The sequence below is a fragment of the Spirillospora sp. NPDC127506 genome, assembly GCF_040302145.1.
Lineage (GTDB): Bacteria > Actinomycetota > Actinomycetes > Streptosporangiales > Streptosporangiaceae > Spirillospora.
In genome coordinates this window covers 111,643-166,496 of record NZ_JBEORG010000005.1, presented here as the reverse complement: position 1 = coordinate 166,496, position 54,854 = coordinate 111,643, and the positions used below count along the sequence as shown (strand labels likewise).

Here is a 54,854-nt window from a genome sequence, read left to right as displayed (position 1 = left end):
ACGTCCGGCCGCTGCTGATGAGGGGCACGCCGCCCGGGGCGCTGCTGGACGCCTCGGCGGACGCGGCGCTGATCGTGATCGGCGCCCGCGGCGCAGGCGGCTTCGACAAGCTGCCGATCGGCTCCACCGCCGTGCACGTTCCCGCGCACGCCGATCGCCCGGTGGTCGTGGTGCCCGCCCGCGAACCGCGGCGGACCGCGAAGCGGATCGTGGTGGGCGTCGACGGTTCGCCGGCGAGCGAGGCCGCGCTGCGTTTCGCCCTGCGGGAGGCCCGGAGCCGGGACGCCGCGGTGACGCTCGTGTGCGCGTGGTGGGACCCCGCCGCGCTGCCCGGCCCCGACCGGCTGCCCTTCACCGACCCCGGCGCCGTCCGGAAGCAGGCCGAGGCGTGGTTCGCCGCCGCGGTGGAGCCGTGCCTCGCCGCCCATCCCGGTGTCGCCGCGGAGCGCAGGTTCGTCGTCGAACGCGCCCACCGCGTCCTGGCCGCCGAGGCCGAGGAGGCGATGCTGCTCGTGGTCGGCGACCGCGGCATCGGATCGTCCCCCAGAACCCTGCTCGGCGCGGTCACCCGTGCCGTCCTGCACGAGGCGCCGTGTCCGGTCGCGGTCGTCCACGAGCGCGACCCCAAGATCGAGGAGCCGTCATGATCCGAGTACTGGTGGCGTACGCCTCCGAACGCGGGGGGACCGCCGAGATCGCCGACTGGGTCGGCGCCGCGCTGCGCCGCGAGGGCGTGGAGGCCGAGGTGCGTCCGGCCGGGGACGTCCCCGGGCTGGACGGGTACGACGCCGTCGTCGTCGGCGGCGCCCTGTACGGGGGGCGCTGGCACCGGGAGGCGCGCCGCTTCGTCCGGCGCCACGCCGCCGGGCTGGCGCACCGGCCGGTATGGCTGTTCAGCAGCGGCCCGCTGGACGACACCGCCCGCGAACGCGCCATCGAACCCGTCCCGGGCGTCGCCAAGGCCGCCGCGCGGCTGCACGCCCGCGGACACGCCACCTTCGGCGGGCGCCTCGCCCCGGACGCCGGGGGCTTCCTGGCGTCCAGGATCGCCAAGCGGATGAGCGGCGACCACCGCGACCGCGGGCAGGTGGCGGAGTGGGCCGCCGGCATCGCCCGGGAGCTGCGGAGGGTGCCGGTGTGAACAGGAGCGCCGTGAACAGGATCGTCGTCGGGGCGGACGGGTCGGAGCCGAGCCTGCTCGCGATCGGCTGGGCCGCCGACGAGGCCGCCCGGAGAGGGGCGTCGCTGCACGTCGTGTACGCCGTGGCGCCGTGGCTGTTCGACGCCCCGGACGACCCGGGCGCCGCGCAGGTCAGGGAGCGGATGCTGCGCGACGGCCAGGGCATCGTCGACGCCGCCGTGGCGCGCGCCCGCGAACGGGCGCCCGGCCTGGAGGTCACGGGGGAGCAGACCGGCGGGCAGGCCGCCGAGGTGCTCGTCGAGCGGGCCCGGGACGCGCTCATGCTGGTGGCCGGCTCGCGCGGCGCGGGGGGCCTCGCCGGGCTCGTCCTGGGGTCGGTGGCGATGCAGGTCGCCACGTACGCGCCGTGCCCCGTGGTCGTCGTCCGCGCCGCCGAGCCGTCCGGGCACGGCGAGGTCGTGGTCGGCGTCGACGGGTCGCCGGCCGGAGCCGGCGCCGTCGGGTTCGCCTTCGAGGAGGCGTCCGTGCGCGGGGTCCGGCTGCGCGCCCTGCTGGCCTGGCTGCACCCCGTCTCGGCCGGGCCCGGCGACATGGTCCCGCTGGTCTACGACCGCGAGATCCTCGCCGCCGGCGAGCGGCGCCTGCTCGCCGAGTCGCTCGCCGGATGGCGGGCGAAGTACCCCGACGTCGAGGTCGTGGCCGAGGCCGTCCGCGGCAGGGCCGCCCGCGTCCTGGCCGAGGCGTCCGTGCATGCCGGCCTGCTGGTCGTGGGCTCGCGCGGGCGCGGCGGGTTCGCCGGGCTGCTGCTGGGGTCGGTCGGCCACGCGATGCTGCTGCGCGCGCACTGCCCGGTGGCCATCGTCCCCGGACGCCCCTGAGCGCCCTGCCCGCGAGCGGGTCCGGAGCGGGCGGCACGGAGGTCCCGGCCGCCGCAGACCTTCGCCCCTGCAGGTCGTCCGGTTTTCGGGGGATGACTGGTGACAGGAGACCCGGGAGGGAGCGACCATGCGACACGACAATGCGGCGGGTCCGTCCGAACAGGTGGCGGCCGACGCCCGCGGGGCCGTCGAGGACGCGCTGTGGGCCCCCTCGGTGCACAACACCCAGCCGTGGCGGTTCGTCCTGCACGGGACCCGGATCAGCCTGAGCGCCGACATCGACCGCCGCCTGGACGTGGCGGATCCGGACGGCCGCGAGATGCTGATCAGCTGCGGCGCCGCGCTCTACAACCTGCGCTGCTCGCTGCGCGCGGCGGGATACGCGCCGCGGGTGCGCCTGCTGCCCGACCCCGATCGCCCGTACCTGCTGGCCGACATCGACCTGGAGCCGGGGGAGGACCCCGACCAGCGGACGCTGCGGGAGCACGCGCAGATCCGGCGCCGCCGCACCCACCGGGGCGGCTTCCGCCCGGACCCGGTGCCCGCCGGGGTCCTGTCGGCCATGCGGCACGACGCCGAGCGCGAGGGGGCCCGGCTGGTCGAGGCCGTGGACGCCCACGTCAAGGGGGCGCTGGCGGCCCTGACCGAGGCGGCCGAGCACCTCCAGCAGCGCACGCCCGCGCACAGGGCGGAGATCGCCCGCTGGGCGCCGTCGCCCCGCACATCCCGGGCGGACGGGGTCCAGGAGAGCGCCTACCCGCGGCAGGTCCCGCAGACCACGCCGCACTTCCCGGCCCGCGACTTCGCACGCGGCCACGGATGGGGCGCGCCCCCCGCGCACGGCGCGCCGGACGGCGGGACGGCGCTGGCCGGGTTGACGCTGCTGCTGGTCTCCGGCGGCGACGAGCCCGCCGACTGGCTGCGGGCGGGGCAGGCGATGCAGCGCGTCCTGCTGCTGGCCGCGGAACGCGACCTTGCCGCGGCCTTCCACACCCAGGCCCTTGAGGTCCCCGAGCTGCGCGCCTTCATCAAGGCCCGCTTCTGCAACGGCGCCTACCCGCAGATGCTCCTGCGCCTGGGCGTCCCCGAGGGGGAGGAACTGGAAACGGTCCGCCGCCCCGTCGAAGAGGTGTTCGAGGAGATGTGACCGGCTGGTCGCGCGCGGTGCTACCCGAGCTCGGGGCCGTGCGGCCGGACGACGCCGAGCGCCTGCTCGACGGCGTCGTCCAGCTCCCCGCTCGTGTCGATCGGATGCGACTCGGGCCACGGCGCCGCGTGCGCGCGCATCGCGGCGGCGACGGCGGCGTCCGCGTCGGAGGCGCCCGGCGCGCGGTCGCGGATCCGCTCCGCGGCGAGGGCCTGCGGGGCCTCGCAGCGCAGGGACGTCAGCGGCGCGTGCTCGTGCTCGGCCACCAGGGCGGCGAGGTCCCGCTGCTCCTTCGACGTCCAGGACGCGTCCAGGACGACCGTCTCGCCGAGCCGGAGCAGCCTCGCGGCGCGGTCGGCGAGCTCCCGGTAGGTGCGGCGGCTCCATTCCTCGGTGTAGAGGCCGGTGCCGTAGGGTGCGGCGGCGGAGTCGAGGGGAGCGAGCCCGGCGAGCTCCTTGCGGACGCGGTCGCTGCTGAGGACCGCGCAGCCGAGCCGGTCGGCCAGGGCGCCGGCCAGCGTGGACTTGCCGGTGCCGGGCAGGCCGCCCACCAGGATCAGCCCGACCCGTCCGGCGCGCAGGTGGCGCAGGGCGACGCCGGCGTAGGCGCGGGCCTCGGCGGCGGCGTCGGGGCCGTCCTGGGCGTGGCGCAGGCAGGCGACCTTGGCGCGCACGAAGGCCCGGTAGGCGATGTAGTGGTGGCGCAGCGAGGACGGCGCGGGGTCCGCGGCGAAGTCGGTGTAGGTGCGGAGGAAGTAGTCGGCCAGCTCGGGTGCGCCGAGGCGTTCCAGGTCCATGGCCAGGAACGAGGCGTCGTCGAGCCCGTCCAGGCTGCGCAGCGCCCGGTCGAACTCCAGGCAGTCCAGGATGCGGGGGCCGTCGTCCAGGCAGAAGATGTCGCCGGCCAGCAGGTCGCCGTGACCGTCGAGGACGCGTCCGTCGGCGATGCGCGCGTCGAACAGGGCCTCGCGGCCGTCGAGGAACTCGTCGGTGAGCTCCTCGGTCTCGGCCGCCGCCGCGGCGTCGATCACCTCGCCGTGGAACGGGCGCACCTGGTCGAAGCTGTCGTGCCAGCGGGCCTGGACGGCGTCCCGGGTGCCGTGGGCGCTGATCTCCGGGCCGCGCGGGGCCTGGGCGTGCCAGGCCGCCAGGATGCGCGCGGTGTCGCGCAGCGCGTCCCGGACGGGGGCGCCGGCCCCGACCAGGGCGGCCAGGCGGCGGTCGGCGGGCATCCGGCGCATGACGACCAGGTGGTCGCAGACGCCGCCGCCGGGACCGTGCACATCGGCGACCCCGAGGTAGACGTCGGGGGCGAACCGCCGGTTGAGCCGGACCTCCTCGTGGCAGGCGCGCTCGCGCAGCTCCCGGGTGCTGAAGTCGAGGAAGCCCAGGCTCACCGGCTTCTTGATCTTGTAGGCGCGGTCTCCGGCGAAGAAGACGACACCGATGTGGGTCTCGCTGACGGCGGCGTTGTCCACGGGCCTCACGCTCTCGGATACGGGGCAGGACGTGTGTCGTCGTGGTCGTACCCGAGAGCGTGGACGACATCCACGACGCCTTCGGTGGCGGCGGTCAGCCGGACGATGATGGGGATGAGGCTCTTCTGCTCCACCCGCCCGGTGAGGTGGACGACCCCCTCCTCGACGCGGACGTCGACGTCGGCGGGGTCCTGCCAGAGCTTGGTGATCAGGACGTCGTCGATGATCTCGTCGCGGATCTCGGCGTCGGAGCGCTGGAAGACGCGCAGCAGGTCGCGCCGCGCCACGATGCCGGCGAGCCGCCCGTCGTCGTCCACGACGGGCAGGGCCTTGAACCCGTGGCCGTTCAGCAGCCGCGCGGCCTGGGCGATCGAGGTGTTCGGGGCGACGGAGACGACCGGCGCGCTCATCAGCCCGCGCGCGTCGACGGCGGCGGCCTTGGCCTCCGCTTCGCCGCGGCGCCGGATCCTGTCCAGCACCGGCCTGCGGGCGCCGCCGTCCTTGTACTCCTGCTTGCGGAGCAGGTCGGCCTCGGTGACCATGCCGGTGACGCGGCCCGCGGCGTCCAGGACGGGCACCCCGCTGATGCGGTGCTCGGCCATCGTCTCGGCGATCTCGGCGAACGGGGCGTCCTCGTTCACGGTGACGACCCGTTCGGTCATGACGTCCTGGACCGTCCGGCGTTTCATGTTCTCCTCCTGGGGCTTTCTCCCGGGGCTCACGGAGCCTCGGACGCGGTTCTGTGGTCGGCGCAGATCACGATCGGGCAGCGTGCGAGCTCGCGCACGACCGGGACCGTGTCCCCGCCGAGGGGGTTGCCGTGCTCGGAGTGCAGCCGGGCGCCGACGACCAGCAGTTCCGCGTGCTCCGCCGCCTCGGCGAGCGCCCGGCCGGGCGCGCCGCGGACGACCCGGAGCCGGGTGTTCAGGTGCTGGGCCCGCGGGACGGCGCCGGCGACCAGGCGGCGCAGCCGCAGCCACTCGCGCGCGGTGCGCAGGGGCCGGGGCGCCGCTCCGCCGTCCGCCTCGAGGACGCGGACGACGTCGAGCCGCGCGCGGCGTTCGAGCGCCTCGCGGGCGGCCCGGCGCAGCGCGGCCATGGAGTTGGGGGAACCGTCCACGCCGACGACGACTGAGCGGTGCTCGGGCATGACCCACATCGGCGACCTCCCTGAGTCACCTCCACCATCGCCCCCGGCCGGGCCGGTGATCAGAGGCGACCGTCCCCGCGGGCGCGGGACCTTCGGCCCGTCCGCGCCCGGCCCGGCGCGCCAGGCTCCGTCCGCGTCCGGCGGCGGGAGGTCCCGGGAAAGGGGGTCCTTCGGCCCTGTGCCGGGCAGGTGTCCGGAGATGGGATGGAGCCGGACGACATGAGGAGGCGTCATGAGCCATGTGATCGCGGGCTACGACGGGAGCAGCGAGAGCGAGCGGGCTCTGCGGTGGGCGGTCATGGAGGCGCGGCTGCGGCGGGTGCCGCTGACCGTGTGCCACGCATGGCGCTGGCCGTACCCCATCAGCTACATCGACCACGAGGGCGTGGCCATCGTCCGCCGGATGGGCGAGCACATCCTCGATCAGGGCGCCGCGCTGGCGCGGGATCTGGCGCCCGGCCTGACGGTGCGCAAGCGGCTGAAGGACGGCAGCGCGGCCCCGGCGCTGCTGAGCGAGGCCGTGGACGCCGAGGTGATCGTGGTCGGCTCGCACGCGCCGGAGGAGCTGCCCGCCGGGTCGACGGCGCTGCGGGTGCCGGCCCATGCCGACCGTCCCGTGGTGGTCGTCCGGTCGCCCGCCCCGCGCGACGGCCTGGTCGTCGTCGGCGTGGACGGCTCCGCCGGCGCGGACGCGGCGCTGTCGTTCGGGTTCGAGGAGGCGGCGCTGCGCGGCTGGCGGCTGCGCGCGGTGTACGGCTGCTGGGAGCCGGGCGCGGCCCCCGGCGGGGACCTGTCGCTGTTCGGCGACGAGGACGAGCTGCGCCGCGTGTGCGGCGCCGTGCTGGAGCGCGCCGTGGCGCCCTGGCGGGTGAAGTACCCGCAGGTGCAGGCCACGACCTCGCTGGTGCTCAAGTCGCCGCGCGAGGCGCTGTTCGAGGCGGCCGAGGAGGCGACGCTGGCGGTGGTGGGCGCGCGCGGCACGGGGGTCGTGGAGTCGCTGACCCTCGGGGCGACGAGCGACGCGCTGCTCAAGCACGCTCCGTGCACGGTGGCCGTCGTCCCGGACCGGACCCGGTGAACGCGATCCGGCGGCCCGTGACGACCTCCGGGCGGACGCGGATGTAGGTGTCCCGCTCCACCGGCGCCCATGTGCGCAGCGGCAGGGCGTCCAGCACGGTGATCTCGCGCGGGTCGGTGACGCGCCTGGCGCGGCCGACGGCGACCACGGACCAGCCGGTCCCGGCCCCGGCGTCGTAGTCGTCGATCTCGAACGCCACGACGGTGCCCGCGGCGGCCGTCGCCAGCCGGGACGCCCGCGACACCTTGATCACGATGTCGCCGCCGCTGAGGACGAAGTTGACCGGCTGCACCGCCGGGAGCGCCCGGTGGGTGAAGACGATCCGCCCGACCGCCGCGCCCGCGAGGAGGGCGCGGCACTCGTCCTCGTCCAGGACCTGCGGGCGGCTCTGCTCGGGTTCCATGGCTACGGGTCCGTCCGCGGGTTCGCGGCGATCTTCATCGGTGCCCCTTCAGACGGCCGGTGAGCAGCGCGTACAGGACGGCCTGGACGGCCGGCAGCCGGTTGGCGGCCTGCCGGAAGGCCAGGGAGCGGCCGCCGTCGATGACGCCCGGCGCGACCTCTTCGCCGCGGCGGGCGGGCAGGCAGTGCATGAAGACGGCGTCGCCGCCGGCGAGCGCCATGAGGTGCTCGTCGACCCGGTAGGGGATGAGCGCCTTCCGCCGCCGGGCCCGGTCGTCCTTCGGGCCGCCCGCCGGCGGCCGGCCGCCGGTGTAGACGACGTCGGCGCCCCTGACCGCCTCGACGGGGTCGGTGGTGAGGACGAAGCAGCCGCCGTTCCGGTCGGCCTCGGTGGCGGCGAAGGCGATGGCCTCGTCCGGGGGCTCGTAGCCGAGCGGGGTCGCGGCGGCGATGTGCATGCCGGTGAGCGCCGCCGCCTCCATCAGGCTGCGCGCGACGCTGCCGCCGCCGCCCACGTAGGCGACGCGGCGCCCGCGCAGGTCCCCGAAGTGCTCCTGGACGGTGAGCAGGTCGGCGACGGCCTGCAGCGGATGGTGCCCGTCGGTCAGCGCGTTCACGACCGGGACCGGCGCCGCCGACGCCGCCTCCCGGACGTCGGCGTCGGCGGGCGTGCGGATCACGATCGCGGCGGAGTAGGAGCCCATCACCCGCGCGGTGTCGGCGATCGGCTCGCCGTGCCGCACGTGCAGCTCGTCCGGCCCGACGGTGACGGGGGTCCCGCCGAGCCTGGTCACCGCCGCCGCGGTCGACAGCCGGGTCCGGGTGGAGGGCGTGGCGAAGTACATCGGCACCATGCGGTGGGCGAGCAGGTGGCCCGCCGATCCGGGGTCGTCCTGGAAGCCGGTGGCCAGCTCCAGCAGCAGGGCCAGGTCGTCCGAGGTCAGGTCGGTGATCTGCAGGAGGTCTTTCACAGGGGCACCCGCGGTCACTCGTAGGGGCGGACGACCGCGACGGGGCAGCGGGCGTGGTGGACCGCGCCGTGGCTCACCGAGCCGAGCGGGAACGACCGCCCCCGGGAGCCGACGACGACCAGGCCCGCGCCGGCCGAAGCCCGGCCGAGCGCCTCGACCGGGTGGCCGATGACGACGTCCTCGGCGACCTCGACGCCCGGGTGCCGGCCGCGCCAGGGCGCCAGCGCGGCGGCCAGCCGCTCGCGCAGGGCGTCGGCGGCGATCCGCAGGTCCGCGCCCGATTCGAGGGCGAGCGGTGCGGGACGCCAGGCGTGCAGCGCCCGCAGGCGCGTGCCGCGCGCGGCCGCCGCGGCGAACGCGTAGCCGAGGGCGGCGCCGGGCTCCTCGTCGAGGTCCAGCCCGACCACGACCTCGCCGGCCCCGTCCTCCGCCTGATCGCGGACGACGATCACCGGGCCGGGGTAGTGCCCGGTCAGGCGCAGGGCGGTGGAGCCGAGCAGCAGCCCGGCGAAACCGCCCCGCCCGCGGTGCCCGACCACGATCTCGACGGCGTCGCCGGAGTACTGCCGGAGCCCGGCCGGCACGTTGCGGTCGTGCACGAGCATGGTCTCGACGGTGAGCTCCGGCCGCCGCCGCAGCGCGCGGTCGCGCCCCTCCCGCAGGATCCGGTCCCCCTCGCGGACGAGCTCTTCGGAGATCCCGTCGGTCGTCCGACCCGGCAGGTCCAGGGTGGCGGTCTCCACGACATGGACGAGGTTCAGGTCCTTCCCGAACCGCGCGGCCTCGTCGGCGGCCCAGGTGATGGCGTGGTCGGAAGCGGCCGAGCCGTCGATTCCGGCGAGGACCGTCGCTCGTTCGGCGGACATGTGCGTCTCCTCGGGGTGGGGACCCGTCAATGCGGGTGGTGGCCCGGCGTCAGCGGCGGCAGCAGGAGCAGCTCGTGTGCGCGCCGCGCCGCCGGCGTCCGGTCGTCGTCGGGGGAGTCGAGGGGAGTGCCCTCCAGAGCGGACGCCAGCAGGCGGGCGGCCTCCGTCAGGGCTGCGACCTGGCCTTCCAGGACCGCGACACGCTGCTCCAGCGCCGGGATGGAGGAACCGGGGCCGATCTGCCTCGCCATGGCGGAGCTCCTTCGTGTCGGCGCGCCGCCCGATGGCGGACGCGGGGTGGACGGTTGCGGCGTCAGTGCGGGGCCCGCCGCGGAGCCGGGGCGGCCGCCGCGGTGGCCCGGCGGGTCTCCCAGTACTTGGCCAGGTGCTCCGTCCGGGCGCGCAGGCGCGCGGCGGCCAGCGCGACGGCGTCGGACATCGCGGCCGCCGACGCGTACGCGCTCACCGGGATCCCGTCGAGGTCGATCCGGAGGGAGACCAGGTTCGGTCGCGGCGCGGCGGGGTCCGGCAGGACGTTCAGCGTGGCCGCGGCGTAGTGCACCGGACGCGGCGCGTGCGCCAGCACCCGGCTGACGGCTTCGCGGGCGCGCCGCACGTCGGCCTGCGGAACGTTGCGGACGGTGGTGACCTTCACATCGATCTGGTTGGCGACTGTGCCGGGCAATCTCGACCTCCTACCGCGAAAGGACCAACGCCTCCAGCGTTCTTCGCGGCGGGCGCCGGGAACAGGGACGTTGGTCATCACCGGCGCAGCCATTCGGCCCGCGTTCGCGCATGCATTCCGGCGATGCCGGGCATCCGGGATGCGGCCCTCCGCCGGGGGACGAAGGTCCCGGCCGCTCCGGACCGATGCCCCTCTCGATGGCGAGTCGCCGGAGCGAGGCTGGTGATGGACGGGCCCCAGGGGTACGCATAGGCCGGGGGGTAGACATGAGCACAGGAGCGATCACCGGCGTCGTCGCAGGCTACGACGGTTCGCAGAACGGCATGCGGGCCCTGGACTGGGCCGCCGGCGAGGCGCGGGCCCGCGGCCTGCCGCTGACCGTGATCCACGTGTGGCAGCCCTACATCGGCGGCTCGACGGCCATGCCGATGGTGGACCTGGGGTCCCTGGCGCGGCAGACCTTGGACGTCGGCGTCGAGCACGTCCGCAAGAACGCGCCCGACGTGCCGGTGCAAGGCGTCCTCGAACGAGGGCAGCCGGCCGCCAAGCTGATCGAGGCGGGGGAGAGCGCCGCCCTGATCGTGCTGGGACCGCGGGGCCTCGGCGGGTTCGCCGGCCTCGTGCTCGGATCGGTCGGCGCCCAGGTGGTCGCGCACGCCTCGTGCCCCGTGGTGATCGCCCGGGGCGACCAGGACCAGCGGCCGGGGGCGGAACCGGGACGCGTCGTGGTCGGCGTGGACGGTTCGGCGGCGTCGCGGGCCACCCTGGAGACGGCGTTCGCCGAGGCCGGGCTGCACGGCTGGTCCGTGCACGCGGTGGTGGCCTGGGAGTCGGTGCCGGAGGAGGAGCTCCCTCCGCTGGCCGATGAGGCCGGCATGCGCAAGGCGGCCCTGGCCCGGCTGGACCAGCTGATGATGCCCCTGCGGGAGCTCCACCCCGAGGTGGAGGCACGGGGCGAGATCGTGATCGGCCCGCCCCGCGAAGTCCTGCTGGACGCCGCGCGGGACGCGCGCCTGCTCGTCGTCGGCTCCCGGGGGCTGGGCGGCTTCCGCGGCCTGCTGCTCGGATCGGTCAGCCACGCCCTGGTCCAGCACGCGCCCTGCCCGGTGGCGGTCGTCCACCCGCCGCAGAAGCCCGGCGACTAGCGCGCCGCGGCATCGGCCAGACTGGGGGCGTGTCCGATGCTTGGAGGCGGTATGGGCGGTCCTCGGCGTTTGCCCCGGCGGATCTACGAGCGCGAACTGAGGCGGCTGCAGGAGCAGCTGATGGTGCTGCAGGAGTGGGTGCGCGCGGAGGGCGCGCGCGTCGCCGTGGTGTTCGAAGGGCGGGACGCCGCCGGCAAGGGCAGCACCATCAAGCGCGTCACCGAGTACCTCAACCCCCGCGTCGCGCGGATCGCGGCGCTGCCGGCGCCGAGCGACCGGGAGCGGACCCAGTGGTACTTCCAGCGGTACGTCGAGCACCTGCCCGCCGCCGGCGAGATCGTCCTGTTCGACCGGTCCTGGTACAACCGCGCGGGAGTCGAGCGGGTCATGGGGTTCTGCACGGGGCAGGAGTACCGGCGCTTCCTGCACCAGTGCCCGATCTTCGAGCGGCTGCTGGTCGAGGACGGCGTCCTGCTCCGCAAGTACTGGTTCTCCGTCAGCGACGCCGAGCAGGAGCGCCGCTTCCGCAGCCGGCTGGACGACCCGATGCGGCGGTGGAAACTGTCCGCCATGGACTTGGAGTCGATCTCCCGCTGGGAGGACTATTCGCGCGCCAAGGACGAGATGTTCGTCCACACCGACATCCCCGAGGCCCCGTGGTACGTGGTCGAAAGCGACGACAAGCGCAGTGCCCGCATCAACATGATCTCCCACCTGCTGTCGACCATCCCCTACCGCGAAGTGGAGCGCCCGCCGCTCCGGCTGCCGCAGCGCCCGCCTTCCAAGGGATACGAGCGGCCCCCGCGAGACGTGCAGAACTACGTCCCGGACCACGCGGCGACCTTGCAGAAGTGACGCCGCGGCATGAGCCCGCCGCACCCCATCGCCGCGGCGCCGTCGCCCGCGGCAAGGGACCATGGTCCCGATCGGCGGTGACCTTGGGGCGCTGATTTGCGGCCCGTCCCGTCAGACGCTTGAGCCATGACAGAGGGGCTTTCCGGCGGGCGGGCGTTCGCGCTGCTGACCGACGGCACGCAGATCGAGATCAGGCGGATCGGGCCGGCGGACCTGGACGCGGTCCGCAAGCTCCACGAGGGGCTGTGCGAGGAGAGCCTCTACCTGCGGTTCTTCGGGCTCAACCGGGCCATGGCGGGCGAGGTTGCCGCACGGGTCTGCCGGGCGGACGGCGACGACCACGCGGCGCTCGGCGCCTGGCTGCACGGCGACCTGGTCGGCGTCGCGGAGTACGAGCCGACCGGGGTGCCGGGGGAGGCCGAGATCGCGATGGCGGTCGCCGACCGGATGCACCACCGCGGCGTCGGGACCCTGCTGCTGGAGCACCTCGGGTCGCTGGCCCGCGCGAACGGGGTGGTGGCCTTCCGGGCGGACACGCTGCCGGAGAACAGCGCGATGCTGCGCGTGTTCGCCGACGCCGGGCTGCCGGCCCGGCAGCGGACCTCGCGCGGCGTGGTGGAGCTGACGATCCCGCTGGTCTGCGACGACGGGTACCTGGACGCGGTGGCGGAGCGGGAGCGGCGGGCGGACGTGGCGAGCCTGGAACCGCTGCTGCGGCCCCGGAGCGTCGTGGTCATCGGGGCGTCCCGCGAACGCGGGACGGTCGGCGCCGAACTGCTGCGCAACATCGTCGCGGGCGGCTTCAAGGGCGCCGTGTACGCGGTGAACCCGCACTGCGCGGGCGGCGACCTGCACGGCGTGCCGTGCGTGGCGACGCTCGCCGACCTGCCCGAGGCGGCCGACCTCGCGGTGGTCACCGTGCCCGCTCCGTCGGTGCCGGGCGTGGCCGCGGCGTGCGGGCGGTTCGGGATCTCCGCGCTGGTGGTGGTCAGCGCGGGGCTGTCGGCCGACCAGGGGCGCGGCCTGCTGGCCGCCTGCCGGGAGCACGGCATGCGGCTGGTCGGCCCGAACTGCCTGGGCATCGCCAACACCGGGCACCGGCTGGACGCGACGTTCGCCGCCCGCCCGCCCGCGTTCGGCGGCGCGGGCGTGGCGGTCCAGTCGGGCGGCGTCGGGATCGCCCTGATCGAGGAGCTGTCCCGGCTCGGCGTCGGCGTCTCGACGTTCGCCTCGGTCGGCGACAAGTACGACGTCAGCGTCAACGACCTGCTCATGTGGTGGGAGTCGGACGACACGACCCGGCTCGGCGTCCTGCACGTGGAGTCGTTCGGCAACCCCCGCAAGTTCGCCCGGACGGCGCGCCGGGTCGCCGCGAAGATGCCGCTGCTCACCGTCCTGGCCGGGCGGTCGGCGCCCGGCACGCGGGCGGCGGCCTCGCACACCGCCGCCGCCGCGACCCCCGAGCTGACCCGCCGGGCCCTGTTCGAGCAGGCCGGCATCGTCGCCGTCGACGACCTCGGCGAGCTGGTCGACGCCGCCGCGCTGCTCGCGACGCAGCCGCTGCCGGCCGGGCCGCGGGTGGCGGTGGTGTCCAACGCGGGCGGCGCCGGGGTGCTGGCCGCCGACGCGTGCGCCGACGCCGGGCTGGCCGTCCCCGTCCTGGACGGCGCCACCCGGCGCGTCCTCGCCCGCGTCCTGCCGTCCTGCGCGGCGGTCGGCAACCCCGTCGACACCACCGCCGCGGTCTCCGCCGGCGCGTTCCGCGAGGCCATCGAACTGGCCGCCGCGGACGGCGCGGTGGACGCCGTCCTGGCGCTGGTCGCGCCGACCGCCCTCGGCGACCTGCGCGGCGCGCTGCGCAACTGCCGCAAGCCGATGGCGGCGGTGGTGCTCGGGCAGGCCGAGACGGTCATGATCAACGATGACGCGGTCCCGTGCTACGCCTATCCGGAGAACGCGGCCCGCGCCCTCGCCCGCGCCTGGAGGTACGCGCACGGGCGGGAGGTCCCGCAGGAGCCGCCGGCGGCACTGCCCGGCCTGCTCCCGGACGACGCCGCCGCCGTCATCGGCGGTTTCCTGGCCGGCGAGCCGGACGGCGGCTGGCTGCCGCCCGCCGAGACGTACCGCCTGCTGGAGTCCTACGGGCTGCCGGTGGCCCCCTGGCGCTGGGCCCGGACCGAGGACGAGGCCGCCGCGGCGGCACGCGACCTGGGCGGGGCGGTGGCGCTGAAGGCGCACGTCCCGGCGGTCGTGCACAAGACGGCGGCGGGCGCGCTGGAACTCGGCCTGGACGGGGAGGACGCCGTCCGCGCCGCGTACCGCCGGCTGTCGGAGCGGTTCGGCGACGACATGGAGGGCATGCTCGTCCAGGCCATGGCCGACCCGGGCGTCGAAGTGCTGTGCGGCGCCGTCCAGGAGGAGGTGTTCGGGGCGGTGGTGGTCTTCGGGGCCGGGGGCGTCGACGCCGACGCGCTGGCCGACCGCGCCGCGCGGCTGGCGCCGCTCACCCCCCGCGACGCCGCCGAGCTGATCCGCGCCCCCCGGCTGTCGGCCCTGCTGCTCGGCCACTCGGCCCGCCCGGCCGGCGACACCGAGCGGCTGCGGGACGTGCTGCTGCGGTTGTCGCGGCTGGCGGCCGACCATCCGGAGATCAGCGAACTGGACCTCAACCCCACGATCGTCCGGCCGGACGGGGTCGTGGCCGTCGACGCCCGCGTCCGCCTCGTCCCCCGCCGCACGTGGGACCCCTACCTGCGGCGGCTCCGCTGAGCGCCGCGGCCGCCGCGCGACTCGCGGGCGAAGGGGTTCGCGGGCGCAGGGGTTCGCGTGCGCAGGGTCCGCCGGCCGGGGGTCAGGTAGCCGGGGTCAGGTGGCCGGGGCGGCCTGCGCCGCCTCCTTGAGCAGCTCGTCGATGCCCTCGCGGATGCCCGCGCACAGGGTCTCCAGGTCGGGCACGGCGTCGCGGTCCGCGGTGAGCCCGAACGACAGGGCGCCGTCGTAGGAGACGACGCCGACGGCGACCCGGAGGCCGGCGGCGATCGGGATGTAGGGGTCGATCTCCAGCATCCGCCGGCCCATCGCGTACAGCGGGAAGGCCGGGCCGGGGACGTTGGTGACGATCGTGTGGATCACCGGCTGGCGCAGCCGCAGCGCCGCGCGGGCGGCCGCGGCCAGCAGCGCCGGGGCGCCGCCGAAGAGCTTGACGAAGGCGTCGAGGCCGGCGGCCTGGCCGCGGCTCTTCAGCCCGTCCATCTGCTCCCTGACGAGGTGCAGGCGCCGCAGCGGGTCGGCCTCCCCGCACGGCAGGTCCACCGGCACCGCCGACACCCGGTTCGAGGGGACGCCGCGCTCGTCCGCCGACCGGACCGACACCGGCACCATCGCGCGGACGATCGACTCCTCGGCGAGCAGGCCCCGCGCCTCCAGCAGGTCGCGGAAACCGCGGGCGGCCGCCGCCAGGGCGACGTCGTTGACCGATCCGCCGAACGTGCGCCGGATCCGGTCGACCTCGTCCATCGCGGCGCAGGTCCGGGTCCAGCGGCGGCTCGGGCCGGTCGGCCCGTTGAGCGCCGGCGTTCCGGACCCCATGAGCCGCGTCGCGTAGCCGGGCACGGCGCTCGCGACGGCGAACGCGTCGCGCAGGGCGGGCAGGAACAGCCGCCCGGCCTGCTGCCTGAAGCCCGTCAACCCGGCCGCGACGCCGTCGCGCAGGACGGCCGCGGCGGACGGTTCCGGCTCGGGCGTCCACACCCGCGGCTCCGCGGGCGTCCAGTCCGGGGCGGTGTCCAGGAGCACCGCCAGCAGGTCGATGCCGGCCAGCCCGTCCACCATGCAGTGGTGCACCTTGCAGATCAGCGCCCAGCGGCCGTCCGCCAGCCCGTCGACCAGCCACACCTGCCACGGCGACCGGGTGAGGTCGAGCGGCGGGGCCAGCAGGCGGCCGGCCAGCTCGTGCAGCTCCTCCGGGCCGCCGGGCTCGGGCGCGGTGGTGCGCAGGACGTGGTCCCCGATCGAGAAGCGCTGGTCGTCCACCCACACCGGGTGGGCGAGGTTGAACGGGACGGTCCGGACGCGCTGCAGGCAGCGCGGCGCGAGGCGGAGCCGGGCGAACACGTACCGGACGAACTCCGGGTATTCGGGCGCCGGGCCGTCGAAGACGGTCACCGTTCCGATCTGCAACGGGCTCGTGCGGTTCTCGGCGAAGAACATCCCGGCGTCGAGCGCGTTCATCCGTTCCATGTGCACCGCCCTATGAGGTCTCACTCCGAGCCAACCCCGGGGCGTGGCGGCGTCCCATCCGGCATTCGTCCCCGCGCAAGGGGCCGAAGGTCCCTGCCGGAGGCGCCGGGCCGCGGCGAACACTGGGAGCGGAGCGCAACGAAGCGGAAGAGGTGGTCGCGATGCCGGGATCCTCGGTCCTGTTCGGGATGGCGATGATCGTCATCGTCGTGGCCGGTGTCGGGTTCCTGCTCGGGCTCTTCTACCTGGGCGACCGCGGCACCGGGCGCTACGACGACTCCGACGGCAGGTACCGGCGCAGGTACTGACCGCGCGGCCGGCGCGTCCGCAGAACCCGCTCACCCGACCCCGGCAAGAGATAGATCTTCACAGGGACGCGTTCAGAGGTTACGGTCCAGGGAGTTCCCACAGCCCCTGATCCTCCGCCTCTCGCTCCCGGTGGTCGCATGAAGTCGCTTGAGAACTTCCTGTCCGATGTCAGTGCCTTCGTCTGGGGACCTTGGCTGCTGATCCCGCTGCTGCTGCTGACCGGCCTGTACCTGACGATCCTGCTGCGCGGCCTGCAGTTCCGGCACTTCCGGCTGGCCTTCTGGCTGGCGTTCTTCAAACGCAAGGAAGACGACGACGTCGCCGGCGACATCGCGCACTACCAGGCGCTGACGACGGCGCTGGCCGCCACCGTGGGCGTCGGCAACATCGCGGGCGTGGCCACCGCCATCGCGCTCGGCGGTCCGGGCGCGGTGTTCTGGATGTGGTTCACCGGCCTGGTCGGGATGGCCACCAAGTACAGCGAGGCATTCCTGGGCGTGCGGTTCCGGCGCGTCGACGCCGCCGGCGAGCAGAGCGGCGGACCCATGCATTACCTCCGCCGCGGCATCGAGGGGCGCCTCGGCTGGTTCCTCGGCGGGTTCTTCGCGATCGCCGGCGGCATCGCGGCGTTCGGGATCGGGAACATGGTGCAGGCCAACACCGTCGCCGAGAACGTCGAGTCCGAGTGGGGCCTCGCGGCCTGGGCGACCGGGCTGATCGTGACCCTGCTGGCCGCCGCCGTCATCCTGGGCGGCATCAAGAGCATCGGCCGGATCACCAGCGCCTTCGTCCCGGTGATGATCGTGTTCTACATCGTGGGCGCCGCCGCCGTCCTGGCGTACCGGATCGAGGACCTGCCGGGCGCGATCGGGCTCATCTTCACCGACGCGTTCTCGGGCACGTCGGCCACCGGCGGCTTCGTCGGCGCCGGGGTCGCCGCCGCCGTCCGGTACGGCGTCGCGCGGGGCATCTTCTCCAACGAGTCCGGGCTGGGCACCGGCGGCATCGCCGCCGCCGCGGCCAAGACCACGCACCCCGTCCGGCAGGCGCTGGTGTCGATGACGCAGACCTTCATCGACACCCTGGTGGTGGTGAGCTTCACCGCGCTGACGATCGTGGTGACCGGCGTGTGGAAGACCGGCGGCAAGGAGGACGCGGCCACCTTCACCGCGCGCGCGTTCGACGACGGCCTGCCCGGCGACTGGGGCAGCGTCATCGTCACCCTCGGCGTCCTCTTCTTCGCCTTCTCCACCCTGCTCGGCTGGTCCTACTACGGCGAGCGCTGCATGGAGTACCTGTTCGGCAGGCGGGCCGTCCTGCCCTACCGGATCGTCTTCATCGTGGCGATCTACGTCGGCTCGGTCTCGACGCTCACCGCGGTGTGGACCTTCTCGGACGTGATGAACGGGCTGATGGCGCTGCCCAACCTCATCGGCCTGGTGATCCTCGGCCCGCTGGTCTGGCGGGAGACCCGCGCCTACTTCCAGGACCGCCCCAAGGAGGACGAACCCGCGACCGAGGTCAAGGCCTGACGACGGGACGGCCGGGTACGCGGCGAGGGCGCCGGCGGCCGGTCAGGCCGGGGCGGGCGCGTCATGCTGAGCGGCCACGCCGAGGTCGAGCGCCCGGTCGGCCGCCGCCTCGGTGAGTCCCGCTTCGAGCAGGAGCGCCCGGGTGTGCTGGCCGAGCGCGGGGACGTCCCCCATCCGGGCCTCGAAGTCGTCGAACGTCGCCGGGGGGAGCAGCGCGTCGACGCGTGCGAACTCCGTCCCGATGGGGCGCCAGCGCCGCCGCGCCGTGAGCTGCGGGTGCCCGACGACGTCGGCGAGCTGCTTGACCTGGGCGGCGGGGACCCCGGCGGCGGCCAGCCGCGCATCGAGCTCGGCGGTCGTCCACCGGCCGGTCCGCCGGGCGACCTCCGCGTCGCATTCGGCGCGGTGGCGCACCCGCCGGACGTTGGTGGCGAAGCGCTCGTCGTGCGCCAGCTCGGGGGCGTCGAGGACCTTGGTGACGAGGTCGCGCCAGCCGCGGTCGCTCTGCACGCCGATGAGCATCTGGCCGTCGAGCGTCGGGTACGCGTCGTACGGGGCGATGGCGGTGTGGCCGAGCCCCATGCGCGGCGGCTGCCGCCCGGTGTGGAGCTGGGTGTAGACCGCGTGCCCCATCCATTCGACGGTCGCCTCGAGCATCGAGATCTCGATGGTGGCGCCCCCGCCCGTTCTGGCGCGTCGCAGGAGGGCCGCGAGCACGGACTGGGCGGTGTACATGCCGGCGGCGATGTCGGCGGTGGGGATGCCGGTCTTGACGGGCTCGTCGGGGGTGCCGGTGATCGAGATCAGGCCGGCCTCGGCCTGGATGAGCATGTCGTACGCCTTGCGCTCGGCCATCGGGCCGCCGCTCCCGTAGCCGGACAGGTCGGCGACGACCAGGCCGGGGTTCTCCGCGCGCAGCCGGTCGGCGCCGAGACCGAGGCGCGCGGCGGCCCCCGGGGCGAGGTTCTGGACGAAGACGTCGGCCCGGCCGATGAGCCGCCGGACGACGTCGGCCCCCGCCGGGGACTTCAGGTCGACGGCCAGCGACTCCTTCCCGCGGTTGAGCCAGACGAAGTGGGCGCCCGTGCCCTCGACGGCGTTGTCGTAGCCGCGGGCGAGGTCGCCGCCGTCGACCCGTTCGACCTTGATGACCCGCGCTCCGAGGTCGGCCAGGTTCCGCGTGGCGAGCGGCGCCGCGACCGCCTGCTCCAGCGCGACCACCGTGAAGCCGTCGAGGGGCGGCGTCACCGGCCCTCCGCCCGCGCGGCCCTCACCAGCGCCCCGCCGATGATCAACCGCTGGATCTCGCTCGTCCCCTCGTACAGGCGCAGCAGGCGGACGTCGCGGTAGAGCCGCTCGACCGCGACCTCGCGCATGTAGCCCGCGCCTCCGTGCACCTGCACCGCGAGGTCGGCCGCGCGCCCGGCCATCTCGGTGCAGAAGAGCTTCGCGACGCTGGGGCCGACGCGCCGGTCGTCGCCGGTCACGTAGCGGCGTGCGGCATCGCGGACCAGCGCGCGGCCGGCGTCGAGGCCGGCCCTCTGGTCGGCCAGCATCGCCTGCACCAGCTGGAAGTCCCCGATCACCGAGTCGCCCTGCGTCGCGGTCGCGGCGTAGGCGACCGACTCGTCGAGGGCGCGCTGGGCGCAGCCGACGGCGAGCGCGGCGATGTGGACCCGGCCGCGCGCCAGCGACGTCATGGCCGCCCGGTAGCCGTCCTCGCCGTCCCCGCCGACGAGCGCCTCCGGGCCGACCCGGACGCCGCGGAAGAAGACCTCGGCGGTGCTGGACCCCTCCTGGCCCATCTTGGCGTCCTTGGCGCCGACCTCGACGCCCGGGACGCCGGCGGGGACCAGGAGCACCGCGATGCCGGAGCCCTTCTCGGGCGCGGGCCGCAGGCGCGCGAAGACCACGAAGAGGTCGGCGTCCGGGGCGTTGGTGATGAACTGCTTGGCCCCGTCGATCACCCAGCCGTCGCCGTCCGCGGCGGCCGTGGTGCGCAGCCTGGCCGGGTTCGACCCGGCGCCCGGTTCGGTCAGGGCGAAGGACGCCACGACCCTCCCGGCGGCCATGTCCGGCAGCCACCGCTCCTTCTGCTCCCGGGTGCCGAAGGCGACCAGCACCTGTCCCGCGATGCCGTTGTTGGTGCCGAACATGGAGCGCACGGCGAGCGAGGTGTACCCGAACTGCATGGCGAGCTCGACGTCCTGGACGAGGTCCAGGCCGAGCCCGCCCCACTCCTGGGGGATCGCGTAGCCGAACAGGCCCATGCCGGCGATCTGCGCCCGCAGGTCGCCGGGGATCGCGTCGGACTCCATGATCTCGCGCTCCCGGGGGACGACCCGGGTTCGCACGAACTCGGAGACCTGTTTGAGGACGTCAGCGAAGACGTCATCAGGGACGTCGGGGTTGCCGGTGTACATGGGGCCACTCTGGGCCACCAGATTTCATTCAGTCCAATACAAAGTCGATCCGTCAGTGATACTGATGCAACATATATCCTGGTCGTACGGGAGATGACATGGACATCGGACAGCTGCGGTCCTTCCTCGTCGTGGCCGAGGAACTGCACTTCGGGCGAGCGGCCGAGCGGCTGCACATCGCACAGCCGCCGTTGAGCCGGACCATCAAGCAGCTCGAGCGCGAGCTCGGCACCACGTTGTTCGACCGCAACACCCGGCGGGTGGAGCTCACGGCGAGCGGCCGGGCCCTGCTGGCGCCCGCGGCGGAGGTCCTCGACGCGACGCGGCGCGCCGAGGCCGCGGTGAGATCCGCGGCCAGGGGGGAGAGCGGAGTCGTGCGGATCGCGTTCGCCGGAGTGTCGACCCACCGCCTGGTGGCGCGCCTGGCCCGCGCCGTACGGTCGCAGCGCCCCGGGATCCGGCTGGAGCTCACCAGCCAGCAGTTCGCCCAGCCGGCGATGAAGAAGCTGCAGCAGGGCGACACCGACCTGGCGCTCGGACGCTGGGACGTCGTGCCGGCGGACGTGCAGGCCGAAGTGGTGATGAAGGACTCCCTCGTGCTCGCGCTGCCCGCCGCCCACCCCCTCGCCCGCAGGGAAACCGTGGCCGTGGCCGACCTTGCGGGGGAGCAGTTCGTCTCGCTGTCGCCGCTGGAGGGCTCGGTGCTGACGGAACGGCTCCGCCGGCTGGCCGAGGAGAGCGGGTTCTACCCCGAGATCGCGCAGATCGCGCCGGACACGCAGACGGCCCTGGCGCTGGTGAGCGCGGAAGTGGGGTGCCACCTCACCCTGGCGTCCGTGGCCGCGAACGCCGGCGATCCGCACCTGGCCTTCGTCCCGATCGCGGACGAGGCGCCGGACGTGCACCTGCGCATGGCGTGGCGGCGCAGCGAGACCGATCCCGCGCTGCACGCCGTCCGCCGCCGGCTGGCCGCGCTGGAGTGACCGGCGGCCGCCGGATCATCCCCCGCCGTGCCGGGCGGGCGGCGGCAGCAGGGCGTCCTCCTCGATGCCCAGCGCACGCAGCTTGCGGTACAGGGTGGTGCGGCCGATCCCGAGGAGGGCGGCGGTCCGGGACCGGTTGCCGCCGGTCTGGCGCAGCGCCGCGACGATCTCGGCCCGCTCGGCCGCCTCGATCCGGGTCAGGGCGCGCCGGTTCGCCGCGTCCCACATGCGCTCGGGCAGGTGGTAGGGGCTCACGGACCGGCCCGGGTGCTCCCGGGCGAGGTCCTCGATCAGGTACCTGAGTTCCGCGACGTTGCCCGGCCAGTCCCACCTCAGCAGCACCTGCATGGTGGCCGCGGACAGCACCGGGCGGCGGGCGGGCTCGATCCGCTCCAGGAGCGCCTCCACCAGCACCGGGATCTCCCGGCCCCGGCTCGCCAGCGGGGGCAGCTCGGCGCCGGTCACGACCTGCGAGAGCGCGCCCGAAGCAGCTTCGGAGCACCGCCGCGGGTCGGCGGTGATCACCAGCCGCGCCCGCGGCCCGCCGCGCGGGAGGTCCGCGCCGGCGGCGGAGGGGGCGCCGCGGGCGTCCGACACCCGCTCGCCGAGCGCCTTCACGGCGTTGACCTGGCTCACCGGGAGGTCTTCGAGGCGACGCAGGACCACCGCGCCCCCGGCGTCCAGGACGGCCCGCGCCTCCCGCCGCCACGACGGGCGATCCCCGAGGTCGCCGGCGTCCAGCACCAGCGGCTCGGGATGGCCGGCCGAGCGGAGCCACGCGAGGGCGACGTGCAGCTTGCCCGAGCCGCTCGGTCCGAGGACGGACAGCGGCGCGGTGCCCCGCCCGGCCGCGCGCTGCAGCTGGGCGACGAACGGGCCGTGGGACGGCGGGGCGGCGGCCCCGCGCCGGGCCGCGCCGGGGCGCCGCCGGTCCAGGATCTCCACGGCGAAGGCGGGCTCGCCGCCGAGGTCGTCGAGATCATCGAGCCGGTGGGCCAGGACTCGCGCCTGCAGGGCCTGGAGGTCCAGGTCCAGGACGCGCGGCCCGCGGGACCAGTCCTGGGAGAGCAGCGACTCCCACAGGTGCGCGTGGCTCTCGACGTTCAGGAACGACAGGCCGGTGACGTTGGTCATCACGGTGTCGCTGTTGAGCACGATCACCGGGCCCTTGTCCCTGTGCCGCCGGTAGCTGCGCCCGAGGGCGGCCTCGCGCCGTCCGGCGCTCGCGCTCAGGTTGTCGACGATCTGCCGGACGCCCTCGCGGGCGACCGCCAGCATCATCGTCTCCGCCGCGTCCGCCGGCGCGGCCAGGGACAGCGAGCCCACCATCCGCCCCGTGACCGGATGCCGGATGCCCGTACCCGCGCAGGCGAGGCCCTCCAGAGCCTCGTTGAAGTGCTTCGGCCCCCGCACGAAGACCGGGCCCGCCTCCTGCATGGCGGTGCCGAGCCCGTTCGTGCCGATGCTCTCCTCCGAGAAGTCGAACCCCTCGGCGGCGCAGGCGTTGTCGAACCTCGCCCGCTCGCTGCGCCCGGCCACCCGGCGGGCGACGATCTGGCCCGTGCGGTCGGCCAGGAAGATCGCGGTGTTCATGCCCTGCAGCATCGTCTCGAGCCGGTCGAGCACAGGCCGCGCGGCGCGGATCAGCCGGCTGTCGGCGTCGAACTCGTTGACGTAGTGGAAGGAGCCCGCCTTCCGGGCGGCGCCGGCGCTGATCGAGCGGCGCCAGCTCCGGTCGATCTCGCGGGGCAGCCGCGTCCGCGCCGGCCGCTCGCCGCTCCTCCTGAGCCCGAGTGAGATGAGGGTCTCCTTGGCGGAGCGGATCTCGTCCGCTCCCATGGGACCGCGGCGCGAGAGGGTCATCGCAGTCTCCCGGTGCTTCGACTGGCACTCCAGTATGTAACGAATGTCACACGACTGCGACGGTTAGGACACCCACCATTTAGACCATTCGGGCCTGGACCGATACCGCAGCGGTATCAATCGCGCGTGAGTCGCCGTGCGCCGCCGGCCTTCCTCCCGTCCGGAGGCCCGGGAGCGGCGGTGTTCCGAAACGGAACACATCGAATGCGAACCGCGAACCTAGCGTGTCGCCCATCACCCCAGCTCCGGAGGAGCGCGACCCTGCCCGCCGCCGGAGCCGCCCGACACGATCCGGGCTCGCCCAAGGAGTGCACGATGAACGTTCCGTCGCCTGCCGTCCCGCACGACCCGCTCAAGGACCTGTACACCGACTGGTCCCAGATCCTCGCCGGGACGTCCGACCTGACGATGCGGCTGTTCCGCAGCATCTTCGACGAGTGGCACCAGCCCACCAGGGAACCCGAGGACGTGACCTACGCCGAGGAGACGGTCGGCGGCGTGCCCGGCATCTGGTGCCGCCCCCTCGGCGCCGACTCCTCGAAGGTCCTCCTCTACACCCACGGCGGCGGGTTCGCCGTCGGGTCGGCCTCCAGCCACCGCAAGCTCGCGGGCCACGTGGCGAAGGCCCTGGGCGTCACCGCCTTCGTCCTGGACTACCGGCGGGCGCCCGAGCACCCGCACCCCGCCGGCCTGGAGGACGCCGTGTCGGCCTTCCTCGCCCTCACCGACAAGGGCGTCGCGCCGGCGGACATCACCACGATCGGCGACTCGGCCGGCGGCAACCTGGCCGTGGCGGCGGCCCTGGCCCTGAAGGAGCGCGGCAAGCCGCTGCCCGGCGGCGTGATCGCGTTCTCGCCGTGGCTCGACATGGAGAACGCCGGCAAGACCCTGCAGACCAACGACGCCACGGACGCGCTGATCACCGTGCCGCTGCTCGAGGGCATGATCTCCGGCGTCCTCGGCGACCGGACGAGCCCCAAGGCTCCGCTCGCCAACCCGCTCTACGCCGACTACGCGGGCTTCCCGCGCCTCTACGTGAACGCCGGCGGGGACGAGTCCCTGCCCGCTCCGGGGTCTGCCACACCGACACCCATCTCCGGGCCGGCTACTACGACCTCGGACGGCGCGGGAAGCTGCGGCTGACCGACCGGGGCATTCCCTATCCGCTCACCATGGGCCACGAGGTCGTCGGCGTCGTCGAGGCCGCAGGGCCGGACGCCGGAGGCGTGGAGACCGGCGGCACCCGGCTGGTCTATCCGTGGATCGGGTGCGGTGAGTGCGGTGCCTGCCTCGCCGGGCGCGAGAACGCGTGCCCCCGGGGGCGCAACCTCGGGGTCGCGCGGCCGGGCGGCTACGCCGACCACATCCTGGTACCGCACCCCCGGTACCTGCTCGACATCGGCGACCTCGACCCCAGCTGGGCCGCCATCATGGCGTGCTCGGGCCTCACCGCGTACGGCGCCGTCTCCAAGGTCCTGCCGCTCCCGCCCGACGCCCCCGTCGTGGTCACCGGCGCGGGAGGCGTCGGGCTGACGGCGGTCGCCACGCTCCGCGCGCTCGGCCATCGCGCGGTCTGCGCCGTGGACAGGGTGGAGGCGAACCTGGCGGTGGCCCGCGACCTGGGCGCCTCGATGACGGTGGCCGCCACGGGCGACGACCTGGCCGGTGCCGTGCTCGCCGCGACCGGAGGGCCCGTGGCGGCCGTCATCGACTTCGTCAACAACGAGCTGACGGCGCCGGCGGGCTTTGACGTGCTCGCCAAGGGCGGGACCATGGTCCAGGTCGGGCTCTTCGGCGGCGAGCTCACGATCCCGACGGCCCTGCTGGCGCTGAAGATGGTCACGGTCCAGGGCAGCTTCGTCGGGACGCTGCCGGAGCTCGGCGAGGTGCTGGACCTGGCGAAGCGGGGTGCCGTCCCGCGGATCCCGGTCATCGACGGGGAGCTCAGCCTCAAGGGCGTCACCGACTCCCTCGACCGGCTCGCAGCAGGCGGAGTGGCCGGCCGCATCGTTCTGAAAGGCGAATGAAATGGCCGGATACGCGACCGTCGACCCCACCACCGGGGTACTGGTCAAGGAGTTCGACACGATGTCCGACGCCGAGGCGGAGCGCTCAGTGGAGAGAGCCCACACGGCGTTCGGGACATGGCGGCGGACCGGTGTCGCCGACCGGGCGGCGCTCCTGCAGCGCATCGCCGACGGCCACCGCGAGCACTCCGACGAGCTCGCAGCCCTGATGACCCTGGAGATGGGCAAGCCCGTCGCCCAAGCCAGGGGAGAGGTGGCGCTCGCGGCGTCCATCTACGAGTACTACGCCGTCAACGGGCCGGCCCTCCTCGCCGACGAGGAACTCGACGTCGCCGGCCCGGGCAGGGCGGTGGTCCGCACCGAGCCCATCGGCGCGCTGCTCGGCATCATGCCGTGGAACTACCCCTACTACCAGGTGGCCCGCTTCGTCGCCCCGAACCTCCTGCTGGGCAACACGATCCTGCTCAAGCACGCGGGGAACTGCCCGCAGGAGGCACTGCGCATCGCGGACCTCATCACGGGGGCGGGGTGCCCCGACGGCGTCTACCAGAACGTCTTCGCCTCCAACGACCAGATCGCCCGGATGATCGCGCACCCCTTCCTCCAGGGGGTGTCCCTGACCGGCTCCGAACGCGCCGGCCGGGCGGTGGGCGGCGTCGCCGGCGCCAACCTCAAGAAGAGCGTCCTGGAGCTGGGCGGCTCCGACGCGTTCATCGTCCTCGCCGACGCCGACGTCGATCTCGCCGCCCGCGACGCCGCGACCGGGCGCTTCGCCAACGCGGGGCAGGCGTGCACCTCCTCCAAGCGGCTCATCGTCGAGGACGCGGTCTGGGACGACTTCCTCGGAGCGTTCCTGGCCCGCGCGCAGGAGTGGGCGGCCGGCGACCCCCGCGAAGAGACGACCAAGCTCGGGCCGATGTCGTCCCTGGCCGCACGGGCCGACCTCGTCGCGCAGGTGGAGGACGCCGTGGCCAAGGGAGCCGCGGTCCACCTCGGCGGGGTCGTCCCCGACGGGCCGGGAGCCTTCTACCCGGCCACGGTCCTGTCCGGTGTCGACACCACCATGCGCGCTTACCACGAGGAGCTCTTCGGCCCCGTCGCGGTCATCTACCGCGCGGCCTCGGCCGAGGACGCGGTACGCATCGCCAACGACTCGCCCTACGGCCTCGGCGGTGCGGTGTTCGGCCGCGACGAGGCCCGGGCCGCTCATGTTGCGGACCAGCTCGACGTCGGCATGGTCGGCATCAACACGACCATCAAGAGCGCGCCCGAGCTTCCCTTCGGTGGCGTGAAGAACTCCGGGATCGGCCGGGAACTCGGCAGGTTCGGGCTCGACGAGTTCGCGAACAAGAAACTGGTGCGAACGCGATAGCAAGGCACGGTCGCACTGACACGGTGAATTCACCGAGTTCTGTGAAATAGGGCCTGAGGGCAGCGCTATCCCGTAGGCGGTGGAATTCCACGGGCCAACGGGATACCGCTGCTGCATGCTGCGGTGACCATTGCCGGCGTGCCGCCTTAACTGTTTTCCGTCGCGCAACAATCGCGTCCCTTTTGGTATTGGACGTGAATCAACGGTCCGTTCAATGATATCCGGAACGAACCGGGAAACTTCGAGCGGAGGCGGAAAATGGAGCACTCACCAGCGCCCGGCGAGTTGGTGGATCAAAGAGCGGGAGCCGGACCGGACAGTTCCGGGCGCCATGCCCTGAAGCGCAGCCTCGGCACCGGCGCGATCATCTTCATGGTCCTCGCGGCCGCCGCGCCCCTGACCGCGACGACGGGGGTCCTTCCCCTGTCCATTCTGTTCTCGGAGAACTCGGCGGCGCCGCTCTACTTCCTCGTGGCGGTAGCCGTTCTCGGACTGTTCAGCGTGGCATACACCGCCATGAGCAAGACCGTGCAGAACGCCGGCGCGTTCTACTCCTACATCGAGGCCGGGCTCGGCCGGACGGTGGGCAACGCCGCGGCGATGCTCGCGCTCGGCGCCTACGCCTTGACCGTGCTCGCCCTGACCACGTACGCGGGCCCCTTCGCGAGCCAACTGGCCGCCAGCTTCACACCGTGGGACGACTCCCCGTGGTGGCTCTGGTCGATCCTCTGCTGGGCCGTGCTCATGTTCCTCGGGTATCGCGAGATCGAGCTCAGCTCGAAGGTCCTGGCCGTCCTGCTGGCGCTGGAGGCGGTGGTCATCCTCATCCTCTCCATGGCCATCCTGGTGCAGGGCGGCGCGGACGGCGTCAGCCTGAGCCCGCTGTCGCCGAAGCAGGCGTTCACCGACGGATCGCCGGCGACCGGGATCATGTGGGCCGCGCTCTGCTTCATCGGTTTCGAAGCCACCGCCGTCTTCCGGCAGGAGGCCCGCGACCCGGAGCGGACGATCCCTCGGGCCACCTACCTCGCGATCCTCCTCATCGGAACCCTTTACGCCTTCACCGCGTGGAGCATCGTGCTCGGCGCCGGCGCCGACGACGTCGTGGGAACGATCGGCTCCGACCCCAGCGGGGTGGTGTTCGGCCTGGCGAACGGGTACGTGGGCACGTGGTTCGCGGACGTGATCAACGTGCTCCTGCTGGGCAGCATCTTCGCTTGCGCCCTGTCGTTCCACAACGTGGTGAACCGCTACCAGATGACGATGAGCCGCGCGGGGGTGCTCCCGCAGCGCGTCGGCCGGATCCACCACAGGTACCGGGTGCCCTCGACCGCGTCCGCGGTGCTGTCCGGCCTCGTGTTCGTCGCGCTGGCGGTCGTCGCCGTCATCGGCCTGGACCCCGCCACCCAGGTGTTCGCGCCCCTCGTGGGGATCCTCGGCTTCGCCGTGATCAGCCTCATGAGCCTGGCCTCGCTGTCGGCGGTCTTCTACCTGCGGCGGCAGCGGTCCCGCGCGTCGGCGTTCACGACCACGGTCGCGCCCATCGGTGCCCTGATCGCGCTGATCTGGGTGCTGAGCCTGTCGTTCTCGAACATCGAGATCATCACGGGGTCGGCGACCGGCTCGGCCATCGTGATCAGCCTGATGATCGCATTCCCGGTGATCGGGGCGATCACCTCCTGGGTCGTGCGCCCCGGCGGGGGTTCATCGCCGGCGCCGGAAAAGGCGCCGGCGGACTAGCCGGCCGCCGGCGAGCCGGACGGGCCTCGTGTTCCAAAACGGGACACCCGGCGGCGCGGCAAAGGTCACAAGGTAGGTAGCCACAGCGTTCGCCTGCTCGGCTCGGAAAAAGAGCCGGATGGGCCGGTTCATGCAATCACCCGTCATCAAGGAGTGCTCATGAAAAGCCCAACTGACGCCGATGTCATCGTGATCGGGGCCGGGCCTTCCGGCTCCTATGCGGCGAAGCTGCTGAATGACCAGGGCGTCAAGGTCAAACTCGTCGAGGCCAAGGACCGGGTCGGCGGCCGGACGTGGTCGAGCAAGACCGACGCCCCCGGCGGGGCGATCGACTACGGAGGCCAGTGGATCGGCGAGACGCACGTTCTCCTGCCGGAACTCGGCGCCGAACTCGGCCTCGAAACGGTCTCGTCCGTCAAACCGGGCAACGACCTCTTCGTCTTCAACGGGGATGTGGTCGTCGGTGAGGAGGACCAGCCGCCTTCCGGTGCCGGCTGGGCCGAGGAACTGGCCAAGTCCTTCAAGCTGCTGGACGACGCCGGCGCTCGCCTGGGCTGGGCGGCGCCCTGGGCGTCAGAGCACGTCGCCGAGCTGGACGGCATGACGGTCGCGCAGTGGCTGGACCAGAACGTGCACAGCACTGAGGCGCGCCTGATCCACGAGGTCATGGTCAACATCCTGAACGGCGCGAACACGACCGAGGTGTCGATGGCCTACTGGGCCTACTTCGTCCACCAGGGGGAAGGCATCGAGTCGCTCATCGGGACCCGCAGCGGCGCCCAGGTCGCCTGGTTCGTCGGCGGGATGGGGCAGGTGACCGAGCTGATCGCGGAGCGGCTCGGCGACGACGTCCACCTGAACTGGCCGGTGACCAGGATCGAGCAGGGCCGTTCGGGCGTCGCCGTCTACTCGGGCGACCGCAGGCTGACGGCGAAGTACGCCATCCTCGCGACCCCGCCCAGCGCGGGTTCCCGTGTGGTCTTCGATCCGCCCCTGCCCGCCAAGCGCGCCCAGCTGCAGGCGAGAGCCCCGATGGGGCGGCTCTCGAAGTACCAGGTCCGCTACGACGAGCCGTTCTGGCAGGAGCGCGGGCACTCGGGAGCGGTCTTCGAGTGCGGGGACCTCGCGTTCTGGGTGTTCGACGGGAGCAAGCCCAGCGACTCGCTGGCGACGATCGTGGGGTTCATCGGCGGCAGGCATCTCGACGTCTGGCACTCCTACTCGCCCGAGGAGCGCGAGAAGCGGTTCATCGAGATCCTGGTGAACAAACTTCGGGGAGAAGGCGCGGGACGTCCGCTGGGTGCACGAGACCGACTGGACCCTCCAGCCCTGGACCGGCGGGGCGCCGGTCACCTTCATGCCCACGGGGCTGCTGAGCAGCGCGGGCTCGGCCCTGCGCGAGCCCGCCGGGCGCATCCACTTCGCCGGCACCGAGGCGGCGCCGATGTGGTCCGGCTACATCGAGGGCGCGCTGCGCGCGGGCAAGATCGCGGCGACCGACGTGCTGGGCCGCCTGGCGTGAGATGCGGACCCGGCGACGGCAGGAGGAGGAGACGATGACCCGGTCACGTGACCGCGGGCGGCCCATCGTGCCCGCGTCGATGCAGGAGAACTACACCGAATACCACTACTCGCCCGGCTTCGACGCGGGCGGGTTCCTGTTCATCTCCGGGCAGATCGGGCTCGACGAGAACGGAGAGGCTCCGGAGGACCCCGCCGAGCAGGCGAGGAACGCGTTCAACGCAATGGGGGAGGTCCTGGCGGAGGCCGGTCTCGGCTTCGGCGACATCGTCAGCCTGACCAGTCACCATGTCGGTGACGTCGAGTCCATGCTCGACTGGTTCCCGAAGGTGAAGGACGACTTCATCGGTGAGCCGTACCCCGCGTGGACCGCGCTCGGAGTGACCGGGCTGGCGATTCCGGGACTCGTGGTCGAGATCGCCGCCATCGCCCGACGCTGAGACCGCACGTGGTGCCGGGCGGGCCGGGCGTGGGCCCGGGCCGCCCGGCCCTCAGCGGGCCAGGCCGTGTCGCAGTGCGTCGGCCGCGGCGCTCATCCCGGACAGGGAGCATTCACGAGCCCCCACAACTCGGCTGGGGCAGGCCCCCGGGCCGCAGGCGGGTGCTGGGGAGTCGCCTGCGACCCGGTCCCCTTCCAGGCCCCTGCCTTGGCCGGCCGCGGCGAACGGATCCGAGGGAGCGTCGACTCCAGAGGACCCCTTTGCCGCGAGCAGGGAGGGATATCGAAGTTAACGCCGGAAGTCAGGAGTGTATAGCGTTTAGAGCATTACAGCGCTTCACAACTTTAGTCAGAACAATAAGGTGATTTATCGCCGTCCGAATCGACGCCCGGCAGTGAGGCCGCACCGCTCAGGGCTCGGCCGGCCCCCTGCGCGGCGGACGCGGGATCAGGCCGGGGCCAGGCCGTGGAACGTCAGGTCCAGCAGCAGGGACAGGTGGTCGGTCGCGCTCTCCGCGCGGTGCTCGGCCCAGTCGCGCATCGCGGCCTCGAAGGTGCGGGCGATCTGTGCGGTGATGAGGGCCGGCGGGACGTCGGTCCGGACGGCGCCCGCCGCGCCGCCCCGCTCGACCAGCTGTTCCACCTGCTCCATGACGGGCGGGCGGGCGCCCTCGCCCAGCAGTGCGGCGTGCCGGATCGGGAGCGTGTAGACGAACCTCGCCAGCTGCTCGTCGGAGACCATCCGGGCGGCCGCGGCGGTGAGGAGCTCGCGAACGCGCGGCAGCGCCTCGGTGTCCGGCCCGGGCGGGGTGGGCAGGGGGTCGTCCTGGACGAGCCGGTCGAACAGTTCGGCCAGGATCTCCTCGCGTTCGGCGAAGTGCTTGTAGAAGGTCGCCCGGGAGACCCCGGCCTCCTTGGCGATGTCCTCCACCCGGACGCCGATGTAGCCGTGCTCGCTGAAGAGCCGCAGCGCGGTGTCGAGCAGCTGGGCGCGGACGCGCCGTCGTCCGTCCTGACGGGGCCGGCGGAAGCCGGGCGACCGTACCGTCATCTGCTCCTCCGGGTCGGGATGCGCGTCCGGCTATGAATCTACGCCACACCGCGGGGTGGAACACGTGTCTACACTTCTGTGTAACATGCGTTTAAACATGTGTCTTCTCCGTAGGAGGTGGTGGCGTGCTCTCCGCTCTCGGCCGTTTCTCGGCCAGGCACCGGTGGTGGGTGCTGGCCGCGTGGGCTCTGCTGGTCGTCGGCGCGATGGCGGGCGTTCGCGCCGCGGGGGAGTCGTTCAGCAACGACCTCACCCTGGCCGGGACCGACTCGCAGTCCGCCTACGACACACTCCGGGCGCGCTACCCCGACATGGCCGGGGACGGCATGCAGGTCGTGGTCCACAGCGAGCGCGGCGCGATCTCGCCCGACGTCCAGGGGAAGGTGCAGGCGGCGGTGTCCGACGTCCGCGCCCAGCCGGACGTGGCGTCGGCCCAGTCGCCGTTCGGGCCGGCCCGGCACATGGTGTCCGCGGACGGCCGGACCGCGATCGCGAGCGTCCAGTTCACAGAGCGCGCCAAGGACATCCCCCGGGAGTCGGTGCAGAAGGCGCAGGCGGCGTTCGACCCCGTGCGCGGGCCGGGCGTCGAGGTCGCCTTCGGCGGTCCGGCGGTGCAGGCCGAGACGGGGCCGTCCGGGCAGGAGGTCTACGGCCTGGTCGCGGCGGTCCTGGTGCTGCTGCTCGCGTTCGGGTCGCTCGCGGCGATGCTGGTCCCCATCGTCACCGCACTGGCCGGCGTGGGCGCCGGGCTGTCGCTGATCACGATGCTGTCCGGCGTGCTGACCATCGGGACGTCCGGGCCGGTGGTCGCGGCCATGATCGGCTTGGGGGTGGGGATCGACTACGCCCTGCTGGTCGTCACCCGGCATCGCGAGGAGATGGCGCGCGGCCTCGCCCCGGCGGACGCGATCGCCGCCGCGATGGGCACGGCGGGGCGTTCGGTGCTGGTCGCCGGCACCACCGTGATCGTCGCCATCCTCAGCCTGTACTCGATCGGCGTCCCGTTCGTCGCGGCGCTCGGGCTGGCCAGCGCGATCACGGTCGCGCTCACGCTGCTCGCCTCGGTGACGCTGCTGCCCGCGCTGCTGGGGGCGTTCGGCCGCAACCTGGACCGGCTGCGCATCGGCCGCCGCAGGCCGCCGCACGGCGCCGCGAGCGGCTCGGCCCGCGCGGTGGTCCGGTTCCGGTGGGCCGCGATCGTGTTCGCCGTCGGCGCGTTCGTGCTGCTGGGGCTGCCGCTCGGGTCGCTGCGGCTCGGCACCGCCGACGGCGGTTCGCAGCCGCCCGGCTCCACGCAGCGGCAGGCGTACGAGATGGTCGACGCGGCCTTCGGGCCCGGCTGGACGGGGCCGCTGCTCGTCACCGTCGACTACGGGCGACACGGCCGCGCACCGCAGCGGGCGATGGCCGTGCGGGACGCCATCGCGCAGACCGGCGGCGTGCGGGACGTGCTCCCGCCGCGGCCCGACCCGCAGGGCCGCACGGCGGTGCTGACGGTGATCCCGGAGGGGGCGCCCGACTCGGCCGCCACCGAGGACCTGGTGCACACGCTGCGCTCGGACGTCCTGCCGGACGCGGCGCCCGGCGCCGAGGCGCACATCGGCGGGGCCACCGCGACCGGCATCGACCTGGCCGACCGGCTCGGCGCCAGGATGGGCTGGTTCGTGCTGCTCGTCGCCGGCCTGGCGTTCCTGCTGCTCCTGGCCGAGTTCAGATCGCTCGCCGTGCCCGTCATCGCGGTGCTGATGAACCTGCTCGCCGCGGGCGCCGCCTACGGGCCCGTGGTCGCGGTGTTCCAGTGGGGCTGGTGGCCGGCGGGGCTGATCGGCGCGCAGCCCGGCCCGGTGGAGTCGTTCGCCCCGGTCATGCTGTTCGCGGTGCTGTTCGGCCTTTCCACCGACTACGCGGTCTTCCTGCTCGGCCGGATCCACGAGGAGTTCCGCCGGGACGGGGATGCCAGGCGCGCGGTGATCGAAGGGGTGGCGTCCACCTCACGGGTCATCCTCGCGGCGGCCTCGGTGATGGTGGTCGTCTTCACCTCGTTCGTCTTCAACGACCAGCGGGTCGTCAACCTCTTCGGCTTCGGGCTGGCGACCGCTATCGCTCTGTATGCGGTGCTGGCGATGCTCGTGCTCGTCCCTGCGGTGCTGGCCGTCCTCGGCCGGGCGGCCTGGTGGCGGCCGGGACGGCCCGCGCGGCGCGTGCGCGCCGGTTCCAGCGGACCCGAAGCGCAGGAGGTGCGATGACGCCGCGACCCGCCGCGCGTCCTTTCCAAGGCGCTGGTCGTGCACGCCAGAGGCCGGTCCGGCGCGCAGGCGTCACTTGACGTGTCTCCCGCACTATGGTGGATTGGTTGAACCAATGGGCCAATAAGCGTGGTCGTGCCGGCGAGCAGGCCCGAGCTGAAAAATGGAGGTCCCGCGTGAAAGCCGCATGGTACGACCGCAACGGCATGGCCGATGAAGTACTGGTCGTCGGCGAGATGCCCGACCCCGAGCCCGGACCCGGCGAGGTGCGCGTCAGGATCGAAGTGGCCGGGGTCAACCCGGCTGACGTCAAGCGGCGGGCCGGAGTCGGCGGGCGTGCCATCCGAACGCCCCGGGTCATCCCCGGTGACGACGGAGCCGGGGTCATCGACCGGGTCGGAGCCGGCGTACCGGCCGAGCGGATCGGCCAGCGGGTCTGGGTGCATTCGGCCAACCACGAGCGGCCCTTTGGCACCGCCGCCGAGTTCGTCGTGGTGCCCGCCGCTCAGGCGATCGGCATGCCGTCGAACACGCCGTTCGAAGCGGGAGCGTGCCTGGGCGTGCCGGCGCTGACCGCACACCGCTGCGTCTTCGCCGACGGCCCCGTCGATGGCCTGACCGTGCTGGTCACCGGGGGAGCGGGCGCGGTCTCGCACTACGCCATCGAACTCGCCAGATGGGGTGGCGCCACGGTGATCGCCACCGCCGGTGCCCCGGAAAAGCAGGAGGCCGCGCGGCGTTCCGGCGCCGATCACGTTGTGGACCACAGGCGGCCTGACGCCGTTGAAGCGATCCTGGGCTTCACGGGAGGCCGTCGTGTGGATCGGGTCGTCGATGTGGCCTTCGGCGCCAACCTTTCGCTCACCGAGGCCATCATCGCCACCGGCGGGACCATCGCGACCTATGCCTCCGACGCCGTTCCGGAGCCGGCTTTCCCCTTCTACTCGTTCATGCGCCGCTGCGTCACGATCCGTACGGTTCTCGTCTTCGCCATGCCGGCGCAGGCGATGCGCTCGGCGATCGACGATGTCACCAGTCTGCTGCTTCGCGGCGCGCTCACTCACCCGATCGCCGCCCGGTATCGGCTCCTCGACATCGCCGCCGCTCACAGGGCCGTCGAACGGCGAACCGGGATCGGCAAGACGCTCGTCACCGTGGCCGGCGATGGGCCTCAAGCGGCGGAATGAGATCAGCTCCGGGCGGCGCGCCAGGGCGAGGCCGGGCCGGCGTCCGGCAGGCCGGACCGGCGACGGCGCCCGGGTCGGCTCCGGGCCGAGCCGGACGACGCCGACCGGATGCCCCCGTTCCCCAGCGGAGGAACGCGGGACGATCGCCGCGGCCCGCCCGACGCTCGCCATGGCCCGCGAGCGCCACCGCGATCCTTGCCGCCGTGCGGCGGTCAGCGGGCGGGGTCGTCGCGCATGATCGTGTTGCTGCTGTCCACGAATCGATCGATGTGGCCGAGCATCGCGCGATGGGCCGCCTCGGGGTCCTGGCTTTCGACGGCGTCGAGGATCTGCTGGTGCTCCCGATGGCTGGCGCTGATGACGCGCTGCTCTGCCACAAGGCGGCGGCGCACGTCTTCCAGCAAGCTCAGCGTCGGGGTGATCAGCACGGAGAACACCGGATTGTGCGAGGCGACCGCGAGGAGCGCGTGGAAGTCGGAGTCGGCCTGGAGATAGGACTCGCTGTCGGTGGTCGACTGCATGGCGGTGATACATGCGCGGAGCGCCGTGATCTGCTCGTCCGTCCGGTGCCGTGCCGCGCTCGCCGCGATCGGCGGCTCCACGGCGCGACGGGCTTCAAACAATTGATCGAATGTGACGTCCTCCAGGCTGAGATAGGTGGCGAGGTTGGCGGCCACTATCTCACCGGACGGCTGGATGACCCATCCGGCGCCCTGGCGGCCGCTCAGTATCCCCTGTTCGGCGAGCGACTGCAGTGCGCTGCGCAGCGTCGAGCGATTCACCCCGAGGCGTTCGGCGAGCTGGCGTTCGGGCGGGAGGCGGTCCCCGGCTGCCAAACGGCCCGCGTGTATCAGTTCCTTGAGGTGCTGCTCGACCCCGGACGCCGCTGAGCGAGGACGCTCCACCGCCCTGAAGATCTCTGTCACCGCGACTCCAGTTGGATGGTTGGTTCATCCAATCAACCACTGCCGGGGCGCTGATGTCAAGGACCAGTGCCCCGGCGACCGAACCCGCACCGGCCCGGGACCTCAATGCGGGGAAACATTCGCGGCGGCGCTTTGGCCTGACCGCCGGATGTCATCCTCCGGCGCGTTCACCCCGGAGGCGAACGACGTACTTGCCCTCGCCGCGGCCTTCGGCGAGCGACTGGTGGACGGCGGGGACGTCGGCGAGGGACTCGACCTCATTGATCGCGAGGTTCAAACGGCCATCGGCGAGCAGCGTGAGGGCGCGGAGCAGTCCGGCGGACGCGCGGCCTGGCGCCGAGGCCCACAGGCCCCTGATGCTGAACCCGCCGATCGAGAGGTTCCCGCCGATCAGCCGCCCCACCGGGGGGAGCGGCCCCGGCTGTCCGCCCTCCGCGTTGCCGAACAGCACGACCCGGCCGCCGGGCGCGGTGACCGCCAGATCGGTCTCCAGCATGGCCGTGCCCAGCGGGTCCAGGACGATGTCCACCCCCGCGCCGTCGGTGGCCTCCCGAATCGCCCTGACCAGATCGCCGTCGCGGGCGATGACCACGTCGTATCCGCTCTTGAGCGCCGATGCGGCCTTCTCCGGGCGGCCCACCGTGCCGATGAGCCGCCCTCCGCCGAGGACGGGCACGAGTTGCGCGAAGGCGTTGCCCATGCCGCCGCTCGCCGAATGGACCAGAACCGTCCTGTCCGGTCGCAGGCCCGCGGCGTCTTCCAGGAGGATCAGCGCGGCGGTGAGCATAAGGGGAGCCGCCGCGGCGAGCCGGGCCGGGACCTCGTCCGGCACCGGCACCACGTACGCGGCATCCACCAGGACCACCTCGGCGAGGCCCCCGGCCCCGGTGAACGCGGCCACCCGCTGCCCGGCGGTCAGGCTCGACACGCCTGGGCCGATCTCCCGGACGGTGCCGGACACCTCCAAGCCCGGGGTGTACGGCCAGGAGGCGGCATAGCCGGCGTCGCCGCGGCGGGCCATGACGTCGAGGAAGTTGATCCCGGCGTAGCCGACGTCGATGGTCACCTCGCCCGGGCCCGGTCGTGGCGTCCGAATCTCGCGGACCTCGGTGCGGTCCGTTCCGTGTGAGGGCTCGGTCATGACAAGGGCGTCCACGGCAAACTCCTTCGATGTTCGTAGTACGTCGAACATCGTACATAGCTTGTACGATAGATGTCGAACGAGAGGTGGGGAGATGCCGAGATCGCAGCGGCGCCGCGCGGCGCTCTTTCATCCGGATCCGGACCAGTTCGATGTGCTGGACGTGCTGCACGCGCTGTCGGATCCCACTCGGATGACGATCGTGCGGACTTTGCGCGCCTCACCCGAGCGCGCCTGCGGCACCTTCCCCGTGGACGTCGCCCCCTCCACGCTCACCCACCACTTCCGGGTACTGCGCGAGGCCGGAATCATCCGCCAGCGCGAGGAAGGCACGCGCCGCTGGACCACCCTGCGGGAGAGCGATCTCCAAGAGCGCTTCCCCGGCCTCCTGGAGGCGGTCATGTCCGCCTATGAGGAGCAATCGGGTCGTGCTTGACGGACGTCCGTGATCTTTTGCCGGCCGCCGTCTCCGCGGCGCCGGTCCATGTCGTGCACGCGGATGTGTTGACAGGACTGCCTCGGCAGTGGTTCTTTGGTTGAGCCAATCCACCAATCACCCAATCGGTGGCATTGTCGCGATGGCGATGCCGTCGCGACGGGAACCCCCTGCCTTCCGCCCAGCCGCGAAGGACGCCGGTTCCGTCCACCGCCGGGCGGACCCGAGAAGCCACCCCGACGGCGCGGGCCGTACACCTCGGAAGGACACGCGATGCTCTTCGCGGAAGCCAGTCAGGTCAACGAACAGGTCGTTGAGATGAAGGTGGCCGGAGGCGAGCTGCGGACCAAGCAGGTCCTCGGCCAGAACTCCAGCATGATGATCGCCGCTCGTTCGGGCGGCTACCACTCCGAGCCGCACGCCCACGACTGCGAGCAGCTCAACTATGTGCAGTCCGGAGAGATCTGGGTGTTCATCGAGGACACCGCCTATCACCTGCGGACGGGCGACTTCCTGCGCATTCCGCCGAACGCGGTGCACTGGGCGTGGAACCGGTCCGACGCTTCCTGCGAGCTCATCGAGATGCACACGCCCGGCCTGATCCTCGACGGGATCGACGCTCCGCGGCTCGTCGCCGACGGGGAGACCTGCACGGCCCCGGTCCCGAGCCGCTGGCACGACAAGAGCTACTGGGACAGCGAGGCCGAGGCCCTGGCGGCGCATGGGGTGACCCGATGACCGGGGCGGCGGGGCGCCGGCCGGATCGGCCGCGTCGCCACCGGCGGACCGCCGTGACGGCCGCGCTGTCGGCGGTGGCGCTGGCCGCCGCCGGATGCGGCGTCGACGCCTCGAACGGCGGCGGCGGAGCGAGCGACTCGGCCGGCATCACCAAGACCGAGATCCGCATCGGCACCTCCAACGCGCTCACCGGTCCCGTCTCGTCGGTCTGCCTGCCGACCTCCGCCGGTGCCGAGGCATGGTTCGCGCAGGTCAACGCATCCGGAGGGGTGCACGGCCGCAAGATCGCGAACACCGTTCTCGACGACGGGTACCAAGCCCCCCGGGCGGCCGCCAACGTGCGGACGCTGCGCTCGGACAACGTGTTCGCCCTCTTCGGGGGGTGCGGCACGGTCACCGCGGCGACGATCGCCACCACCCTCAAGGGAACCGGCCTGCCGTACCTGTTCCCGTACGCCGCACTTCCCGCGCTCGTGCGGCCGACGCAGCCGGACGTCTACTCCCTGCTGCCGCTGTACAGCGACCAGGCCCGCTCGCTCATCCCGTTCGCGCTCAAGCAGGAGGGCAAGGGGTCGGTGTACGCGGTGACATCGCAGATCCCCGGCTACGAGGACGATGTCGCCGGCGCGAAGGCGGGAACCGCCGCGGCGGAGGCGCGCTTCCTGGACTCGGCCCTGCTGCCCGCCGCGAACGCGCCGTTCCAGCAGGCCGCCCTCAAGGCCGCCGCCGCCAAGCCCGACTATCTGATGCTCACCGTGCTCGCGCCGGACGCGGCCCGGATGCTCAACGCCATGGCCTCGGCCGGTCACCTGCCCGCGAAGGGCGTCCTCGGCGTCTCCGTGCTGGCCTCCCAGAGCTTCGCCGACGCACTCAGCCCCAAGGCCGCCGAACTGCTGCTGACCGCCTCGCCCACCGTCCCGGTCAACGACCCGCGGGCGGCCGAGTGCCTGGCGGCGCTGCGCAAGTACAAGCCCAAGACGGCTCCGGACGCGTTCGCCCTCTACGGATGCGCCGCGGCGCAGGTGTTCGTCGCGGCGATGGAGCAGGCGGGCGCGCAGCCGACCCGGACCAAGCTGAAGCAGGCGCTCGAGGCGATGCACGGCGCCGAGGTCTCCGCGCTGCTGCCGCCGGTCGGATTCTCCGCCGGCGACCACATGGGATTGCGCAGCATGTTCCTGCTCGGTCTCAAGGACGGCCGCTTCACGGTGAAGGGCACACTGCCGATCCGCACGGACAGGTAGTGACCGCACGCGCCCGAGGAGGCGACCCATGCTGGATGTACTGACGACGGCGATCGCTACCGGCCTGCTCTACGGGATGCTCGGGTTCGCCATCGTCGTCCTGTTCAAGATGACCGGAGTCCCCAACTTCGCGGCGGGGAGCCTCGCCACCCTCGGCGCGGTCGCCGTCTACGAGCTCGCCGTCCGGCACCATCTCAATCTCGCACTGGCGATCACTTTGGGCCTGGTCGGCCTGGGCGTCCTGGGAACCGTGATCTACACGGTCGTCATGCGGTACCGCGACGATGCCGGGGTGCCGAACCTCACGGTGCGCACGCTCGGGCTCTACCTGCTGTTGTTCGCGCTCACGGACAAGGGCCTGGGGGAGGGGCAGCCGTTCTCCTTCCCCCGGCTCTTCCCGGCCCGGGCGCTCACCCTGGGGCCGCTGCGCCTCACCGTGGCCGACCTGGGCGTCCTGGCCATCGCCTTCATCCTGACCGCCGCGTTCGCGTGGGCGTTCCGGTTCACCCGCGCCGGGCTGCTGCTGCGCGGCGTCGCCGCCGACCGCGAGACGGCGCGGCTGCTGGGCGCCAACGTCCGCCGCCTCGAAGCGGCGTCGTGGGCGCTCACCGCCGTCCTGGCCGCCGTCGTCGGCATCCTCGCCGCGCCGACCACCCTGGTCTCGGCCGGGATGATGGACGAGTCCCTGCTGTACGTATTCGCGGCCGTCGTGATCGGCGGCCTCACCAGCCTCGGCGGCGCATTCGCCGGCGGGGTCACCGTCGGCGTCGTGCAGGGCTTCGTGCATTACTACGGCAATGCCGACCTCTCACTGCTCGCCGTCTTCGGGCTCTTCCTCCTCACCCTTCTGGTGCGCCCCTACGGCATGTTCGGCGAACCCACCCCCGAGCGTCTCTGACGCCCTCTCAGGAGGCCCTTGATGCTGACACCACTCGCGCGCAGGCACACCCGGCCCGCCGCCCTGGCCCTGGTCGCGGTCTTCGCCGTCGCCGGACTGCTGCCCATCAGCCCGACGCTGCAGTTCCTCATGGCCACCACGATGGCCTGGGCCATCGCGGCGATCGGCCTCGACATCTTCAGCGGCTACCTCGGCCAGCCTTCGTTCGGCCACTGCGGATTCGTCGGCCTCGGCGCCTACGGCTACGCCATCCTCGCCGGCCAGGCGCAAATGCCGCCGGCGGCAGCGGCGGTCTGCTCCGTCGCACTCGTCACCGCGATCAGCGCGATCATCGGCCTGCCCTTCATCCGGCTCCGCGCGTTCGGACTCGTCCTCGGCACGTTCTTCCTCTCCTACGCCGTGACCACGGTGCTGTCCGGGACGACGTTCGCCTCGATCACGAAGGGGGCGTCCGGGCTCCAGGTCCCGGCGATGGCCCTGGGGTCGGTGAACCTGAGCCAGGGCACCGGCTACTACTACCTGTGCGCATCAGTGCTCCTCATCGCCGTCGTGCTCAGCTGCAACTACAGCGACTCGCACGCCGGCCGCGCGTTGCGGCTCGTGAAGCGCAGCGAGACCGTGTCGGTGACCCTGGGCGTGTCACCGGGCCGGACCAAGCTGGCCGCCTTCGCGTACTCGTCGGCGCTCGCCGCCACCGCCGGGGTGGTGCTCGCGCTGGGAGCCGGGTACATCGCTCCGGAGAGCTTCGGCGCGCAGCAGTCGATCATCCTGTTCGGAATGGCGGCCGTCGGCGGGCTCGGCAGCATCGCCGGCCCGATCGCCGGTGCGGCCGTGTTCACGCTCACTCCCGACTACCTGCAGATCGCCGAGTCCTACCAGCAGATCCTCTTCGCCGCCCTGCTGCTCGGCGCCCTCGTCCTCTTTCGCGACGGCCTGTTCGGCCTGGTCGAGACGCCGTTCCGGGCCCTGTGGCGTCGGACGGGTCTGCGACGAGCCACCGCGGGCCGCTCCGGCGGCCAGAGCCTTGCAGGCCGCCACTCCGGCGACGACGGTGCCGGCGATGCGCCCCCCGATCCTCTGCTGTCGGCCGGGCCGGACACCACCCCCGAGGGAGTCATGAGCGCCGACCCGGAGGGGAACCGGCAGGACGCCCTGAAGGTCGACGACCTCGTGATCGACTATGGCGGCGTCCGGGCGCTCGACGGCGCCGGCCTCACGGTCAAGCCGGGCCATGTGCACGCCCTCGTCGGCCCGAACGGGGCCGGAAAGACCACGCTTCTCAACTGCGTCAGCGGACTGGAGCCGGTATCCGCCGGACACATCACCGTCGGCGGTGAACCTGTCGCGGCCTCCGGCCGGCCGGGGAGCAGGCGGGGCCGGCGGCCGGGCGTCAGCCGCACATTCCAGAATCCGTCGCTGGTGCCGGACCTGTCCTGCCTGGAGAACGTCACGCTGGGGCTGCGCCGGGAGCAGCGGACCGGGCTGCTCGGCGACCTGCTCGGCCTTCACCGCCGCGCTGAACGCGCCGAACGGCGCAAAGCCGCCCAGGCGCTGGCCTTCGTCGGCGTCCCGCAGCACCGCCACGGCACACCGGCGAGCGCGCTCAGCCTGGCCGAGGCCAAGCTCGTCGACATCGCGCGCGCGGTGGCGATGAACGGCTCCGTCCTGGTGATGGACGAACCCACGGCGGGGCTGAGCGGTGCGGAGATGACGGCGGTCTCGGCGCTGATCGCCAGACTCCGCGCACGGCTCACGGTCCTGGTCGTCTCCCACCACGTCGGCTGGGTCAAAGAGGTCGCGCAGGAGGTGACGGTCCTGGCGGCGGGGCGGGTCATCGCCTCGGGGGACCCCGAGGAGGTGTTCGACCGCCCGCTGGTGCGCGAGGTGTTCGTCGGGGACGGTGCACCGTCCGCCCAGACCCCCGTCCCGGGAGCGATCCAATGAGCACGCAGACGATCCTGGAGGTGAGCGGGCTGCGCGCGGGCTACGGCGGGGTTCCCGTCCTGCACGGTTGCGACCTGGAGATCCGGGAAGGCGAGACCGTCGGCATCGCCGGGCTGAACGGGGCGGGCAAGACCACCCTGCTGCGCGCGCTGTCCGGAGCCATCCCGCGCTCTTGCGACCGTGCGCTGCTGCGCGGCGACCGCCTGCCCTCCCGCCCGGACGCCGTCGCGCGGCTCGGCCTGGTCCACGTCCCCGAGGGGCGAAAGGTCTTCCCGACCCTCACGGTCCGGGAGAACCTGCGGTACGGGGCGGTGGCGGCCGGGAAGGCGGGCGGCGCGGCACGGGAGGAAAGGCGCGTCCTCGACGCCTTCCCGCGCCTGGCCGAGCTGGCCGACCGCAGGGCGGCCCTGCTCAGCGGCGGCGAGCAGCAGATGCTGGCCGTCGCCCGCGGGCTCATGGCCCGGCCGGTGCTGCTGATGGTGGACGAGCTGAGCCTCGGCCTGTCTCCCAAGGCCGCACTGGACATCTCGGCCGTGCTCGCGCGGGTGGCCCGGACGCAGAACCTGTCGGTGCTGCTCGTCGACCAGAACACCACGCTGCTCGGTGCCCGATGCGACCGCGGGTACATCATGCGCGACGGCCTGGCCGAGCCGATCGATGACGCCTTCGGCCACGACACGCTCAGCGCCGCCTACTTCTAACCATCCGTCCGCCCTGCGGATCGGACAGGAGCCATCCATGGACTATCAGATACACCGCCTGAACTTCGGCTCGGTCATCATCGACGCCTCCCAGCAGGTCCGGGGGCGCGCCCCGGGCACCACCGTCGCGGTGCCCGCACAGGGATACCTGATCGTCGGCGGCCCGGCGCCCATCCTCGTCGACGCGGGCTACCGGGACCCTTCCGTCCTCGGGCGGGGCGGGCGGGTCGCCGAGGGCCAGGGGTTCGAAGAGCAACTGGCCCGGTACGGGACCACGCCTTCCGACCTGAGCTGCGTGGTCGTGACCCACCTGCACCGCGATCATGCCGGCCACCTCGACAAGGTGCCGATGTCGGTGCCGGTCGTCGTCAACCGCAGTGAGATGTCGTGCGCCTTCAGCGGGGTCCAGGGCCTGGCCTACGCCAAGCAGGATCTGGCCCACATCCTGGAGCGGATGTACACCCCTGGAGCCCTGCGGTACCTCGACCTGGACCATTCCGGCCCGGTCGAGCTGCAACCCGGGATCAGCTGCCATGCCTCACGCGGGCACACCGCCGGCTCGCTGAGCGTGGTGGTCGACACCGCCGACGGGCAGGCCTGCCTCTGCGGCGACCTGATCTACGACCTCGAGGCCAGCCTGCTGCGCCACCCGGACGAGACGGCGATGGCCCAGCTGCAATCCTGCGCCTTCGCGGTCGGCGAGCCGGCGCTCACCAACAACTTCACCACCTCCGTCCTGGAGGAGATCGGTGCCATCAAGAAGATCACTCGGTACCGGTACATCCTTCCCGCGCACGACACTCCCGGCGTCCTCCAGAACGGAACCCTCGTCGGACGCGTCGCCGGCCCCACCATCCCCGGCCCGATCTCACCGATCACTGGCGCATGACCGCGCCACCGACCGAAAGGCCCCAGCCGTGCCCGCGTATGTGATCTCAGAAGTGACCATCCTCGACAAGGAGGCGGTCGCCGCCTACAAGCCGCTCGCGAAGAGGTCGGTCGAGGAATTCGGCGGCACCTACCTGGCGCGCGACGCCATCCCCGAGACGCTCGAAGGATCGTTCGACGAGGGGGAGCGGCTGGTCGTCATCCGTTTCGAAACGGTCGACGACGCACGTCGCTGGTATGCCTCCGCGTCCTACGCCGAGGCGATCAAGGCCTCCCGCGGCGGACTGGACCGGCGGCTCTTCATCGTCGACGGCCTCTGACCCAAGCCGGCGCCCGAGCGGACCCCACCCGCACGTTCAAGGCCGCCGCGGCGGCCAGGCATGCCCGCACCGAGTTGATCCAGGAGACCGTCCGTGCCCATCGCCGAAGGTGACCTGCTGTGGGAGCCGTCCGAGGCCGTCCAGCGCACCGCCCACGTCGCCCGCTTCATGGCCGCCCAGGGCTTCGACTCCTACAACGAGTTGTGGCGCTGGTCGGTCACGGACACCGCCGGTTTCTGGGACGCGATCTGGTCCGCCTTCGGTGTGCTCGGCGAACGCGGTGGCGGGCCGGTCCAGGTACCGGACCCCTCAGCCGTGCCGGGAGTCCGATGGTTCCCGGGCGCGACGCTCAACTACGCGCGCAACGTCCTGCGACCCGACCACGACCCGGACGCCTGCGCGGTGATCTTCCGCACCGAGGGCCGGCGGGACGAGCGGAGGCTGACCTACGGCGAACTGGCCCGCCGGGTCGCGGAAGTCCGTGCGGGGCTCGCGGAACTGGGCGTCACCAGGGGAGACCGCGTCGCGGCATATCTGCCGAACATCCCCGAAGCCCTGATCGCCTTCCTGGCGACCGCGTCGCTCGGCGCGATCTGGTCGTCCTGCCCGCCCGAGTTCGGAGCGCCCAGCGTGATCGACCGATTCGCCCAGATCGAACCGAAGGTGCTCTTCGCGGTGGACGGCTACGCCTACAATGGAAGGGAGCACGACCGGCGCGACGTCGTCGGCGCGATGGAAAGGGCCCTGCCGACCCTTCGGACCACCGTCCTGATCCCCTACCTCGACCCCGCGGCCTTCCCGGCCGGTGACGGCCTGCTGTTCGCGGACCTGGCCAGGCCCGGGGCGGCGCTCGACTTCGACGAGGTCCCGTTCGAGCACCCGCTGTGGATCCTGTACTCCTCCGGCACCACCGGGCTGCCCAAGCCGATCGTCCACGGCCACGGCGGCATCGTGGTGGAGCACCTGAAGGCGCTCTCCTTCCACCAGGACATCGGCCGCGGCGATGTGTTCTTCTGGTTCACCACCACCGGCTGGATGATGTGGAACTACCTGGTCGGCGGCCTGCTGCTCGGCGCGACAGTGGTGCTGTACGACGGCGCGCCGAACGGCGACGCCCTCTGGCGGCTTGCCGCGGAGACGGGCGTGACCTACTTCGGCGTCGGCGCGCCGTACATTCTGGCGTCCATGAAGGCCGGCCTGGAGCCCGGCACGACCCACGACCTGTCCCGCCTGCGGGGCATCGGCTCGACCGGCTCCCCCCTGCCGCCCGAGGGATTCGGCTGGCTGTACGAACACGTGGGACGTGACCTGCTCGTCGGCTCCTTCTCCGGCGGCACCGACGTGGCCACCGGCTTCGTGGGCCCCTGCCCCCTGCTGCCGCTGCACGCCGGTGTCATCCAGTGCCGCAGCCTCGGCGCGAAAGTGGAGGCATACGACGAGGCGGGCGTACCTGTGATCGACCGGGTCGGCGAACTCGTGCTCACCGAGCCGATGCCGTCCATGCCCGTCTCCTTCTGGAAGGATCCGGACGGAGACCGCTACCGCGGTTCCTACTTCGCGAGGTACCCCGGCATCTGGCGGCACGGTGACTGGATCAGAATCCGGCCGGACGGCGGATGCGTGATCGAGGGCCGCTCCGACTCCACCCTCAACCGCGGCGGCGTGCGCATGGGCACCGCGGACTTCTACCGCGTGGTCGAGGCGTTCGACGAGGTCGCCGACTCCCTCGTGGTGGACACCGGGCAACTGGGCGAGCAGGGCCGACTGCTGCTGTTCGTCCAGCTCACGCCCGGCGCCGCGCTGACGGGCGAACTGAGCGGACGGCTTCGCTCGGCACTGCGATCGGCCCTGTCCCCCCGGCACGTCCCAGACGAGATCACTGCCGTTCCCGGCATCCCGCGCACGCTGTCGGGCAAGAAACTCGAAGTGCCGGTCCGCAGAATCCTCCTCGGCACCCCGGTGGCCCAGGCCGCCGACCCGGACGCCATGGCCAATCCGGAAGTACTGCCGTACTTCACACCGGCCAAGCGACCGGCACACCCGCACGGCGCCTGACACCCACAGATCGTGTGTTCAGTGGTCGTAGGCGATCAGTGACCGTCTGACCGGAGCGCCGATCAGCCAGTTGTGCCAGGTCGCGGCGTTGAGTGCGCGGATGCGCTGGCAGGCGGCTGGACGTGCAGCAGGTGCACCGTCTGCTTGCTCTCGTCCGCGCGACGGCCAAATCTCCGGGCTGGCCCTGGCGGGAGTGGGCGTGCGCGTGCCGCACGGTGCACGCGACCGGGACGTCAACGCCGCGCGCAACATCCTGGCCGCCGGGCGGACAGGCTGAACGCCTGCGGAGGGACCGCAAGCCCCTCCGCTTAGAAGCCACCGCCTGCGCCGCACACGCGGCGCAGGCGGAATCCCCGGCCGCCAAACCGGGAAGCGCGTCAATTGACCGGGACGCCCTTCATGCGGAGGCCTTCCTGGCCGGACCAGGGGAAGTCGATGTCCACGGTCTGGGCCTCGGCGGGAAGCCGGTAGACACCGGAGTAGGTCACGCTCTCTCCCGGATTGAGGTCGCCCTTGGCGTCCGGACGGGACATGGACATGCACACGCATTCCTTGCTGGAGGCGCGCAGCGGGTAGTACCAGACCCTGGTGGCGGTATCGAGGATCGAGATGCCGTCGGTGCTCTGGGGACGCGGGCTGAAGAAGCCGTTGTACTGGGCGTCCAGCTCGAACGCCGAGCGGACGGCGACCTTGGACTGCCCGTCGTTGCGGAGCGTCCACACGAAGGTCGTCAGGCCCGCCGCGTCCCGGTGGACGGAGTTCACCTCGGCGGTCAGGCCCTTGGCCTCCGCCGCGGTGAACGGGGCGGTCTTCACCGAGGTCGGCTTCCCGGGCGCCCAGCGGTACGGCTTGCCGCTCGCCGGAGCGGCCGGGGGAGGCGGCATGGTGAAGCTCACGGTGACCCGGCGGTTCTTGCGGCGGCCGCTCTCGCTGGCGTTGGACGCCACGGGGTCGGCCGATCCGTGCCCGGCGGTCTGGAAGGTGACGCCGGTGCGGGTGGCCAGTTGCTTGAGCCGGTCCGCCACGGCCTTGGCGCGGCGCTCCGACAGCGGCTGGTTGATGGCGTCGTTGCCGCTGGAGTCGGTGTAACCGTCGACCTTGACCGCGCTGCCGCGGGAGCCGTCGATCTGCTCGGCCACTCCGCGCAGGAGATTGTCGGCCCTCGGGGTCAGGTCGGCCTTGTTCAGGGCGAACAGCACGTCGGCGGACAGCCGGACCGCGCGGTTCCCGCCGTCGTCGTCCACGGACTGCTCGTCGCCCTCGGCCCTGCCCGCGACGGTGTAGATGCGCGGCGCGGCGAGCTTCGACGAGCCCGGGTCGACGGTCTGCTCGGGCAGCGGCTGCACCGCGTCACCGGAGATCGGCACCTCCTGCATCGGCACCGTCAGCGGCATCGTCACCGTCGCCGTCCGCACGTTCGCGGGCGGGGCGGGGAACACCGCGTAGATGTCCAGCGAGCCGCCGGGCGGGATCTTCTTGCCGTTGAGCGAGGAGCACAGGCAGGTGCCGCCGGTGGTCCTCAGCGGCATGTAGAGCTTGCCGCCCGCACCGTCCAGCAGCCCGATGCCGCTGGCGTCCAGGCTGGTGTCCGAGGCCTTGTTCTCGCCCTCGAACAGGCTGATCCGCGGGTCCAGTACCGTCTGCCCGTCGTTGAAGACGCGGAACTGCCCCGTGACAGAGTTGCCGGCCGTCCTGCCCAGCGCCAGGAGCTCGACGTGCGCCGGGCCCGCGCGGTGCGCCATCGGGACCGCGATTCCCGTGCCGGGCGCCTTCCCCTCCGGCCTGCCGGGCTTCTTGGACGGGGGGTCGGAGCCGTCGTCGCCGCCACCGCATGCGGACAAGGCCAGGAGAAGGGACACCGCCCCCACTCCCGCACGAATGCCCCATGCGCGTTCCCGGCCACGTTCAAACATTTCTCTGCTCCCGTTCCACGGAATGGAGAATCAACTTGGACACAACGGGCGAGCACGAAGGATACGATCCCAGGCTTCTCCAGAAGAAGGGGAACGCCAAGGTAGGTAGTAATTCGACTACGCCAGCTGGGTTGATCACCGAGTGGTGACATCAATACGCCGTCTGTGGTCGCCGACATCGCGGCGTTGGCACCTTGGAGAGGGGGAGGCCCAGGCCGAACGAGGCGCCCCTGAACGACGCGAGACTTGAGCCGAATGCGCTGCAGCAGCCTGTGACGCAGAGCGGGGGCGAACGCGGGGCACTGCTCACCCGGATGACGGGTTCCAGATCGCCGGCACCTGGTCGCGCTGGGCGTTGTGCAGGACGACCTCGGCCTACGCTCCGAGCAACAGCGCCACGGCCCGGCACACGGAAGTCCACGCCCGCACGCGCGGATCGCCCGCGTCTGCGATCAACTCCATGAGCCTGAATGTCATGTCCGTTCTGGAGGGACTGCCCCGACTGACCGATCGTCATCGAGGCGTGCACGCCCCTAACGCCGGCGTTCGGGGACGGGCCGGTTTCGTTGTCAGAGTTCCCGGAGCAGAGTCTCGGCGAAGCCGCGGATGGCGGGCTCGTCGCGCTTGTAGTACTGCCAGGCGCCGGCCTTCTTCCGGGTGACCAGCCCGGCCTCGTGCAAGACCTTCAGGTGCGCCGAGACGGTCGGTTGCGACATGCCCGCCCGCTCCTGGATGACCGACACGCACACGCCCTCGACGTCGAAGTCGCCGACCGCCTGGTGCCCGAAGTTCGCGGCGGGGTCCTTGAGCCAGTGCAGGATGTCCAGCCGCGCCTGGTCGGAGAGCGCGCGCAGCACCTTCACGTCCACCTTCCGCGCTCCACCGCTCATGGGGGCCAGCGAGGTTGCCCGGGGTTGGCGAGGCGCCGTGCGATGCGCGGCGCCTCCGCCTTTCGACGGAACGAACACCACCGAAAGGAAACGGCAGTGAAGATCGGCATCCTGGGCACTGGACGGATGGGCGTGCGGCTCGCGGCGATGTACGCCCGGGCCGGGCACGAGGTCGTGCTCGGCTCCCGCGACACCGAACGCTCGCGCCGGATCGCCGCCGGCCTCGCCCTCCCCGGCCTCGCCTCCGGCGACTACGACCAGGCGCTCGACGCGCCCGTCGTCCTGCCCGCGATCTTCCTGCGCGACGGCCTGCTGGACCAGATCGAACCGCTGCGCACGGTGCTCGCCGGCAAGATCCTCATTGACATCACCAACCCGTTCAACGCCGACTACACCGACTTCATCACCCCCTGGGACACCAGCGGCACCGAGCGGATGACGCTCCTCAGCGGCGAGCTCGGCACCCGGCTCGGCTTCTTCCCGCGCATGAACTACACGCTCCTCGGGACGCCGTGGAAGCCCGGTCAGGCCGACGAGGTCGTCGGGGCGCTGATCGCCCGGCCCGACGGCGACGCCCGATGAGTGTCACCGCACGCCTGACCGCCGTCGGACTGCAGCTGCCCGAGCCGCCCCGGCCGCTCGGCGGCTACGTCCCCGCCGTGGAGGCGTCCGGCCTGCTCTTCCTCAGCGGCATGCTGCCCCTGCGCGACGGGAGGCCGGCGGTGACGGGACGCCTCGGGGCGGAGCTCGACCTGGCCGCAGGCCGGGACGCCGCGCGGGTGGCGGCCCTGAACGCTCTCGCCGTCATACGGGCGGAGACCGGCCTGGACGCAGGGACCCGGTCACATCGCGGTGGGGTGGTGCGCCGGAAGTGCGGCCAGCATGCGGGCCGCGGGCGTGCGCGCGGCGGCCAGGCGCCGGCGGTCGGGTTCGGGCAGGCCGCTTAGTACTCCAGTTGTAGATCGTGGTCTTCATGGTTGAGTGGCTTGTCGGTGGTAGTGGCCGGCCTGGGATCGGGCCTGGTGACGGCGTCGCCAGTCGGACCAGTCGAGCCGATGGGCCGGGCTGTGGCCAGGCCGGACGACGAGCGGGGCGAACAGGTGTTGGATCTCGTTGCAGGTGAGCGGTATCAGCTCGTCCGACCTGGGGTGGCGTGCGTGTTCGTCGGCACGGACGATGGTGAGGAAGGCGTGGGCGAGCATGGCGAGGGTGACCCAGCGGTGCCAGGAGGTCCAGCGTCTGACCTGGTGTTGGTCGAGTCCGGCCAGGTCCTTGCCGGACTGGAAGGTCTCCTCGACCGTCCATCTGCGTCCGGCGACCCGCACCAGGGTGGACAGTGGAACCCGGGTGGCTGAGTAGCAGCGGTAGAAGGCGAGTTCACGGGTGCGCCGGTTGCGGCGGACGAGGATTTGGTGGTGGCCGGGCCCCTCGCCTGTGATGTCGGCCAGAGCCCACTCGTAGTAGCGCTGCCCCTTGGCTCCGGCGCCGGCGGAGAGTTTCTGCCAGGCCATGCCACCGACCATGTCCACATCGTGGCGACCTTGGCGCGCCAGGACGGCGGTCGGCCCGATGTGTGGAACGACGGTTACCGCGTCCGGGACGCTTGCCGCGCGGTCGAGCAGCGGTATGGGTTGCGGCGGACGGCTCCGGCGGACCGGACGGCGGCGCGGCGGCCGAGCCGGGGCGAGATCGAGAAAGCCGCCCGCCACGGCCGGCCGCTACCGTCCCGCACGCTTCTGCGACGCACAGTCCAGACGGCGGCGGCCGGAGCGAGCAGCGAAGCGGAGTTCTTCCGGCGGCTGCGTGACGAGGGTGTCCTGATCCGCCGGCGTTTCAGCGAGCGGACGGCCGGCGAGATGACCGGCTACGCCGTCGCCCTCCCCGATGATCTGAACGGCGACGGGCGTCCCGTTTGGTACGGCGGCGGGAAGCTCGCTGCCGACCTCACACTGCCCAAGCTTCGCCGCCGGTGGACGGGCGCGGACGGGTCCGTCCGCGCGTCGTCCCAGTTCTGCCCACTGGACGGACGGCATCTATCCGAGCGGACGAGACGGGCCGTGCTGCGGACGGCCGTCCGCCGCGCGGCGGACGAGTCGGCGACGACCAGCGAGTTCCTCGACCGGCTCCGGGGCGAGGGACTTCTGCAGGCCGACGCCGCTCGAAGGGCCGCCGCGCATACGCGACAAGCACGACCAGCGAGCCATGCCCCCGCACCCCCGCCGACCGGCCCGAACGCACAAGCGCGCCTGGCCATGGCCGCCTTCCCGAATGCGTGGGCTCCGCTGCCGCAGAATGCACAGAGCAGAACAGCGCCGTCAGCTCCTACGGACCCAGTCCGCCCCGGTCGACGACGACGGCCGTGATCGAACGGCTCTCCATCGCGACGTCTCAGGGAGGGGCTGCTTCTCGCCGGTCGCTCATCCGGGCTCTCGGAGCTGGAGGATGGCGCGCTCGCAGGCTCCCGGGTCGGCGGTGTGGAGCAGGTCCAGAAATCCGTCCAGGTCGGACGCAGAGATCAGAACGCGCCCCGTCGCCCTCCAGATCCTTTCTCGATCCAGCGTGATCGACCATTCCGGGAAGAGGTACTGCAGTAGCAGCAACGTGACTCGCATCGTCTCCTCACCGGAGCATGGTCCCAGCGCTTTGTGCCTTCCATCTCGCATGGTCAGGGCAGCTTGGCCCAGACGACCTTGCGGTCTCCGGCGAGGCGTTTGACTCCCCATTCGTGCACGAGCTCCGCCATGAGCTGCAGGCCCCGGCCGGAGGTGGCGGCGTAGTTCTGGGGCTGGACGGTGGGATGTCCCGTGCCGGTGTCCGATACCTCGATCACCGGTCGCCCATCGTCCGGGTCGAGGAAGAGCCGGACGACGATCGGGCCTTCGCCGTGCCTGTAGGCGTTCGTGGTCAGCTCGCAGATCACGAGGCGGCCTGTGTAGTCGTCGGTGATGCCCCAGCCAGCGAACTGTTCGGCGAGGAACCGGCGCGCGAGGCGTGGTGCCTGATCGGTGGAATTGAGGACGAGCGTCGGGACTTCAGGAGCTTGCGGTGCTGCGGACATCGGCACGACCTTCGCTGCCAGGACGGTTTCGGTAACTCACCGCACAGACTGAACTCCGCCGCGTAGCGTTACCACCGAAGCGCCCCCAGCACACACGTGGCGCTGACGATCGCTGGTAGGTGGGTTCCCCTCGCTCACGTGGAGGCGAAGCAGTGGCCGCACGCAAACCGACATCGAAGACCGTCTCTTTCGGCGCAGAGGTCACGCGCCTCCGAGAAGAAGCAGGGCTCAATCGGACGGAACTCGCAGCACGGGCAGCAGTGACCCGCAGCTACATCTCGCAGGTCGAGTCTGGGCGCACCAAGTGCCGCAAAGACTTCGCCGAACGACTGGACAAGGCGCTGGACTCGGGCACCACCTTGGTCGATGCATGGGATGAACTCCTGCGTTCCAGCAGCTACCCGAAGTTCTTTGCAGACTTCCCCCGAGCCGAGGCGTCCGCTGACTCGCTGCGCGCGTTCGAGACCAGGATCGTCTACGGGCTTTTCCAGACCGAGCCGTACGCGAGAGTGATCCTCGGCAACGATGAAGCCGTCCTCGACCGGCTGCGGCGTCAGAGCATCCTCACCAAGCCGAACGCCCCCACCGTGTTCGTTGTGCTGGATGAGTCCGTCCTTCTCCGCGAGGTCGGGTCGCCAGAGATCATGCGCGAGCAGTTGGAGCATCTGATCGAGATGTCGGAGCGTGAGAACATCACGATTCAGATCGCTCCGATTGGCTACCAGCGGGATGCCCGGGCCGCCTTCACCATCGCCACGCAACCCGACCGCAGCGAGGTGGCGTACATCGAGAGCAGTATCGGCGGCGAGACGACTGTGGAGCCGAAAGACCTCACGATCGTCAGCGAGATCTTCAGTAGGCTTCAGGCGGAGGCGCTTTCGCCGAAGGCGTCGGTCGAGCTGATGCGGAAGGTTGTGAAAGAGCGATGGACGTGACCTGGCGCAAGTCGTCGTGCAGCGGTGAGGCCGGGGACAACTGCGTCGAACTGGCCGACCTCGGCGAGGCCGTGGGCATCCGCGACAGCAAAGACCCGGCCGGCGCCAAGCTCACCCTGCGCCGCGACGAGTTCGCGAGCCTCGTGGCGGTTCTGAAGCGCTAACGCCCGGACATGACACCGAGGAAGCCCCGACCCGAGAGGGACCGGGGCTTCTTTCTGTTTGTCTTGGGCCTGACGAACATTGGAACGAAAAGTCCCGCCAGGAGCGTGCGGTTGAGCGCTCGCTAGCGTGATTTTTCGTTCCAATGTCGCTCAGGCTGAGATTGATGCAGGTCAGAAGGCGCTTGTGAGTGCTCGGTGAGTGGGGGAGGTGGGTCGGGAACGCCGGTCTTGACCCGCTGGAGTCCGGTGGGCTTGAGCTCGGGCACGTACTCGTAGATGGCGGAGCGGCTGACGCCGCGGGCCTTGGCGGCGGCCAGGCCCTCGTGGGTGCCTTCGATGATGAGTTCGCGGATGAACTCGGCGAGGGCGGCGAACACGTGGAAGACCAGGCGGCCGCCCGGCGTGGTGGTGTCGAGGGCCTCTTTCAGGGATCGGAACCCGACGCCGCGGCGGCGCAGGTCGGCGACGATCGTGATGAGGTCCTGCAGGGAGCGGGCGAGCCGGTCCAGCGAGGGATGACCAGGGTATCGCCGGGCCGCAGGTAGTCCAGCGCCGTGGCGAGCTCTCCGCGCTCGGCGTCCTTGCCGGACTTCTTATCGGCGAAGCTCCGGATGCGGCCCGCGGCCTTCAAGGCCAGGTTCTGGCGGTCGAGTCGCTGGGCTTGGTGGAGACCCGGGCGTATCCGACGAGCGCGCCGGTGAGGATCGCGGGCTCGGCGCCGAGAAGATCGTCGGCGGCCTGGCGGATCACCGCGAAGGGCGGGGCGTCGCCCGGGAACGTCGTCACAGCTGGAAAGTTCAGGAAAACGGTGCCGTCGGTGTTGTTGAAAACCCGAAGTTCTCAACACGTTCTACCGACGGATTTCCGATGCGACCGGGTAGTGAAGAGGACTGCACGCGGGGTGTCGAAGGGAATCGAACGATTCTCAACACTCCGTCCGGGGGGAGGCTTTGCCGCCGCTCGCCGTTGCGATGTGGGCCTGCGTGGTGCGGCGAGATGGCTTCCGGTCAGGTTCAGGTCGGCACGGTGGTGAGCTTGTGGACGAGGAGGTCGATCACGGCTCGTTTGCCGGCGTCGCCGTGCCGGTGGGTGAGGAGGCCTTCGATGACGAAGGTGCCGATCGCGGTCATGGCGGGGAGGTCGGCTTCGGCGGCGCCGGCTTTGCGGAGGTCGTCGGCGACCAGGGTGTCGGCGAGTTCGTGGAAGCCGGTGTGCCAGGCGTGGACGGCGGGTGAGGCCAGGGCGCGGGTGTGGACGGTGTTGACGAGGCCGTGCAGCCGTTCGAGCTGGTCGACGGCCCACAGGAGCCGGTCGTTGAGCGGCCGGTCGGCGATGGTCGCGTACTGGGCGAGGGCTTCGGCCAGCAGGCGGTCCAGGACGGCGATGAGCAGGTCGTCCTTGTCGCGGAAGTACCAGTAGATCGTGTTGACGGTGACGCCGGCGTTCTTGGCGATCTGGCCCATGGACGCCGACTCGTAGCCGTCGTCGATGAACAGCCGCTGGGCGGCGGCGAGGATCTCCTCGCGTTTCTCCTCGCGGTCTTGGGGGCGTCGGTTCCGGGGCACCCCCACACCCTATCTTGAACGACCCTCAAGAAGGCGCTAGGTTTCTTGAAGACCGTTCAAGAAGTGAGGTGGGCCCCCATGCAGACCGACCACCCGGCTGCCGAGCTGCTCGGGCTGGACACCACCGGGCTGCTGGCGTTCTTCGCCACGCTGCCCGCCCCGTCCATCGAGGAGATGGACGGGGAGTACGCCGCCCGGCTGCTGGCCCAGCCCAACCTGCTCGCTTCGGTGACCGGACGCGGCACGGTGTCGAATCCGCTCGCGCCGTGGCTGTGCAAGGCGTTCCGGCCCGTCGACGGCCAGACCGGGCGCG

Annotated in this window: 53 protein-coding genes and 4 pseudogenes (2 of these 57 only partly in view); 34 read left to right on the top strand and 23 right to left on the bottom strand. The window is 72.3% G+C overall.

Going from position 1 to position 54,854, the window contains the following annotated elements:
- The 4 genes from ABTW95_RS07980 to ABTW95_RS07965 all read left to right on the top strand — a co-directional run.
- Nucleotides 1-647 carry the 3' portion of a universal stress protein gene (locus ABTW95_RS07980; RefSeq protein ID WP_396451213.1) on the top strand. Its footprint begins 238 nt before the window's first position, so 647 of the gene's 885 nt are visible here — the last part of the coding sequence; its start codon lies off the left edge, out of view; its stop codon occupies nt 645-647.
- Nucleotides 644-1,141, top strand: coding sequence for a flavodoxin domain-containing protein (locus ABTW95_RS07975; RefSeq protein WP_396451211.1), 498 nt, complete (start codon nt 644-646; stop codon nt 1,139-1,141). Before ABTW95_RS07980 ends, ABTW95_RS07975 begins: the two co-directional genes overlap by 4 nt.
- Nucleotides 1,142-1,152: 11 nt before the next feature.
- Nucleotides 1,153-2,019, top strand: a complete 867-nt coding sequence (locus ABTW95_RS07970) for a universal stress protein (RefSeq protein WP_396451209.1) — start codon at nt 1,153-1,155, stop codon at nt 2,017-2,019.
- Nucleotides 2,020-2,146: 127 nt separating this feature from the next.
- Complete coding sequence (locus ABTW95_RS07965; RefSeq protein ID WP_396451207.1) at nt 2,147-3,166, top strand: Acg family FMN-binding oxidoreductase; 1,020 nt, start codon at nt 2,147-2,149, stop codon at nt 3,164-3,166.
- Nucleotides 3,167-3,186: 20 nt separating this feature from the next.
- Here the strand turns inward: ABTW95_RS07965 and ABTW95_RS07960 are convergent, their stop codons facing one another.
- From ABTW95_RS07960 to ABTW95_RS07950, 3 genes are read right to left on the bottom strand one after another with little or no spacing between them, the layout of a single operon-like run.
- A complete protein-coding gene (locus tag ABTW95_RS07960; protein ID WP_396451205.1) occupies nt 3,187-4,644 on the bottom strand; it encodes a bifunctional aminoglycoside phosphotransferase/ATP-binding protein in 1,458 nt (485 codons plus the stop codon).
- A gap of 5 nt (nt 4,645-4,649) precedes the next feature.
- On the bottom strand, nt 4,650-5,333 hold the full coding sequence (locus ABTW95_RS07955) for a CBS domain-containing protein (RefSeq protein ID WP_396451203.1): 684 nt from the start codon (nt 5,331-5,333) through the stop codon (nt 4,650-4,652).
- A 29-nt stretch (nt 5,334-5,362) separates the two neighbouring features.
- Nucleotides 5,363-5,803 carry a universal stress protein gene (locus tag ABTW95_RS07950; RefSeq protein ID WP_396451201.1) on the bottom strand — a complete coding sequence of 147 codons (441 nt, stop codon included), beginning with the start codon at nt 5,801-5,803 and terminating at the stop codon, nt 5,363-5,365.
- 223 nt (nt 5,804-6,026) lie between these two features.
- Between ABTW95_RS07950 and ABTW95_RS07945 the strand changes: the two genes are divergently transcribed.
- A complete protein-coding gene (locus ABTW95_RS07945) occupies nt 6,027-6,872 on the top strand; it encodes a universal stress protein (protein ID WP_396451199.1) in 846 nt (281 codons plus the stop codon).
- Here ABTW95_RS07945 and ABTW95_RS07940 read toward each other — a convergent pair.
- From ABTW95_RS07940 to ABTW95_RS07920, 5 genes are all read right to left on the bottom strand, one after another.
- Nucleotides 6,823-7,275, bottom strand: coding sequence for a pyridoxamine 5'-phosphate oxidase family protein (locus ABTW95_RS07940; protein ID WP_396451197.1), 453 nt, complete (start codon nt 7,273-7,275; stop codon nt 6,823-6,825). The two genes, ABTW95_RS07945 and ABTW95_RS07940, sit on opposite strands and share 50 nt — an antisense overlap.
- A 34-nt stretch (nt 7,276-7,309) precedes the next feature.
- Nucleotides 7,310-8,245: an ornithine carbamoyltransferase gene (gene argF / locus ABTW95_RS07935; RefSeq protein ID WP_396451195.1), complete on the bottom strand. Its 936-nt coding sequence runs from the start codon at nt 8,243-8,245 to the stop codon at nt 7,310-7,312.
- 14 nt (nt 8,246-8,259) lie between these two features.
- Entirely contained in the window at nt 8,260-9,111 is an 852-nt protein-coding gene (locus tag ABTW95_RS07930; RefSeq protein ID WP_396451193.1) for a universal stress protein, read from the bottom strand.
- Nucleotides 9,112-9,137: 26 nt separating this feature from the next.
- Nucleotides 9,138-9,362, bottom strand: a complete 225-nt coding sequence (locus ABTW95_RS07925; protein ID WP_396451191.1) for a hypothetical protein — start codon at nt 9,360-9,362, stop codon at nt 9,138-9,140.
- A 62-nt stretch (nt 9,363-9,424) separates the two neighbouring features.
- The gene (locus ABTW95_RS07920; protein WP_500225590.1) at nt 9,425-9,796 is read right to left on the bottom strand and encodes a hypothetical protein; all 372 of its coding nucleotides are present in this window, start codon (nt 9,794-9,796) and stop codon (nt 9,425-9,427) included.
- Nucleotides 9,797-10,062: 266 nt separating this feature from the next.
- On the opposite strand from ABTW95_RS07920, the gene ABTW95_RS07915 reads away from it, so the two are divergent.
- From ABTW95_RS07915 to ABTW95_RS07905, 3 genes are all read left to right on the top strand, one after another.
- Nucleotides 10,063-10,941, top strand: a complete 879-nt coding sequence (locus ABTW95_RS07915; protein WP_500225588.1) for a universal stress protein — start codon at nt 10,063-10,065, stop codon at nt 10,939-10,941.
- Nucleotides 10,942-10,992: 51 nt separating this feature from the next.
- Entirely contained in the window at nt 10,993-11,796 is an 804-nt protein-coding gene (ppk2, locus tag ABTW95_RS07910) for a polyphosphate kinase 2 (protein ID WP_396451185.1), read from the top strand.
- Between the two features lie 126 nt (nt 11,797-11,922).
- A complete protein-coding gene (locus ABTW95_RS07905; RefSeq protein ID WP_500225585.1) occupies nt 11,923-14,565 on the top strand; it encodes a bifunctional acetate--CoA ligase family protein/GNAT family N-acetyltransferase in 2,643 nt (880 codons plus the stop codon).
- Nucleotides 14,566-14,661: 96 nt separating this feature from the next.
- On the opposite strand, the gene ABTW95_RS07900 is transcribed toward ABTW95_RS07905, so the two are convergent.
- On the bottom strand, nt 14,662-16,035 hold the full coding sequence (locus tag ABTW95_RS07900; RefSeq protein WP_500225584.1) for a wax ester/triacylglycerol synthase family O-acyltransferase: 1,374 nt from the start codon (nt 16,033-16,035) through the stop codon (nt 14,662-14,664).
- A 161-nt stretch (nt 16,036-16,196) separates the two neighbouring features.
- Here ABTW95_RS07900 and ABTW95_RS07895 point away from each other — a divergent pair, with 161 nt between their 5' ends.
- Together ABTW95_RS07895 and ABTW95_RS07890 are read left to right on the top strand one after the other, a co-directional pair.
- The gene (locus ABTW95_RS07895; RefSeq protein ID WP_396451180.1) at nt 16,197-16,343 is read left to right on the top strand and encodes a hypothetical protein; all 147 of its coding nucleotides are present in this window, start codon (nt 16,197-16,199) and stop codon (nt 16,341-16,343) included.
- A gap of 138 nt (nt 16,344-16,481) precedes the next feature.
- The gene (locus ABTW95_RS07890; protein ID WP_396451178.1) at nt 16,482-17,876 is read left to right on the top strand and encodes an alanine/glycine:cation symporter family protein; all 1,395 of its coding nucleotides are present in this window, start codon (nt 16,482-16,484) and stop codon (nt 17,874-17,876) included.
- 42 nt (nt 17,877-17,918) lie between these two features.
- On the opposite strand, the gene ABTW95_RS07885 is transcribed toward ABTW95_RS07890, so the two are convergent.
- Together ABTW95_RS07885 and ABTW95_RS07880 are read right to left on the bottom strand one after the other, a co-directional pair.
- Nucleotides 17,919-19,124, bottom strand: a complete 1,206-nt coding sequence (locus ABTW95_RS07885) for a CaiB/BaiF CoA transferase family protein (protein ID WP_396451177.1) — start codon at nt 19,122-19,124, stop codon at nt 17,919-17,921.
- A complete protein-coding gene (locus ABTW95_RS07880; RefSeq protein WP_500225580.1) occupies nt 19,121-20,299 on the bottom strand; it encodes an acyl-CoA dehydrogenase family protein in 1,179 nt (392 codons plus the stop codon). The genes ABTW95_RS07885 and ABTW95_RS07880 overlap by 4 nt, the downstream gene beginning before the upstream one ends.
- 98 nt (nt 20,300-20,397) lie before the next feature.
- On the opposite strand from ABTW95_RS07880, the gene ABTW95_RS07875 reads away from it, so the two are divergent.
- Nucleotides 20,398-21,282 carry a LysR substrate-binding domain-containing protein gene (locus ABTW95_RS07875; RefSeq protein ID WP_500225578.1) on the top strand — a complete coding sequence of 295 codons (885 nt, stop codon included), beginning with the start codon at nt 20,398-20,400 and terminating at the stop codon, nt 21,280-21,282.
- Between the two features lie 15 nt (nt 21,283-21,297).
- Here the strand turns inward: ABTW95_RS07875 and ABTW95_RS07870 are convergent, their stop codons facing one another.
- The gene (locus ABTW95_RS07870) at nt 21,298-23,145 is read right to left on the bottom strand and encodes a sigma-54-dependent Fis family transcriptional regulator (RefSeq protein ID WP_500225576.1); all 1,848 of its coding nucleotides are present in this window, start codon (nt 23,143-23,145) and stop codon (nt 21,298-21,300) included.
- Nucleotides 23,146-23,349: 204 nt separating this feature from the next.
- On the opposite strand from ABTW95_RS07870, the gene ABTW95_RS07865 reads away from it, so the two are divergent.
- The 7 genes and pseudogenes from ABTW95_RS07865 (at nt 23,350) to ABTW95_RS07835 (ending at nt 30,245) form a co-directional block, all read left to right on the top strand.
- Entirely contained in the window at nt 23,350-24,288 is a 939-nt protein-coding gene (locus ABTW95_RS07865) for an alpha/beta hydrolase fold domain-containing protein (RefSeq protein WP_500225574.1), read from the top strand.
- Nucleotides 24,270-24,467: pseudogene (locus ABTW95_RS07860) on the top strand (alcohol dehydrogenase catalytic domain-containing protein); the annotation flags it as partial. The gene ABTW95_RS07865 and the pseudogene ABTW95_RS07860, both read left to right, overlap by 19 nt.
- A gap of 108 nt (nt 24,468-24,575) precedes the next feature.
- Complete coding sequence (locus ABTW95_RS07855) at nt 24,576-25,172, top strand: zinc-binding dehydrogenase (protein ID WP_500225675.1); 597 nt, start codon at nt 24,576-24,578, stop codon at nt 25,170-25,172.
- A 1-nt stretch (nt 25,173) separates the two neighbouring features.
- A complete protein-coding gene (locus tag ABTW95_RS07850; RefSeq protein ID WP_500225572.1) occupies nt 25,174-26,544 on the top strand; it encodes an NAD-dependent succinate-semialdehyde dehydrogenase in 1,371 nt (456 codons plus the stop codon).
- A 258-nt stretch (nt 26,545-26,802) separates the two neighbouring features.
- Nucleotides 26,803-28,284: an APC family permease gene (locus ABTW95_RS07845; protein WP_500225570.1), complete on the top strand. Its 1,482-nt coding sequence runs from the start codon at nt 26,803-26,805 to the stop codon at nt 28,282-28,284.
- A 93-nt stretch (nt 28,285-28,377) separates the two neighbouring features.
- Nucleotides 28,378-29,844 (top strand): flavin monoamine oxidase family protein, encoded by a 1,467-nt coding sequence (locus tag ABTW95_RS07840; protein WP_500225673.1) that lies wholly within the window; start codon nt 28,378-28,380, stop codon nt 29,842-29,844.
- Nucleotides 29,841-30,245 carry a RidA family protein gene (locus ABTW95_RS07835; RefSeq protein ID WP_396446164.1) on the top strand — a complete coding sequence of 135 codons (405 nt, stop codon included), beginning with the start codon at nt 29,841-29,843 and terminating at the stop codon, nt 30,243-30,245. Before ABTW95_RS07840 ends, ABTW95_RS07835 begins: the two co-directional genes overlap by 4 nt.
- A gap of 447 nt (nt 30,246-30,692) precedes the next feature.
- Here ABTW95_RS07835 and ABTW95_RS07830 read toward each other — a convergent pair whose 3' ends face one another.
- The gene (locus ABTW95_RS07830; RefSeq protein WP_500225568.1) at nt 30,693-31,295 is read right to left on the bottom strand and encodes a TetR/AcrR family transcriptional regulator; all 603 of its coding nucleotides are present in this window, start codon (nt 31,293-31,295) and stop codon (nt 30,693-30,695) included.
- A gap of 125 nt (nt 31,296-31,420) precedes the next feature.
- Here ABTW95_RS07830 and ABTW95_RS07825 point away from each other — a divergent pair, with 125 nt between their 5' ends.
- Entirely contained in the window at nt 31,421-33,541 is a 2,121-nt protein-coding gene (locus ABTW95_RS07825; RefSeq protein WP_500225567.1) for an MMPL family transporter, read from the top strand.
- 176 nt (nt 33,542-33,717) lie between these two features.
- Complete coding sequence (locus ABTW95_RS07820) at nt 33,718-34,728, top strand: NADPH:quinone reductase (protein ID WP_500225565.1); 1,011 nt, start codon at nt 33,718-33,720, stop codon at nt 34,726-34,728.
- Nucleotides 34,729-34,940: 212 nt separating this feature from the next.
- On the opposite strand, the gene ABTW95_RS07815 is transcribed toward ABTW95_RS07820, so the two are convergent.
- A complete protein-coding gene (locus ABTW95_RS07815; protein WP_396446168.1) occupies nt 34,941-35,654 on the bottom strand; it encodes a FadR/GntR family transcriptional regulator in 714 nt (237 codons plus the stop codon).
- A gap of 151 nt (nt 35,655-35,805) precedes the next feature.
- Nucleotides 35,806-36,810, bottom strand: coding sequence for a quinone oxidoreductase family protein (locus ABTW95_RS07810; protein ID WP_500225563.1), 1,005 nt, complete (start codon nt 36,808-36,810; stop codon nt 35,806-35,808).
- 79 nt (nt 36,811-36,889) lie between these two features.
- Between ABTW95_RS07810 and ABTW95_RS07805 the strand changes: the two genes are divergently transcribed.
- The 9 genes from ABTW95_RS07805 (at nt 36,890) to ABTW95_RS07765 (ending at nt 46,016) form a co-directional block, all read left to right on the top strand.
- Nucleotides 36,890-37,231 carry an ArsR/SmtB family transcription factor gene (locus ABTW95_RS07805; protein WP_396446170.1) on the top strand — a complete coding sequence of 114 codons (342 nt, stop codon included), beginning with the start codon at nt 36,890-36,892 and terminating at the stop codon, nt 37,229-37,231.
- 273 nt (nt 37,232-37,504) lie between these two features.
- The gene (locus ABTW95_RS07800; RefSeq protein ID WP_396446171.1) at nt 37,505-37,969 is read left to right on the top strand and encodes a cupin domain-containing protein; all 465 of its coding nucleotides are present in this window, start codon (nt 37,505-37,507) and stop codon (nt 37,967-37,969) included.
- Between the two features lie 53 nt (nt 37,970-38,022).
- The gene (locus tag ABTW95_RS07795; protein ID WP_396446172.1) at nt 38,023-39,210 is read left to right on the top strand and encodes an ABC transporter substrate-binding protein; all 1,188 of its coding nucleotides are present in this window, start codon (nt 38,023-38,025) and stop codon (nt 39,208-39,210) included.
- A gap of 28 nt (nt 39,211-39,238) precedes the next feature.
- Nucleotides 39,239-40,108 (top strand): branched-chain amino acid ABC transporter permease, encoded by an 870-nt coding sequence (locus ABTW95_RS07790; protein ID WP_396446173.1) that lies wholly within the window; start codon nt 39,239-39,241, stop codon nt 40,106-40,108.
- Nucleotides 40,109-40,129: 21 nt separating this feature from the next.
- Nucleotides 40,130-42,052 (top strand): branched-chain amino acid ABC transporter ATP-binding protein/permease, encoded by a 1,923-nt coding sequence (locus tag ABTW95_RS07785; protein WP_500225560.1) that lies wholly within the window; start codon nt 40,130-40,132, stop codon nt 42,050-42,052.
- Complete coding sequence (locus tag ABTW95_RS07780) at nt 42,049-42,753, top strand: ABC transporter ATP-binding protein (protein ID WP_396446175.1); 705 nt, start codon at nt 42,049-42,051, stop codon at nt 42,751-42,753. The genes ABTW95_RS07785 and ABTW95_RS07780 overlap by 4 nt, the downstream gene beginning before the upstream one ends.
- Before the next feature lie 37 nt (nt 42,754-42,790).
- Nucleotides 42,791-43,642, top strand: a complete 852-nt coding sequence (locus ABTW95_RS07775; RefSeq protein WP_396446176.1) for an MBL fold metallo-hydrolase — start codon at nt 42,791-42,793, stop codon at nt 43,640-43,642.
- A 28-nt stretch (nt 43,643-43,670) separates the two neighbouring features.
- Entirely contained in the window at nt 43,671-43,961 is a 291-nt protein-coding gene (locus ABTW95_RS07770) for a DUF1330 domain-containing protein (RefSeq protein WP_500225558.1), read from the top strand.
- 93 nt (nt 43,962-44,054) lie between these two features.
- Nucleotides 44,055-46,016 (top strand): acetoacetate--CoA ligase, encoded by a 1,962-nt coding sequence (locus tag ABTW95_RS07765; RefSeq protein WP_500225556.1) that lies wholly within the window; start codon nt 44,055-44,057, stop codon nt 46,014-46,016.
- An 18-nt stretch (nt 46,017-46,034) separates the two neighbouring features.
- Here the strand turns inward: ABTW95_RS07765 and ABTW95_RS07760 are convergent.
- The 3 genes and pseudogenes from ABTW95_RS07760 to ABTW95_RS07750 all read right to left on the bottom strand — a co-directional run.
- Nucleotides 46,035-46,142: pseudogene (locus ABTW95_RS07760) on the bottom strand (IS982 family transposase); the annotation flags it as partial.
- Between the two features lie 251 nt (nt 46,143-46,393).
- Complete coding sequence (locus ABTW95_RS07755) at nt 46,394-47,875, bottom strand: OmpA family protein (RefSeq protein WP_500225554.1); 1,482 nt, start codon at nt 47,873-47,875, stop codon at nt 46,394-46,396.
- 623 nt (nt 47,876-48,498) lie between these two features.
- Nucleotides 48,499-48,819, bottom strand: a complete 321-nt coding sequence (locus ABTW95_RS07750) for an ArsR/SmtB family transcription factor (protein WP_500225552.1) — start codon at nt 48,817-48,819, stop codon at nt 48,499-48,501.
- A gap of 96 nt (nt 48,820-48,915) precedes the next feature.
- On the opposite strand from ABTW95_RS07750, the gene ABTW95_RS07745 reads away from it, so the two are divergent.
- Nucleotides 48,916-49,401 carry an NADPH-dependent F420 reductase gene (locus ABTW95_RS07745; RefSeq protein WP_500225550.1) on the top strand — a complete coding sequence of 162 codons (486 nt, stop codon included), beginning with the start codon at nt 48,916-48,918 and terminating at the stop codon, nt 49,399-49,401.
- Nucleotides 49,398-49,766 carry a RidA family protein gene (locus ABTW95_RS07740; RefSeq protein ID WP_396446182.1) on the top strand — a complete coding sequence of 123 codons (369 nt, stop codon included), beginning with the start codon at nt 49,398-49,400 and terminating at the stop codon, nt 49,764-49,766. Before ABTW95_RS07745 ends, ABTW95_RS07740 begins: the two co-directional genes overlap by 4 nt.
- A 24-nt stretch (nt 49,767-49,790) precedes the next feature.
- Here ABTW95_RS07740 and ABTW95_RS07735 read toward each other — a convergent pair.
- Nucleotides 49,791-50,360 (bottom strand): annotated as a pseudogene (locus ABTW95_RS07735) (transposase); the annotation flags it as partial.
- A 1,124-nt stretch (nt 50,361-51,484) separates the two neighbouring features.
- The gene (locus ABTW95_RS07730) at nt 51,485-51,877 is read right to left on the bottom strand and encodes an ATP-binding protein (RefSeq protein ID WP_500225548.1); all 393 of its coding nucleotides are present in this window, start codon (nt 51,875-51,877) and stop codon (nt 51,485-51,487) included.
- A 152-nt stretch (nt 51,878-52,029) separates the two neighbouring features.
- On the opposite strand from ABTW95_RS07730, the gene ABTW95_RS07725 reads away from it, so the two are divergent.
- Together ABTW95_RS07725 and ABTW95_RS07720 are read left to right on the top strand one after the other, a co-directional pair.
- Complete coding sequence (locus tag ABTW95_RS07725; protein WP_500225546.1) at nt 52,030-52,812, top strand: helix-turn-helix domain-containing protein; 783 nt, start codon at nt 52,030-52,032, stop codon at nt 52,810-52,812.
- Nucleotides 52,803-52,976, top strand: coding sequence for a DUF397 domain-containing protein (locus ABTW95_RS07720; RefSeq protein WP_396446185.1), 174 nt, complete (start codon nt 52,803-52,805; stop codon nt 52,974-52,976). The genes ABTW95_RS07725 and ABTW95_RS07720 overlap by 10 nt, the downstream gene beginning before the upstream one ends.
- Nucleotides 52,977-53,098: 122 nt before the next feature.
- On the opposite strand, the pseudogene ABTW95_RS07715 reads toward ABTW95_RS07720, so the two are convergent.
- The 3 genes and pseudogenes from ABTW95_RS07715 to ABTW95_RS07705 all read right to left on the bottom strand — a co-directional run bounded on the left by ABTW95_RS07715 (nt 53,099) and on the right by ABTW95_RS07705 (nt 54,541).
- Nucleotides 53,099-53,607, bottom strand: a pseudogene (locus tag ABTW95_RS07715) (recombinase family protein).
- Entirely contained in the window at nt 53,604-53,762 is a 159-nt protein-coding gene (locus ABTW95_RS07710; RefSeq protein ID WP_500225544.1) for a hypothetical protein, read from the bottom strand. Before ABTW95_RS07710 ends, ABTW95_RS07715 begins: the two are co-directional and overlap by 4 nt.
- 227 nt (nt 53,763-53,989) lie before the next feature.
- Nucleotides 53,990-54,541, bottom strand: coding sequence for a TetR/AcrR family transcriptional regulator (locus tag ABTW95_RS07705; protein WP_396446188.1), 552 nt, complete (start codon nt 54,539-54,541; stop codon nt 53,990-53,992).
- Between the two features lie 78 nt (nt 54,542-54,619).
- Here ABTW95_RS07705 and ABTW95_RS07700 point away from each other — a divergent pair, with 78 nt between their 5' ends.
- A protein-coding gene (locus tag ABTW95_RS07700; RefSeq protein ID WP_396446189.1) for a hypothetical protein crosses the window boundary here: on the top strand, nt 54,620-54,854 show its start. Its footprint extends 344 nt past the window's final position; the window shows 235 of its 579 coding nt (coding positions 1-235); it begins with the start codon at nt 54,620-54,622; the stop codon falls past the right edge of the window.

Coding starts and splice junctions, on each gene's coding strand:
- ABTW95_RS07895 (WP_396451180.1), top strand. CDS start 16,197: ATGCCGGGATCCTCGGTCCTGTTCGGGATGGCGATGATCGTCATCGTC.
- ABTW95_RS07880 (WP_500225580.1), bottom strand. CDS start 20,299: ATGTACACCGGCAACCCCGACGTCCCTGATGACGTCTTCGCTGACGTC.
- ABTW95_RS07915 (WP_500225588.1), top strand. CDS start 10,063: ATGAGCACAGGAGCGATCACCGGCGTCGTCGCAGGCTACGACGGTTCG.
- ABTW95_RS07945 (WP_396451199.1), top strand. CDS start 6,027: ATGAGCCATGTGATCGCGGGCTACGACGGGAGCAGCGAGAGCGAGCGG.
- ABTW95_RS07940 (WP_396451197.1), bottom strand. CDS start 7,275: ATGGAACCCGAGCAGAGCCGCCCGCAGGTCCTGGACGAGGACGAGTGC.
- ABTW95_RS07975 (WP_396451211.1), top strand. CDS start 644: ATGATCCGAGTACTGGTGGCGTACGCCTCCGAACGCGGGGGGACCGCC.
- ABTW95_RS07750 (WP_500225552.1), bottom strand. CDS start 48,819: ATGAGCGGTGGAGCGCGGAAGGTGGACGTGAAGGTGCTGCGCGCGCTC.
- ABTW95_RS07870 (WP_500225576.1), bottom strand. CDS start 23,145: ATGACCCTCTCGCGCCGCGGTCCCATGGGAGCGGACGAGATCCGCTCC.
- ABTW95_RS07740 (WP_396446182.1), top strand. CDS start 49,398: ATGAGTGTCACCGCACGCCTGACCGCCGTCGGACTGCAGCTGCCCGAG.
- ABTW95_RS07805 (WP_396446170.1), top strand. CDS start 36,890: ATGCCGAGATCGCAGCGGCGCCGCGCGGCGCTCTTTCATCCGGATCCG.
- ABTW95_RS07845 (WP_500225570.1), top strand. CDS start 26,803: ATGGAGCACTCACCAGCGCCCGGCGAGTTGGTGGATCAAAGAGCGGGA.
- ABTW95_RS07790 (WP_396446173.1), top strand. CDS start 39,239: ATGCTGGATGTACTGACGACGGCGATCGCTACCGGCCTGCTCTACGGG.
- ABTW95_RS07875 (WP_500225578.1), top strand. CDS start 20,398: ATGGACATCGGACAGCTGCGGTCCTTCCTCGTCGTGGCCGAGGAACTG.
- ABTW95_RS07835 (WP_396446164.1), top strand. CDS start 29,841: ATGACCCGGTCACGTGACCGCGGGCGGCCCATCGTGCCCGCGTCGATG.
- ABTW95_RS07830 (WP_500225568.1), bottom strand. CDS start 31,295: ATGACGGTACGGTCGCCCGGCTTCCGCCGGCCCCGTCAGGACGGACGA.
- ABTW95_RS07890 (WP_396451178.1), top strand. CDS start 16,482: ATGAAGTCGCTTGAGAACTTCCTGTCCGATGTCAGTGCCTTCGTCTGG.
- ABTW95_RS07850 (WP_500225572.1), top strand. CDS start 25,174: ATGGCCGGATACGCGACCGTCGACCCCACCACCGGGGTACTGGTCAAG.
- ABTW95_RS07965 (WP_396451207.1), top strand. CDS start 2,147: ATGCGACACGACAATGCGGCGGGTCCGTCCGAACAGGTGGCGGCCGAC.
- ppk2 (WP_396451185.1), top strand. CDS start 10,993: ATGGGCGGTCCTCGGCGTTTGCCCCGGCGGATCTACGAGCGCGAACTG.
- ABTW95_RS07900 (WP_500225584.1), bottom strand. CDS start 16,035: ATGGAACGGATGAACGCGCTCGACGCCGGGATGTTCTTCGCCGAGAAC.
- ABTW95_RS07775 (WP_396446176.1), top strand. CDS start 42,791: ATGGACTATCAGATACACCGCCTGAACTTCGGCTCGGTCATCATCGAC.
- ABTW95_RS07785 (WP_500225560.1), top strand. CDS start 40,130: ATGCTGACACCACTCGCGCGCAGGCACACCCGGCCCGCCGCCCTGGCC.
- ABTW95_RS07730 (WP_500225548.1), bottom strand. CDS start 51,877: ATGTCCGCAGCACCGCAAGCTCCTGAAGTCCCGACGCTCGTCCTCAAT.
- ABTW95_RS07800 (WP_396446171.1), top strand. CDS start 37,505: ATGCTCTTCGCGGAAGCCAGTCAGGTCAACGAACAGGTCGTTGAGATG.
- ABTW95_RS07955 (WP_396451203.1), bottom strand. CDS start 5,333: ATGAAACGCCGGACGGTCCAGGACGTCATGACCGAACGGGTCGTCACC.
- ABTW95_RS07720 (WP_396446185.1), top strand. CDS start 52,803: ATGGACGTGACCTGGCGCAAGTCGTCGTGCAGCGGTGAGGCCGGGGAC.
- ABTW95_RS07855 (WP_500225675.1), top strand. CDS start 24,576: ATGGCGTGCTCGGGCCTCACCGCGTACGGCGCCGTCTCCAAGGTCCTG.
- ABTW95_RS07780 (WP_396446175.1), top strand. CDS start 42,049: ATGAGCACGCAGACGATCCTGGAGGTGAGCGGGCTGCGCGCGGGCTAC.
- ABTW95_RS07930 (WP_396451193.1), bottom strand. CDS start 9,111: ATGTCCGCCGAACGAGCGACGGTCCTCGCCGGAATCGACGGCTCGGCC.
- ABTW95_RS07950 (WP_396451201.1), bottom strand. CDS start 5,803: ATGTGGGTCATGCCCGAGCACCGCTCAGTCGTCGTCGGCGTGGACGGT.
- ABTW95_RS07925 (WP_396451191.1), bottom strand. CDS start 9,362: ATGGCGAGGCAGATCGGCCCCGGTTCCTCCATCCCGGCGCTGGAGCAG.
- ABTW95_RS07905 (WP_500225585.1), top strand. CDS start 11,923: ATGACAGAGGGGCTTTCCGGCGGGCGGGCGTTCGCGCTGCTGACCGAC.
- ABTW95_RS07865 (WP_500225574.1), top strand. CDS start 23,350: ATGCGAACCGCGAACCTAGCGTGTCGCCCATCACCCCAGCTCCGGAGG.